This is a genomic window from Sphingomonas phoenicis, assembly GCF_047238005.1.
In the GTDB taxonomy this organism is placed as follows: Bacteria; Pseudomonadota; Alphaproteobacteria; order Sphingomonadales; family Sphingomonadaceae; genus Sphingomonas.
Window position 1 is genome coordinate 2,753,920 of record NZ_JBDFMC010000002.1, and the last position, 55,756, is coordinate 2,809,675.

The 55,756-nt window shown below is 69.5% G+C and carries 55 protein-coding genes, 1 tRNA gene, 1 other RNA gene and 1 pseudogene (2 of these 58 running past the window's edge); 31 read left to right on the plus strand and 27 right to left on the minus strand.

Features of this window, described 5'->3' with window-relative positions; all coding sequences use genetic code 11:
• Positions 1-306, minus strand: partial view of a zinc-dependent metalloprotease gene (locus ABC319_RS14145; protein WP_413070842.1) — the beginning only. Its footprint begins 2,121 nt before the window's first position; 306 of the gene's 2,427 nt are visible here — the first part of the coding sequence; the start codon lies at positions 304-306; the stop codon falls past the left edge of the window.
• 242 nt (positions 307-548) lie between these two features.
• On the opposite strand from ABC319_RS14145, the gene ABC319_RS14150 reads away from it, so the two are divergent.
• Positions 549-1,028, plus strand: coding sequence for a PilZ domain-containing protein (locus tag ABC319_RS14150; protein ID WP_413070843.1), 480 nt, complete (start codon positions 549-551; stop codon positions 1,026-1,028).
• 17 nt (positions 1,029-1,045) lie between these two features.
• Here the strand turns inward: ABC319_RS14150 and ABC319_RS14155 are convergent, their stop codons facing one another.
• A complete protein-coding gene (locus tag ABC319_RS14155; RefSeq protein ID WP_413070844.1) occupies positions 1,046-1,657 on the minus strand; it encodes a hypothetical protein in 612 nt (203 codons plus the stop codon).
• A gap of 127 nt (positions 1,658-1,784) precedes the next feature.
• On the opposite strand from ABC319_RS14155, the gene ABC319_RS14160 reads away from it, so the two are divergent.
• The gene (locus ABC319_RS14160; RefSeq protein WP_413070845.1) at positions 1,785-2,642 is read left to right on the plus strand and encodes a PEPxxWA-CTERM sorting domain-containing protein; all 858 of its coding nucleotides are present in this window, start codon (positions 1,785-1,787) and stop codon (positions 2,640-2,642) included.
• A gap of 30 nt (positions 2,643-2,672) precedes the next feature.
• Here ABC319_RS14160 and msrA read toward each other — a convergent pair whose 3' ends face one another.
• The 6 genes from msrA to ABC319_RS14190 form a co-directional block, all read right to left on the minus strand.
• Entirely contained in the window at positions 2,673-3,314 is a 642-nt protein-coding gene (gene msrA / locus ABC319_RS14165; protein ID WP_413071702.1) for a peptide-methionine (S)-S-oxide reductase MsrA, read from the minus strand.
• Between the two features lie 13 nt (positions 3,315-3,327).
• Positions 3,328-3,471 carry a hypothetical protein gene (locus ABC319_RS14170; protein ID WP_413070846.1) on the minus strand — a complete coding sequence of 48 codons (144 nt, stop codon included), beginning with the start codon at positions 3,469-3,471 and terminating at the stop codon, positions 3,328-3,330.
• A 217-nt stretch (positions 3,472-3,688) separates the two neighbouring features.
• A complete protein-coding gene (locus ABC319_RS14175; RefSeq protein ID WP_413070847.1) occupies positions 3,689-4,888 on the minus strand; it encodes a pyridoxal phosphate-dependent aminotransferase in 1,200 nt (399 codons plus the stop codon).
• A gap of 39 nt (positions 4,889-4,927) precedes the next feature.
• Entirely contained in the window at positions 4,928-6,685 is a 1,758-nt protein-coding gene (gene pabB / locus ABC319_RS14180) for an aminodeoxychorismate synthase component I (RefSeq protein ID WP_413070848.1), read from the minus strand.
• Between the two features lies 1 nt (position 6,686).
• The gene (locus tag ABC319_RS14185) at positions 6,687-7,433 is read right to left on the minus strand and encodes an SDR family NAD(P)-dependent oxidoreductase (RefSeq protein ID WP_413070849.1); all 747 of its coding nucleotides are present in this window, start codon (positions 7,431-7,433) and stop codon (positions 6,687-6,689) included.
• A gap of 141 nt (positions 7,434-7,574) precedes the next feature.
• Positions 7,575-8,981, minus strand: a complete 1,407-nt coding sequence (locus tag ABC319_RS14190; protein ID WP_413070850.1) for a sigma-54-dependent transcriptional regulator — start codon at positions 8,979-8,981, stop codon at positions 7,575-7,577.
• 199 nt (positions 8,982-9,180) lie between these two features.
• Between ABC319_RS14190 and ABC319_RS14195 the strand changes: the two genes are divergently transcribed.
• The 11 genes from ABC319_RS14195 to ABC319_RS14245 all read left to right on the plus strand — a co-directional run bounded on the left by ABC319_RS14195 (position 9,181) and on the right by ABC319_RS14245 (position 17,098).
• Complete coding sequence (locus ABC319_RS14195; RefSeq protein WP_413070851.1) at positions 9,181-9,306, plus strand: aa3-type cytochrome c oxidase subunit IV; 126 nt, start codon at positions 9,181-9,183, stop codon at positions 9,304-9,306.
• A 7-nt stretch (positions 9,307-9,313) separates the two neighbouring features.
• Positions 9,314-10,447, plus strand: coding sequence for an NAD(P) transhydrogenase subunit alpha (locus ABC319_RS14200; RefSeq protein ID WP_413070852.1), 1,134 nt, complete (start codon positions 9,314-9,316; stop codon positions 10,445-10,447).
• 77 nt (positions 10,448-10,524) lie between these two features.
• Complete coding sequence (locus ABC319_RS14205) at positions 10,525-10,911, plus strand: endonuclease domain-containing protein (RefSeq protein WP_413071703.1); 387 nt, start codon at positions 10,525-10,527, stop codon at positions 10,909-10,911.
• Positions 10,908-11,198, plus strand: a complete 291-nt coding sequence (locus tag ABC319_RS14210) for an NAD(P) transhydrogenase subunit alpha part 2 (RefSeq protein WP_413070853.1) — start codon at positions 10,908-10,910, stop codon at positions 11,196-11,198. The genes ABC319_RS14205 and ABC319_RS14210 overlap by 4 nt, the downstream gene beginning before the upstream one ends.
• A 36-nt stretch (positions 11,199-11,234) precedes the next feature.
• Positions 11,235-12,746 carry an NAD(P)(+) transhydrogenase (Re/Si-specific) subunit beta gene (locus tag ABC319_RS14215; RefSeq protein ID WP_413070854.1) on the plus strand — a complete coding sequence of 504 codons (1,512 nt, stop codon included), beginning with the start codon at positions 11,235-11,237 and terminating at the stop codon, positions 12,744-12,746.
• The gene (locus tag ABC319_RS14220; protein ID WP_413070855.1) at positions 12,746-13,654 is read left to right on the plus strand and encodes a winged helix DNA-binding protein; all 909 of its coding nucleotides are present in this window, start codon (positions 12,746-12,748) and stop codon (positions 13,652-13,654) included. Before ABC319_RS14215 ends, ABC319_RS14220 begins: the two co-directional genes overlap by 1 nt.
• A 49-nt stretch (positions 13,655-13,703) precedes the next feature.
• Positions 13,704-13,779, plus strand: a tRNA-Val gene (locus tag ABC319_RS14225).
• Between the two features lie 120 nt (positions 13,780-13,899).
• Positions 13,900-14,352, plus strand: a complete 453-nt coding sequence (locus ABC319_RS14230; protein ID WP_413070856.1) for a DUF6456 domain-containing protein — start codon at positions 13,900-13,902, stop codon at positions 14,350-14,352.
• Positions 14,353-14,457: 105 nt separating this feature from the next.
• Positions 14,458-15,405, plus strand: coding sequence for a diaminopimelate epimerase (gene dapF, locus ABC319_RS14235; RefSeq protein WP_413070857.1), 948 nt, complete (start codon positions 14,458-14,460; stop codon positions 15,403-15,405).
• Positions 15,406-15,431: 26 nt separating this feature from the next.
• A complete protein-coding gene (locus ABC319_RS14240; RefSeq protein WP_413071704.1) occupies positions 15,432-16,250 on the plus strand; it encodes an oxygenase MpaB family protein in 819 nt (272 codons plus the stop codon).
• Positions 16,247-17,098, plus strand: a complete 852-nt coding sequence (locus ABC319_RS14245) for a PhzF family phenazine biosynthesis protein (protein ID WP_413070858.1) — start codon at positions 16,247-16,249, stop codon at positions 17,096-17,098. The genes ABC319_RS14240 and ABC319_RS14245 overlap by 4 nt, the downstream gene beginning before the upstream one ends.
• On the opposite strand, the gene ABC319_RS14250 is transcribed toward ABC319_RS14245, so the two are convergent.
• Together ABC319_RS14250 and ABC319_RS14255 are read right to left on the minus strand one after the other, a co-directional pair.
• Positions 17,095-17,808, minus strand: coding sequence for a hypothetical protein (locus ABC319_RS14250; protein WP_413070859.1), 714 nt, complete (start codon positions 17,806-17,808; stop codon positions 17,095-17,097). The two genes, ABC319_RS14245 and ABC319_RS14250, sit on opposite strands and share 4 nt — an antisense overlap.
• A gap of 3 nt (positions 17,809-17,811) precedes the next feature.
• Entirely contained in the window at positions 17,812-19,023 is a 1,212-nt protein-coding gene (locus ABC319_RS14255; protein ID WP_413070860.1) for a toxic anion resistance protein, read from the minus strand.
• Positions 19,024-19,499: 476 nt separating this feature from the next.
• On the opposite strand from ABC319_RS14255, the gene ABC319_RS14260 reads away from it, so the two are divergent.
• The gene (locus ABC319_RS14260) at positions 19,500-20,414 is read left to right on the plus strand and encodes an FkbM family methyltransferase (RefSeq protein ID WP_413070861.1); all 915 of its coding nucleotides are present in this window, start codon (positions 19,500-19,502) and stop codon (positions 20,412-20,414) included.
• A gap of 131 nt (positions 20,415-20,545) precedes the next feature.
• Positions 20,546-22,390, plus strand: coding sequence for a translational GTPase TypA (typA, locus tag ABC319_RS14265; RefSeq protein WP_413070862.1), 1,845 nt, complete (start codon positions 20,546-20,548; stop codon positions 22,388-22,390).
• A 146-nt stretch (positions 22,391-22,536) separates the two neighbouring features.
• Here typA and ABC319_RS14270 read toward each other — a convergent pair whose 3' ends face one another.
• A complete protein-coding gene (locus ABC319_RS14270) occupies positions 22,537-22,932 on the minus strand; it encodes an EVE domain-containing protein (protein WP_413070863.1) in 396 nt (131 codons plus the stop codon).
• Between the two features lie 126 nt (positions 22,933-23,058).
• On the opposite strand from ABC319_RS14270, the gene ABC319_RS14275 reads away from it, so the two are divergent.
• A complete protein-coding gene (locus ABC319_RS14275) occupies positions 23,059-23,427 on the plus strand; it encodes a hypothetical protein (protein WP_413070864.1) in 369 nt (122 codons plus the stop codon).
• 78 nt (positions 23,428-23,505) lie between these two features.
• Positions 23,506-23,787: a DUF3297 family protein gene (locus ABC319_RS14280; protein WP_413070865.1), complete on the plus strand. Its 282-nt coding sequence runs from the start codon at positions 23,506-23,508 to the stop codon at positions 23,785-23,787.
• Positions 23,788-23,838: 51 nt separating this feature from the next.
• Here the strand turns inward: ABC319_RS14280 and acs are convergent, their stop codons facing one another.
• A complete protein-coding gene (gene acs / locus ABC319_RS14285; RefSeq protein ID WP_413071705.1) occupies positions 23,839-25,776 on the minus strand; it encodes an acetate--CoA ligase in 1,938 nt (645 codons plus the stop codon).
• A gap of 143 nt (positions 25,777-25,919) precedes the next feature.
• On the opposite strand from acs, the gene ABC319_RS14290 reads away from it, so the two are divergent.
• From ABC319_RS14290 to ABC319_RS14320, 7 genes are all read left to right on the plus strand, one after another.
• Complete coding sequence (locus ABC319_RS14290) at positions 25,920-27,968, plus strand: carbon starvation CstA family protein (protein WP_413070866.1); 2,049 nt, start codon at positions 25,920-25,922, stop codon at positions 27,966-27,968.
• Positions 27,965-28,144 (plus strand): YbdD/YjiX family protein, encoded by a 180-nt coding sequence (locus ABC319_RS14295; protein WP_413070867.1) that lies wholly within the window; start codon positions 27,965-27,967, stop codon positions 28,142-28,144. Before ABC319_RS14290 ends, ABC319_RS14295 begins: the two co-directional genes overlap by 4 nt.
• A 46-nt stretch (positions 28,145-28,190) precedes the next feature.
• Positions 28,191-29,297: an aspartyl protease family protein gene (locus ABC319_RS14300; protein ID WP_413070868.1), complete on the plus strand. Its 1,107-nt coding sequence runs from the start codon at positions 28,191-28,193 to the stop codon at positions 29,295-29,297.
• A 310-nt stretch (positions 29,298-29,607) separates the two neighbouring features.
• On the plus strand, positions 29,608-29,940 hold the full coding sequence (locus tag ABC319_RS14305; RefSeq protein WP_413070869.1) for a hypothetical protein: 333 nt from the start codon (positions 29,608-29,610) through the stop codon (positions 29,938-29,940).
• Positions 29,941-30,140: 200 nt separating this feature from the next.
• Positions 30,141-31,484: an MFS transporter gene (locus ABC319_RS14310; RefSeq protein WP_413070870.1), complete on the plus strand. Its 1,344-nt coding sequence runs from the start codon at positions 30,141-30,143 to the stop codon at positions 31,482-31,484.
• Positions 31,481-33,592 carry an alpha-galactosidase gene (locus tag ABC319_RS14315; protein ID WP_413070871.1) on the plus strand — a complete coding sequence of 704 codons (2,112 nt, stop codon included), beginning with the start codon at positions 31,481-31,483 and terminating at the stop codon, positions 33,590-33,592. Before ABC319_RS14310 ends, ABC319_RS14315 begins: the two co-directional genes overlap by 4 nt.
• Positions 33,593-33,603: 11 nt before the next feature.
• Complete coding sequence (locus ABC319_RS14320) at positions 33,604-34,737, plus strand: glycoside hydrolase family 68 protein (protein ID WP_413070872.1); 1,134 nt, start codon at positions 33,604-33,606, stop codon at positions 34,735-34,737.
• A gap of 25 nt (positions 34,738-34,762) precedes the next feature.
• On the opposite strand, the gene ABC319_RS14325 is transcribed toward ABC319_RS14320, so the two are convergent.
• Positions 34,763-35,776, minus strand: a complete 1,014-nt coding sequence (locus tag ABC319_RS14325) for a LacI family DNA-binding transcriptional regulator (protein ID WP_413070873.1) — start codon at positions 35,774-35,776, stop codon at positions 34,763-34,765.
• Between the two features lie 99 nt (positions 35,777-35,875).
• The gene (locus ABC319_RS14330; RefSeq protein ID WP_413070874.1) at positions 35,876-37,684 is read right to left on the minus strand and encodes a glycoside hydrolase family 15 protein; all 1,809 of its coding nucleotides are present in this window, start codon (positions 37,682-37,684) and stop codon (positions 35,876-35,878) included.
• 141 nt (positions 37,685-37,825) lie between these two features.
• Here ABC319_RS14330 and ABC319_RS14335 point away from each other — a divergent pair, with 141 nt between their 5' ends.
• Positions 37,826-38,959, plus strand: coding sequence for a Gfo/Idh/MocA family protein (locus ABC319_RS14335; protein ID WP_413070875.1), 1,134 nt, complete (start codon positions 37,826-37,828; stop codon positions 38,957-38,959).
• Between the two features lie 58 nt (positions 38,960-39,017).
• Here ABC319_RS14335 and ABC319_RS14340 read toward each other — a convergent pair whose 3' ends face one another.
• On the minus strand, positions 39,018-39,680 hold the full coding sequence (locus tag ABC319_RS14340; RefSeq protein WP_413070876.1) for a nucleoside/nucleotide kinase family protein: 663 nt from the start codon (positions 39,678-39,680) through the stop codon (positions 39,018-39,020).
• Complete coding sequence (locus tag ABC319_RS14345; protein WP_413070877.1) at positions 39,677-39,955, minus strand: chorismate mutase; 279 nt, start codon at positions 39,953-39,955, stop codon at positions 39,677-39,679. The genes ABC319_RS14340 and ABC319_RS14345 overlap by 4 nt, the downstream gene beginning before the upstream one ends.
• A gap of 135 nt (positions 39,956-40,090) precedes the next feature.
• On the opposite strand from ABC319_RS14345, the gene ABC319_RS14350 reads away from it, so the two are divergent.
• Complete coding sequence (locus ABC319_RS14350) at positions 40,091-41,101, plus strand: polyprenyl synthetase family protein (protein ID WP_413070878.1); 1,011 nt, start codon at positions 40,091-40,093, stop codon at positions 41,099-41,101.
• Positions 41,102-41,251: 150 nt separating this feature from the next.
• Complete coding sequence (locus ABC319_RS14355; protein WP_413070879.1) at positions 41,252-41,638, plus strand: endonuclease domain-containing protein; 387 nt, start codon at positions 41,252-41,254, stop codon at positions 41,636-41,638.
• 6 nt (positions 41,639-41,644) lie between these two features.
• Here ABC319_RS14355 and ABC319_RS14360 read toward each other — a convergent pair whose 3' ends face one another.
• Positions 41,645-42,583: a cation diffusion facilitator family transporter gene (locus ABC319_RS14360; protein ID WP_413070880.1), complete on the minus strand. Its 939-nt coding sequence runs from the start codon at positions 42,581-42,583 to the stop codon at positions 41,645-41,647.
• A 240-nt stretch (positions 42,584-42,823) separates the two neighbouring features.
• Between ABC319_RS14360 and hrpB the strand changes: the two genes are divergently transcribed.
• Both hrpB and ABC319_RS14370 read left to right on the plus strand, forming a co-directional pair.
• Positions 42,824-45,274, plus strand: a complete 2,451-nt coding sequence (hrpB, locus tag ABC319_RS14365) for an ATP-dependent helicase HrpB (RefSeq protein ID WP_413070881.1) — start codon at positions 42,824-42,826, stop codon at positions 45,272-45,274.
• Between the two features lie 10 nt (positions 45,275-45,284).
• A complete protein-coding gene (locus tag ABC319_RS14370; protein WP_413070882.1) occupies positions 45,285-45,566 on the plus strand; it encodes an ETC complex I subunit in 282 nt (93 codons plus the stop codon).
• A 406-nt stretch (positions 45,567-45,972) separates the two neighbouring features.
• Here ABC319_RS14370 and ABC319_RS14375 read toward each other — a convergent pair whose 3' ends face one another.
• The 4 genes from ABC319_RS14375 to ABC319_RS14390 are packed head-to-tail and all read right to left on the minus strand — an operon-like array spanning position 45,973 to position 48,666.
• Positions 45,973-46,503 carry an NUDIX hydrolase gene (locus ABC319_RS14375; protein WP_413070883.1) on the minus strand — a complete coding sequence of 177 codons (531 nt, stop codon included), beginning with the start codon at positions 46,501-46,503 and terminating at the stop codon, positions 45,973-45,975.
• Positions 46,500-47,171 carry a TPM domain-containing protein gene (locus ABC319_RS14380; protein WP_413070884.1) on the minus strand — a complete coding sequence of 224 codons (672 nt, stop codon included), beginning with the start codon at positions 47,169-47,171 and terminating at the stop codon, positions 46,500-46,502. Before ABC319_RS14380 ends, ABC319_RS14375 begins: the two co-directional genes overlap by 4 nt.
• Complete coding sequence (locus ABC319_RS14385) at positions 47,171-48,049, minus strand: TPM domain-containing protein (RefSeq protein ID WP_413071706.1); 879 nt, start codon at positions 48,047-48,049, stop codon at positions 47,171-47,173. The genes ABC319_RS14380 and ABC319_RS14385 overlap by 1 nt, the downstream gene beginning before the upstream one ends.
• A 23-nt stretch (positions 48,050-48,072) precedes the next feature.
• Positions 48,073-48,666, minus strand: coding sequence for a LemA family protein (locus tag ABC319_RS14390; RefSeq protein WP_413070885.1), 594 nt, complete (start codon positions 48,664-48,666; stop codon positions 48,073-48,075).
• Between the two features lie 115 nt (positions 48,667-48,781).
• Between ABC319_RS14390 and mscL the strand changes: the two genes are divergently transcribed.
• Positions 48,782-49,228, plus strand: coding sequence for a large conductance mechanosensitive channel protein MscL (gene mscL / locus ABC319_RS14395; RefSeq protein ID WP_413070886.1), 447 nt, complete (start codon positions 48,782-48,784; stop codon positions 49,226-49,228).
• On the opposite strand, the gene ABC319_RS14400 is transcribed toward mscL, so the two are convergent.
• Positions 49,225-49,656, minus strand: coding sequence for an RrF2 family transcriptional regulator (locus ABC319_RS14400; protein ID WP_413070887.1), 432 nt, complete (start codon positions 49,654-49,656; stop codon positions 49,225-49,227). The two genes, mscL and ABC319_RS14400, sit on opposite strands and share 4 nt — an antisense overlap.
• Positions 49,657-49,733: 77 nt before the next feature.
• Here ABC319_RS14400 and ssrA point away from each other — a divergent pair.
• Positions 49,734-50,114: a transfer-messenger RNA gene (gene ssrA, locus ABC319_RS14405) on the plus strand.
• Between the two features lie 182 nt (positions 50,115-50,296).
• On the opposite strand, the pseudogene ABC319_RS14410 reads toward ssrA, so the two are convergent.
• From ABC319_RS14410 to truB, 5 genes and pseudogenes are all read right to left on the minus strand, one after another.
• Positions 50,297-51,253, minus strand: a pseudogene (locus ABC319_RS14410) (acyltransferase family protein); the annotation flags it as partial.
• A gap of 205 nt (positions 51,254-51,458) precedes the next feature.
• Positions 51,459-52,130 (minus strand): GDSL-type esterase/lipase family protein, encoded by a 672-nt coding sequence (locus ABC319_RS14415; RefSeq protein WP_413070888.1) that lies wholly within the window; start codon positions 52,128-52,130, stop codon positions 51,459-51,461.
• Between the two features lie 164 nt (positions 52,131-52,294).
• Entirely contained in the window at positions 52,295-54,667 is a 2,373-nt protein-coding gene (gene pnp, locus ABC319_RS14420) for a polyribonucleotide nucleotidyltransferase (protein WP_413070889.1), read from the minus strand.
• Positions 54,668-54,829: 162 nt separating this feature from the next.
• Positions 54,830-55,099 (minus strand): 30S ribosomal protein S15, encoded by a 270-nt coding sequence (gene rpsO, locus ABC319_RS14425; protein ID WP_413070890.1) that lies wholly within the window; start codon positions 55,097-55,099, stop codon positions 54,830-54,832.
• A gap of 21 nt (positions 55,100-55,120) precedes the next feature.
• On the minus strand, positions 55,121-55,756 hold the 3' portion of the coding sequence (truB, locus tag ABC319_RS14430; protein WP_413070891.1) for a tRNA pseudouridine(55) synthase TruB. It continues 276 nt past the right edge of the window; 636 of the gene's 912 nt are visible here — the last part of the coding sequence; its start codon lies off the right edge, out of view; it ends in the stop codon at positions 55,121-55,123.

Genomic DNA, 55,756 nt, shown 5'->3' on the forward strand with positions numbered 1-55,756 from the left:
GAACGCCAGCAGCTGCGTCTCGCCATTCTGGCCGTGATCCAGCCCCGTCTCCGACGATCCGATCCCGGTCCGCAGCGAGGCGACGTACAGGAAGCGTCCCAGTACCCCGTCCGCGCCGGCCGGGGACAGCGTCACCAGCACGCGCCCGCCATCGCGATCGATCGCCACCGGCAGCAACCCGTTCTGCGCCAACGTTCCCTTCAGTACGTCCGCCGCCAGCCGGGGCGCGGCCGGTGCGCCCGGCGCTGCCATGGCCGCCGTCGAACAGCCGAGCAGCAGGCCGGCCATCATCCATCGCGTCGTCATCTCGAACCCCCAACCGATTGATCGGGCAGGGTGATGGCATGCCCGCCCGGCCGCCGCAAAGCCGCTGTGGCGGATCGCGGACGCCGGGCTGCGGGCGTGCCCTTCGCGCCACAATCCCGTGAGCGGAAAGGGCGTAGCCGGCCCTGTCCCCGTTCGGGACGACGCTGTCCCACCGCCATTTACGCTCCTCTAACGATCTCCGGCGCAAGACCCGGCGTCACGATGGTTTGGAGACGCGGGTCATGGCGCTGACTGCACAGCTATTTCGCGCGGACGAAGAACGCGCATCGGACCGGCAGCCGGTCAATCTGGACGGTACGCTGCGCAAGCAGGACGACCACCGCCCGCTCGATGTGATGATCGAGGACCTGTCGTCGACCGGGTTCCGGATGTCGTGCGGCGAGCCGCTCGCCCTCGACGCGACCGTGTCGATCGGCATCGCCGGCCTCGGCCGCCATACCGCCCGCGTCGTCCGTTCCGCCGCACCCTATTATGGCTGCCGCTTCGTCTCTCCGGTCGATATCGCCGGCATCGACACTGCCGCGCCCGTCGCCAACATCGTCGCCGCCGATTTCGGCGGTCCCGCCGCCTTCTTCACCCAGGAAGATCTGCCGCTCGACGCGGGCGAACTGCGCATCCGCCAGTTTCGCGGACCGATCATCGCGGCCGGCATCCTGCTGCCGTGGCTGGTCGCGGGAGCCGCCTGCGCCGCGCTGCTATGATCGCGCCGGCGGGTCGATCAGTACAGCCAGCTGTCCCACTGCGCGACGACCTGCCACCCGGCACCCGCCCGCTGCAGGGCATAGGTGGTGCCCCAATGGTCCAGCGTCACGGTGATGAAGCCGGTCCGCGCGTCGTGGACCAGCCGCGACAGCACCACCGTGCGGTCGCATCCCCCCGCCACGCGGTTCATCAGCCACCAGCGGACCTTCATGCCGGCCGGCGCCAGGCTGCCGTCCAGGTTGAAACCGGTCGACTGGCCGTCCTGCGACAACGCCCGCGCCGCCGCCTCCAGCCGGGCCTGCTCGTCGCGGGGCAGCGCCTCCGCCTCATCGTCCGGCTCGGGGATGCGCAGCTTCTCGCGGTCGGTCGCGTCGTCGAACAATTGCCGTCCGCCCACCTTGGGCTCGCCGCGCAGCGGCACCGGCGTGCGCCACTCGCGCTCGTCCGGCTCGCTGTTGATCCGCATCGTGCGATAGATCGCCAGCGGTTCGCCGCGGGGTCGGGAATCGACGCACAGGGCGGGCGCGCCCGGTGATCGCTCCAATACCAGCAGCGCCAGCGTCGCGCGCACGATCGCCGCGTCGTCGCCGACCGGCGCGGTGCTGCATGCTGCGAGGAACAGCGGCAATATCGCCACACCTGTCGCAAAAACATGCCTGGCGCCGACCGGTGCCGACGCGGCGGGGTGCCGACGATCAGTCCGTCGTCGCACTGCCCGCCAAAATCGGCTACGCGCCGCCCCTAGGATACCGATCATGATGTCACCCCCACCCTCGCCACTAGCAACGCAGGAGCGCCGGTTCCAGTTCGTCGTCATCGGCGGGCTGGTCACGCTGATCGCGGTGGTGGCGCTCGCGCCCCATACCGAGCGGGCGCTGTTCGAGGATGGGCGCCTGCCGCTGGCGTTCGCTGCGGTGGTTCCTGCCGCTCCGCCGACGGTCGGCGTGCTGCAGCGCTTCGGCTACATGGCGCCGCGCCCGTTTGCGCGCGCCTTCCGCACCGATCGCCGGTCGCCGAACGGCGCGACGACCCAGCCGGATGCCGTCCCCGCCGTTTCGCCGGATGCGGAGCCGTTCTTCGCCACGCCGGACGACACGCGGTCGCCCGTCCTGGTCGCCGATCCCGGCATCCTGGCCCCGGTAGGGGTATCGCCGGGCGGCGGGCTCCAGTTCGCCTCGTTCACGCCGGGCGCGTCCGGCTTCAACCCCGCCGGCCAGGGTGCCGGCGTTCCGGGCGGGCCGGCCGTGACCGTACCTGATCCCGCACCCGGCGAGACGCCGACCCCCGGCGCGACGCCCACGCCCTCGCCGGAAACCACGCCCACGCCGACACCGACGGGCACGCCGACCCCGTCGCCCACCGCCACGCCGACGCCGTCGCCCACCGCGACCCCGGTACCGGAACCAACCACCACGCCGACGCCGGTGCCGACGGCCACGCCCATCCCGGAGCCGACGCCGACGATCCCGCCGATCGTGACGCCGACGCCGGAAACGCCGGTCACCCCGGTTCCCGAGCCGGCGACCTGGATGATGATGCTGACGGGGCTGGGGATCGTCGCCGGCGTGATTCGCCGCAGCCGCCGCATGCGGGGGAGCAGCGCGGCGGCCTGATCGGTCGGCGCGTCGCCCGGCCGGGCGACGTCAGCGTGCCAGCGACGGAAATCCCGCCCGGAACGCCGCCACCTTCGGCTTGTCCCAGGTCACGATGTACGGATGCGTCGGGTGCTTCGCGAAGAAGTCCTGGTGATAGGCCTCGGCCGGATAGAAGCGGCCCTGTTCCACCTTCGTGGCGATCGGCCGCCGGTACGCGTTGGTCGTGCCCAGCTGCGCGATATAGGCCCGCGCCACTGCCGCCTGTTGCGGGTTCTGCGGAAAGATCGCGGAACGATAGCTGGGGCCCGAGTCGGGGCCCTGCCGATCCACCTGGGTGGGGTCGTGCGCGACAGAGAAATACACCCGGAGCAGCGTCGCATAACTGACGCGTGCGGGATCGTAGTTGATCCGCACCGCCTCGGCATGGCCGGTCCGCTCGGTCGACACCGCGTCGTACGAAGCGGTGTCGGCACTGCCGCCGGCATAGCCCGCAGTGACCGAGCTGACGCCCTTCACGTTCGCGAACACCGCCTCCATGCCCCAGAAGCAGCCGCCGGCCAGCACCGCGGTCTGCATGCCCGAACCCGCGGGCACGTCCATCCGCGCTGCCGGGATCGGCACCGCCCGCTCGGCATCGGCCCGGCCCATCAGCACTGCCGAGGCCAGCGCACCGACGGCGATCAGCGGCATGGCGAATCGCACGTCAGCGAACCTCGTGCGTCGGTGCGAAACGGCTGACCATCTCGCGTGTGGCGTCGGCGGGCTGAAGCGCCACGAGGCCGATCGCCCCCAGCACGAAGCCACCGGCGAACTGCCAAACGACACTGGATTTGATGATGTGCAGCATGATCCTGAAACCTGTTGATCCCCGACGGGAATGACGGAGAGACGTTGCAAGCCATGTCGTGGATGCACCACGTCACGACAAGATGACTGTCCTGAAACATAGCGTTGCCGAATGAACGATCGCTGGGCGCGGCGTTCATCCGGCGTTGTGATGCGGCAAGGATGGTAAACAGCCCTTTAACCCTGTCCGGTGTCGGACGGGGCGATGGCCGCCGACGCTATTTGAGCGCCGAGCACGCCTCCGCGATCCGCGCGCACGCCTCGGTCAGCAGCGCGTCCGACGTGGCGTAGCTGATCCGCATCGCCGGCGAGAGGCCGAATGCGGCACCCTGCACCGCGGCGACCCGCGCCTCGTCGAGCAGATAGGTGACGAAGGCGGTATCGTCCGCGATCGCCACGCCCTTGGGTGTCGTTCGTCCGATCAGCGGTGCGAACGCCGGATAGACGTAGAACGCGCCCTCGGGCGTCGGGCAGGTCATGCCCGGGATCGCGTTCAGCGCGGTCACCACCAGGTCGCGCCGCCCCTTGAACGCGTCGTTGCGCGCGGCCAGGAACGACTGGTCGCCGGTCAGCGCAGCCACCGCCGCCGCCTGCGCGACGGAGCAGGGATTGCTGGTCGACTGCGACTGCAGCTTGGCCATCGCCTTGATCAGCCACGGCGCGCCGCCCGCATATCCGATTCGCCAGCCGGTCATCGAATAGGCCTTGGAACAGCCGTTCACCGTCAGCGTCCGCTCGTACAGCTCGGGTACCACCTCGGCGATCGTCGCGAAGCGGAACCCGTCATAGACGATGTGCTCGTACATATCGTCGGCGAACACCCACACCTGCGGGTGGCGCAACAGCACCTCGCCCAGCGCCCGCAGCTCGTCGGCGGTATAGGCGGCGCCGGTCGGGTTGGACGGCGAGTTCAGGATCACCCACTTCGTCCGCGGCGTGATCGCGGCCTCCAGTGCCTCGGGCGACAGCTTGTATCCCTGCTCCGGCCCGGCCGGCGCGATCACCGGCGTGCCGCCCGCGAACTGCACGACGTCCGGATAGCTGACCCAATAGGGCGCCGGGATCACCACCTCGTCCCCCGCCTCGACCGTGGCGACCATCGCGTTGAACAGCGTGTGCTTGCCGCCGACGTTCACGCTGATCTGGTTCGGCTGGTACGACAGCGAGTTGTCGCGCGCGAACTTGGCGCAGATCGCCTCCTTCAGCTCCTGCGTGCCGTCGACGACGGTGTACTTGGTCTTGCCGTCACGGATCGCCTTGATCGCGGCGTCCTTGATGAAGTCGGGCGTATCGAAGTCGGGCTCGCCCGCGCCCAGGCCGATCACGTCCACGCCGGCGCGCTTCAGCTCCATGACGCGCGCGGTGACGCCCAGCGTCGGCGAGGGGCTGATCCGGTCGAGCGCGGCGGAGGTCTTCATGGTGTCGACGCCTTCTTCAAAGAGCGGCGGCGCTATAGCCTATTCACCCTCGACGACAAGCGCCGGCATCAGCCCGCGCAGCGCATTGCCCAGCAGGAAGCCGCTCGCCAGGTCTGCGCGCCGCACGACGCCCTCGATCGCGCGCCCTTCTTCCAGCATTTCCGCCCGCAACACGCCCGGTAACAGCGCGGCATCGCCGCCCGGCGTCACCAGCATGCCGTCCCGCTCGACGAACAGGGTGGTGAAGCTCCCCTCGGTCAGCACCCCGTCATGCTCGAACACCACCTCGTCCGTTCCCGCCGCCGCGCGTGCCGCGTCGTAGAAGTCGCGGGCAGACGTCTTGTGCCGCAGCCTCAGGTCGGCGGCGGGCACCGGCAGCCGCACGATTCCGACCCGCAAGGGCGCGGTCCGTCGAGCGGGCATCGGCGCCGTCTCGATCGCGATCGCTCCCGACGGCGCCAGCATCAGCCGCACCCTCCGCGCATCGCGCAGGCGGAATGTCGCAGCCTGCAGCTCGTTGCGCGCACCATGCCGGTCGAAGGCGAAGCCCAGCGCGTCCGCGCTCGCCCGCATCCGCGCCAGATGGCGGTCGAGCCGCAGGATGCCCTCTTCCGGATCGAACGCCATCGTCTCGAACAGGTCGAACGGCACCCCCCCGTCACCCATGAAGGCTGCCTTGGCCAGACACTCGTCCCACTCCGCGGCGGGATCCGAATCGGCGACGATGCCCGATCCCAGCGACAGGGTCGCGCTCGCCGTTCCGGATTTCAGCACCAGCGTGCGGATCGCGACGTTGAATGCCGCATCGCCGGCCGCATCGATCCGTCCGATCGCCCCGGTATAGATGCCCCGGCTGCGTCGTTCCAGATCGGCGATGGCCTGCATCGCGCGGATCTTGGGCGCGCCGGTGATCGATCCACACGGAAACGTCGCGGTCAGCACGTCGATCGCGTCGCGCCCCGGTGCCAGCGTCGCGGTGACGGTCGAGGTCATCTGGTGGATCGTCGGATAGGTTTCGACGGCGAACAACTCGGGCACCGCGACGCTGCCCGCCACCGCGACGCGCGACAGGTCGTTACGCATCAGGTCGACGATCATCAGGTTCTCGGCCCGCTGCTTGGCTTCGCTGGCCAGCGCCGCGGCCAGTGCGGCGTCGTCGCCGGGCGTGCCGCCGCGCCGCGCCGTCCCCTTCATCGGCCGACAGGTCAGCCGGTCGCCGTCCAGGCGAAAGAACAGCTCGGGCGACAGGCTCAGCAGCGTCTGTGCGCCCGTCGCCACCACTGCGCCATATCCCGCCCCCGCTGCCGCCCGGAGCCGCGCATAGATCGCCAGCGGATCGCCGTGCCACGTCGCGGTGGCGGGGAAACTCAGATTGGCCTGATACAGGTCGCCCGCCGCGATCAGTGACAGCAGGGCGCGGATGCGGTCCTGATGCACCGCCGCCTCGACCAGTGGCGCCGGCGCGCCGATCCAGCCGCCCGCCGGATCGGGCAGCCACCCCGCCGCATCGATCGGCGACCAGCCATCGAACAGCCCGAACCACAACAGCGGTGTATCGATGGGATCGGGATCGGGCAGGGCAGGTTCGAACCCCGCGCCCGCGTCGTAGGACAGGAAACCCGCGGCATGCAGCCCGCGCCCCCGTCCATCGCGCAACCGCTCCAGGGCGGCCGGCACGCCGTCGATCGCGACAGCGGTCACGATCTCGACCGGGTCGCGGTACAGGCGAGCCTCGCCGCCCGGGCGTGCATCGTCGAGCAGCACATAGGGCGGGGTAATGGCCGTCGCGGGCATCATCTCAGAGTGAGTAGCTGCCATCGATGGTCAGCACCGCACCGGTCATCAGCGCCATCTCCTCCGACAGCAGGAAGGCGATCTGCCGGGCGACCTCTTCCGGCGTCGCGAACCGTGCCATCGGGGTTGCGCCAGCCGCACGTTCGGCAAACGCGGCGGTGTGGCCGATCGCCGCCGCCCGGTCGGCAAAGCTGGGTATGTTATCCCACAGCCGGGTCTGCACGCCGCCGGGCGCGATGGCATTGATCCTGAGCCCGCGCGCCGCATTCTCGCTGGCGGCGACCCTGGCCAACTGGATCAACGCCGCCTTCGACGCGGCATAGGCGGCGGTGCCGGTCTGCGCGGTGAACACGCTGGCGGAGGCGGTCACCACGATCGCGCCGGGTCCCTCGATCGCCCGTATCGCGGTGCGCAGCGTCAGGAAGGCACCGTCCAGATTGGTGCCGAGGACGCGGCGCCACGACGCAAGCGCGATGTCGGCCACCTGGCCCACCTCGATGATGCCGGCATTCACCACCGCGCCGGTCAGCCCGCCCAGATAGGGTGTGGTCGTCTCCCAGAACGCCTCGTCGGCGACGTCGCCCGGCAGCAGGTCGATGCTGCACGGCAGGTCGACCCGCGCCAGCGCCGCGGCATCGCGGTCGACCAGCACCAGCCGCGCCGCGCCGTCGGCCGCCAGCCGCGTCGCCGTCGCCAGCCCGATGCCCGACGCGGCACCGGTAATCAGAATGACGCTGTCCGTCGAAGCCATGGCGACGGACTACGCCCCGCCGTCCGGCTTGTCTCCCCGACCGAACCGATTTTTTCCCTGCTGCGACGAAGCGAAGTGAACCGGTCGCCGGCGAGTCGCAGATGGCCAGACCGTCTCTGCGGCCTGATCGCCGCACCCCCGTCAGGCGGCGTTGTCGATCCCCAGCTCGCCCAGCTTGCGATACAGGGTCGACCGGCCGATCCCCAACCGGCGCGCGACCTCGGTCATGCGGCCGCGATAATGGCCGATCGCCAGCCGGATCACGTCGGCCTCGATATCCTCCAGCGGGCGCATATGGCCGTCGGCGCGGAACAGGTTGACGCCGCCTGCCTCGGCCGCGGTCGCGGAGCGGCGGTGGCCCATCGCGGCGATCTGCGGGAAATCGCTGCGGGTCAGCGCATCGCCCTCGCACAGCACCGCCGCGCGGAAGAGCGCGTTCTGCAGCTGGCGGACGTTGCCCGGCCACTCGTATCCGGCCAGCAGGTCCAGCGCGTCGTCGGTGATGCCCAGCGCGCGCAGGCCCGGCTGGCGTCCGATCCGGGCCAGCAGGTGCCGGGCCAATGCCGGGACGTCGCCGATCCGGTCGCGCAGGGGCGGGATCGCCACCTGCACGGTGTTCAGGCGATAGAACAGGTCCTCGCGGAACCGGTCGGCCTCCACCTCCTCGCTCAGCCGGCGATTGCTCGCGGCGATCACCCGCACGTCCACCTCGCGCGGGTGGCGGGCGCCCAGCGGCTGGATCTCGCCGGTCTGGAGGACGCGGAGCAGCTTCACCTGCGCCTCGGGCGGCATCTCGCCGACCTCGTCGAGGAAGATGGTGCCGCCGTCGACCTCCTGGAACTTGCCGATCTTGCGCTCGAACGCGCCGGTGAAGGCGCCCATCTCGTGGCCGAACAGCTCGCTTTCGACCAGATTGGCCGGGATCGCGCCGCAGTTGATCGTCAGCATCGGCCGCTTGGCGCGCGGGCTGGCGGCATGGATCGCCTTGGCGATCACCTCCTTGCCGACGCCGCCCTCGCCCTCGATCAGGACCGGCGCACGCGACCGTGCGGCCTTCGCCGCGATCGCCAGGGCCGAGCGGAAGTCCGGCGACGATCCGACGATCTCGTCGAACGCCAGCTCCGCCGGCAGCTTCTCGGTCAGGGGCCGCAACTCGCCCGCGACGTTGCCGCCGACCGCCGCCTCCAGCGCGGCGAGCAGCCGGTCGGGGGCCAGCGGCTTGACCAGGAAATCGGTCGCGCCGCTGCGCATCGCCGCCACCGCCTGCGTCGCCGATCCGTTCGCGGTTAGCACCAGGATCGGCAGCTGCGGGCGCTGCTGACGCAGCTCGGCGATCAGGTGGGTCGCATCCGCATCGGCCGACCAGTGGTCGATCAGCACCGCGTCCAGGTGCATCCCGTCCTGCGTGCCGAGCGTGGCGACCGCGGTCTCCTCGTCGCCGGCGAACACCGCCCGCCAGCCGCCACGCGCCGCCAGCGCGGCCACCAGCCGGCGCTGGGCGGGCTCGTCGTCGATCAGCAGAAGCAGCCGCTGTCCATTGCGCGTCATAGATCAGTTTCCGTCCCGGTTCGGTACGGTCAATAGGAAGGCGGAGGTAAAGGCAGCCTTAAGGCCGCGGATCGTTACAGGGCCGGGATGACGGGGGCATGAACCCCTCGCCGCGAAAATGAACCGTGACGGCTTGAGGCAGAGCGACCGCCCGGTTAGGGTCGGTCCGAAACAAGCCTTTTTCTCGAAGGAATGCCGCATGGCTGGACACGGCGACACCAAGGTCGACGTCAGGACCTATGATCGGATGATCGCGATGATGAAGTGGGGCGGCCTCGCCTGCTTCCTGCTCGCCGCCATGGTGATCTGGCTGATCGCGAACTGACGGCGGCATGCGCATCGCCGTTCTCAGGGAGCATGCCGACGGAGAGCGGCGGGTCGCCGCCACGCCGGAGACCGCCCGCAAGTTCGCCGCCCTCGGCGCGACCGTCGCGGTAGAGGCCGGCGCGGGCATCGCCGCGGGCTTCGCCGACGACGGCTACCGGGAGGCGGGCGCGACGCTCGCGGACCGGGCGGCGACGCTCGCCGGCGCCGACATCGTGCTGGGCGTGCAGGGGCCCGATCCGGCCGGGCTTTCGGGCGTGGCGCCGGGGGCGTGGATCGTCGCCGGGCTGAACCCGCTGGGCGCCGGACAGGACGGGCGTGTGCGGGTCGATGGCTATGCCGCCGCCGGGCTGGAGGCGCTGGCGATGGAGTGGATGCCGCGCATCACCCGCGCCCAGTCGATGGATATCCTGTCGTCGCAGTCCAATCTCGCCGGCTACAAGGCGGTGCTGGATGCCGCGGCGGAATATGGCCGGGCCTTTCCGATGATGATGACCGCGGCCGGCACGATCGCCGCGGCCCGCGTCTTCGTCATGGGCGTCGGTGTTGCAGGGCTGCAGGCGATCGCCACCGCCCGCCGGCTCGGCGCGCAGGTGTCGGCCACCGACGTGCGCTCCGCCACGCGAGAGCAGATCATGTCGCTCGGCGCCAAGCCGATCTTCGTCGAGAAGGTGGCCGGGATCGAGGGGGAGGGCGCCGGCGGCTATGCCGGAGAGATGAGCCCCGAGTATCAGGCCGCGCAGGCCGAACTCGTCTCGTCGCACATCGCCAAGCAGGACATCGTCATCACCACGGCCCTGATCCCCGGCCGCCCCGCCCCGCGTCTGGTGTCGGACGCCCAACTGGCGACGATGCGGCCCGGCAGCGTCGTAATCGATCTGGCGGTGGAGCAGGGTGGCAATGTCGAGGGTGCGGTCGCCGGCCAGATCGTCGAGCGTCACGGCGTGAAGATCGTCGGCCACCGCAACGTGCCCGGCCGCCTCGCCGCCGACGCCTCGGCATTGTTCGCCCGCAATCTCTACAACTTCCTGTCCGCCTTCTGGGACAAGGAGGCCGGTCGGCCCGTGCTCGATGCCGAGATCGGCGACGCCATCCGCCTGACCAGGGACGGCAAGGTCGTGAACCCCCGGTTGACGTCGTGATCCTCCCCGGCACGGGGAGGGGGACCGCCGGCGAAGCCGGTGGTGGAGGGGGAGCGCCACGGACGTTGCGCCCCGAAGTGTCGCTTGCCCGGCGCCTGCGCCGACAGATGAGCCTGCCCGAGGTTCTGCTCTGGCGCCGGCTTCGCGGCAAGGCTACCGGGCTGAAGGTCCGCCGCCAGCATCCGATCGGCGTCTATGTCGCAGACTTTTTCTGTCAGGATGCCGGCCTCGTCATCGAGGTCGATGGCGAAATACATGGCCGCGATGGGCGACCGGAACGCGATGCGGCTCGAGACCGCTTCATGAACGATTACGGGCTGGAGGTCCTGCGGGTCCGGGCGAGTGACGTGCTGAGGGATGTCGATGCGGTGACGACCATGATCGTTGCGCGCGCGGCACGCCCCCTCCACCACTCGCCTGCGGCGAGCGGTCCCCCTCCCCGGCACGGGGAGGATTTCCAATGACCTTCATCGCCATCCTGTCGATCTTCGTCCTCGCCTGCTTCGTCGGCTATTACGTCGTCTGGTCGGTAACCCCGGCGCTCCACACGCCGCTGATGGCGGTGACCAACGCGATCTCGTCGGTCATCATCGTCGGCGCGCTGGTCGCCGCCGCCGCCGCCGGCTCGCCGACCGCCAAGTGGCTGGGTCTGCTGGCGGTGGTGCTGGCCAGCATCAACATCTTCGGCGGCTTCGCGGTCACCGCGCGGATGCTGGCGATGTACAAGAAGAAGGAGCGGGTCGCCAAATGACGACGCTCACGACGAACGGGTCCGGGGGGAAGCAGGATGCATGAGGTAGCGGTCAACCCCTGGGTGGCGTTCGCCTACCTCGTCGCGGGGGTGTGCTTCATCCTCGCGCTGCGCGGCCTGTCGAGCCCGTCGACCAGCCAGCGCGGCAACCGGCTGGGCATGATCGGCATGGCCATTGCTGTCGTCACTACGCTGGTGACGCATGTGCCGCGCTTTCAGATTTCGATGCTGGCAGTCGATCCGGTGACGATGGCCACGTCCGAGGCATTCGCCTTCCCGCTGGATTATGTCGCGATCCTCGAGATCGTCGCCGCCATCGCCCTCGGTGCGGTGATCGGCGTCACCACCGCGCGCCGCATCGCAATGACCGCGATGCCGCAGCTGGTCGCCGCCTTCCACTCGCTCGTCGGCCTCGCCGCGGTCCTCGTCGGCTTCGCCGCCTATCTGAACCCGCAGGCGTTCGGGATCGGCGAGCTGGTCGTGCCGCTGATCGGCGATCCGTTCACCGTCATCAATCCGGCCAGCAAGGTCGAGATGGGGCTGGGCGTCGCGATCGGCGCGATCACCTTCTCCGGCTCGATCATCGCCTTCCTGAAACTGAACGGCAACATGGGCGGCAAGCCGATCCTGCTGCCCGGCCGCCACGCGATCAATCTGGGGACGCTGGTCGCGATCCTGCTGTTGGTGGCGCAGTTCGCGCATACGCAGGACGGCTGGAGCTTCTGGCTGCTGACCGCGCTCGCCTTCCTGATCGGCTTCCTCCTCATCATCCCCATCGGCGGCGCCGACATGCCGGTCGTCGTGTCGATGCTGAACAGCTATTCCGGCTGGGCCGCCGCCGCGATGGGCTTCACGCTCGGCAACAGCGCGATGATCATCACCGGCGCGCTGGTGGGCTCGTCGGGCGCGATCCTGTCCTACATCATGTGCCGCGCGATGAACCGCAGCTTCATCAGCGTGATCGCCGGTGGCTTCGGCGCGGTCGCCGGGCCGTCGGGCGACGCGGCGGCGATCGACCGCCCGTGGAAGCGTGGATCGGCGGAGGACGCCGCCTTCCTGATGAGCCAGGCGACCCAGGTCGTCATCGTCCCCGGTTACGGCATGGCGGTGGCGCAGGCGCAGCACGCGCTGCGCGAGATGGCCGACAAGCTGAAGGAGGAGGGGGTGCGCGTGAAGTATGCGATCCATCCCGTCGCCGGCCGCATGCCCGGCCACATGAACGTGCTGCTCGCCGAGGCGAACGTCCCCTATGACGAGGTGTTCGAGCTGGAGGACATCAACGCCGATTTCGCCCAGACCGACGTCGCGTTCGTGATCGGCGCCAACGACGTGACCAACCCGGCCGCGAAGACCGACAAGACCTCGCCGATCTACGGCATGCCCGTGCTCGACGTCGAGAAGGCGGGAACCGTGCTGTTCATCAAGCGGTCGATGGGCGGCGTCGGCTATGCCGGGGTCGATAACGAACTATTCTACCGCGACAATACCATGATGCTGCTCGCCGACGCCAAGAAGATGGTCGAGGAGATCGTCAAGGCACTCGGCTGATGACCGGTTTCGACGTCGCCGTGGTCGCGACCGCGGCGCGCCACGCCGCGGCGATACGGGCGGCAGAGCAGGGGGGCGGCCACGTCGTCGCATCGCTGGACTGGGCGGCGGTGACCGACCTTTCGCGATACGCCGGCACCATCCCGGTCCTGGCGATCGAGGCGGAAGGTACGGACCCGGCCACGCTGGAGGTCGCCTTGCCCGGCATCGCGGCCCTCGTGGCCACCGCGGGGCTGCATGCGGTCGTCACCTTCGACGAGGATCAGATCGATCTGGTCGGCGGAGCGCTGATGCAGCACGGCATCGAGCTGTTGTGCCGGCCCAGCCTGGGCCAGCAGGTCGCGGCCATCGCCGTCGCCGGCCATCTGTCCCGTGGCAGCGGCCTGTCCGATCGCCTGCGCGAGGAGGAGAGCGAGCGCCAGCGCGGCATGAACGAGGAGATCGCGCGCCTCGCCGCGATCATCGTCGATTTCTCCGATCGCGAGCGGGGGTCGGACGGCGGCGGTCGGGGTGGCGTCGGCGACCGGCATGTCAGCTTCGGGTTCCAGCCTCCGGTCAGCGCGGTCGATGCCGCCGCCGTCCGGCAGGCTCTTCGCGCGCGGCGGTTGCGCGACTCGTTCTTCCATGCCGGGCTGTTCGAGGATCCCGCCTGGGACATGCTCCTCGATCTCTATGCCGCGCACCTCGAACGGGTGCAGGTATCGGTTTCCAGCCTGTGCATCGCCGCGGCGGTCGCGCCGACCACGGCACTCCGCTGGATGGGCCGGATGACCGAGGAGGGGCTGCTGCAGCGTCAGCCCGATCCCACCGACCGGCGCCGCGTCTTCATCGCGCTCGCCCCGCGGGGACTCGCCGGGATGGAGGGCTATGCCGCGGCGCTGCGCCGCGCGGGCCTGCCCTTCGCCTGATCGGCGGCGCTTGCGCCCGTGCGCCTTTCCTCGCTAAGGGCGTCGGCGCGGGCGCTTAGCTCAGTTGGTAGAGCATCTCGTTTACACCGAGAGGGTCGGCGGTTCGAGCCCGTCAGCGCCCACCAGTCGCAGCCGTCCCGGTCATGGCGCGTCGTCCCCGCAAATGCCGCACCGGCCGCTGCCGGCCCTGTCCTACACCACCCCCCTCGTGTCAGGCACGCCGGCCCTGATCGATGGAGGTGCGGATGCGGACGATGGTGGAACGGACGATCGATGACCAGGGTCGCCCGGCGCCGCGCGGGCGCCGGGTCGCGGTCAACCTGAACGAATCGCCGCTCGCCTGGCTGTTCTCGCGCCGGCTGCTGACCGTGCGCCAGTTCGAGGCGGGGGAGCGGCTGCGCACCGATTACGAACGGGCCCGGCTCGCGCCTTCGGTCACGATGCGCTGGGCCGGTCGGGTCGACGGATCAGGGGCCGGCATCGCCGATCCGGTCGCCGCGCAGATCTCCGCCAAACGCCGCTTCGATGCCGCCATCGCCGCGGCGGGGCCGGGGCTCGCCGACATCCTGTGGCGGGTCGCCTGTGCAGGGGAGGCGGTGCCGGCGGCGGAGAAGGCGCTGGGCTGGCCCGGGCGATCCGGGCGCCTCGTCCTCACCCTGGCTCTAGATCGACTGGCCGCGCACTACGGCCTGCATTGACACGCGCCTGCCGGGGGTGGCAGCCGCAACCCTCACGACCCGCAACTTCCTCAACATTCGCGGCCGCCACCTGTCTCAACATTCGCCGCGGCAAAGGAACATTCGATGCGCCTGTCGATCGTCAAGTGTCACGGATCGGGCAATGATTTCCCGCTGGTCGACGCCCGCGGCCTGGCGATCGATCAGGGTGACTGGCCCGCCATCGCCCGGGCGCTGGCCGACCGGGCGGGGCCGGTCGGCGGCGACGGGCTGCTCCTGCTGCTGGATGGCGACGCCAGTCACCCGATCGGCTTCCGCATGTTCAACAGCGACGGGTCGGAGGCGGAAACCTGCCTGAACGGCGTCCGCTGCGTCGCCCGCGCCGGCTTCGCCGCTTTGGGGGTGGAGGCAGCCGGCGTCCGCCTGGCGGGCTCGGTCGCGCACGCGGCGCACGATGCGGATCTCTCCCCGGGCGTCTATACCGTGCGCGAAGTCGCCGGTCCCGCCTCGCTCGACGTGGCGGCGTGGCCGATGGCGATCGGCGCGGCGCAGGTGGTCGACGCGCCCGTGCCCCCGCTCGGCGACCGGCGCTTCACCGCGGTGTCGATTCCCAATCCGCACCTCGTCAGCTTCGTCGATGCGATCGACGAGACCGAACTGGTCCGCCTGGGCATGCTGTGCGAGGCCGCGCCCGACTGGCTGCCGCGCCGGGCCAATGTCAGCTTCGTCGTGGCCGGCATCGACAGCCTGTTCGTCCGCACGTTCGAGCGGGGGGTGGGGCTGACCGACAGTTGCGGCAGCGCGATGGCGGCCTCGGTTTATGCCGCCTGCCTGACCGGCCGGTGGCGTTTCGGCGAAACGGTGACGGTGCTGAACCGCGGCGGGCTGGTCCGCGCCGCTGCCGGGCAGGACGCGATGGTGACGATCGCCGGCAACGCGACCTTCGAGTGGGAGGGCGATGTGGAGGTCGATCCCGTCGCCGCGACCGCGACCGACCTCATCGTCACCCGCCGCTTCCCGGAAGAGGTCGCCGCCTGGGAAGTGGTCAGGGCGCGCGCCGCCGCCTTCCGCTGACCGCCCGGCGCTCCCATATGGGGGCCATGGATATGCGGCAGGCGATCGGCGACCGGGTGCGTGGTATGGTCGGCTCGGGCGAGCTCGATCTCACCCGCCCGACGGGTGACCCGGGCCTGTTCGGCCCCGGATCGGCGACCTGGGCGGTTCACGGTGATTTCACCAGCATGATGATCGGTGGCATCGGCTCGCTCCTCGTCCAGATGCTGCATCCCGGCGCGCTGGCGGGCGTGTGGGATCACAGCGACTTCCGGCGCGACATGACCGGACGGCTGCGGCGCACTGCGCAGTTCATCTCCGTCACCACCTTCGGCTCGACGGTGGCGGCCGAACGGATGATCGCACGGGTGCGCGCGGTGCACGACCATGTCACCGGCACGCTGCCGGACGGCAAGCCCTACAGCGCCAACGATCCCGCTCTCCTCACCTGGGTGCACGCCGCGGAAGTCGACAGCTTCCTGCGCGCGCACCTCCGCTATCGCGATCCCGCCATGCCGGTGGAGCGGCAGGATGCCTATGTCGACGAGATGGCGGTGGTGGCTTTGCGGCTCGGCGCCGTCGATGTGCCGCGCACCCGCGCGGCCCTGTCGGCCTGTCTGGTGGCGATGCGCCCGGCGCTCCGCGTCGACCACCGCACCCGCGAGGTCGCGCGTCGCCTGATCGCCCAACCCTCACCCAGCCGCCTCAACGCGCCGGTCAACGCGGTCATGATGCAGGCGGGGATCGATCTCATGCCCCGCTGGGCCGCGCGCCTGCACGGGCTGGACGTGCCGGCTGCCGGCAAACCGGCGATCCGCCTGGGTGCGCTGGGCGTCGGGCGGCTGATGCGGTGGGCGCTGCGATGATGCCGGTCGACGCCTCCTGCCACCTGGTCGACGTGTTCCACGACGGCCCGTTCACCGGCAACCCGCTCGCCGTCGTTATGGGCGGGCAGGACATCGATACCGCGACGATGCAGCGCATGACACGCTGGTTCAATCTGTCCGAAACCGCCTTCCTGCTCCCGCCGACCGACCCCGCTGCCGATTACCGCGTCCGCATCTTCACGCTGGAGCGCGAACTGCCCTTCGCCGGCCACCCGACGCTCGGCAGCTGCCATGCGTGGCTCAAGGCGGGCAACACGCCGCGCGATCCGGCGCGGATCGTGCAGGAATGCGGTGCCGGGCTGGTACCGCTCCGCCGCGACGGCGACCGGCTCGCCTTCGCCGCACCGCCGCTGCTCCGCTCGGGACCGGTCGACGCGGCGTTGCGCGCGGAGGTCGCCCGCGTCCTGAACGTCGATCCTGCCGCGATGCTGGCATGCGAGTGGGTCGACAACGGCCCCGGCTGGATCGGCGTATTGCTCGCCAGCGCCGATGCGGTTCTGGATGCCCGTCCGATGCGTCATCATGATGGGCGGATCGAGATCGGGCTGGTCGGGCCCCACCCGGCCGGATCGGCGGTGGAGTGGGAAGTCCGCACGTTCTTCACCGATGCGCAGGATGCGATCATCGAGGATCCGGTGACCGGCAGCTTCAACGCATCGATCGCGCAGTGGCTGTACGCGTCCGGGCGCGTGGCCCGGGGTTATGTCGCGGCGCAGGGTACCGCGATCGGCCGGCGCGGGCGGATCACCGTCGATTACGACGCCGACGGTCAGGCATGGATCGGCGGCCGGTCGGAACTGATCGTGCGGGGATCGCTCGCCGTCTAGGCCTCGTCACCCTTGTACTTCATTTCCAGGAAGCGGCTGCGGGTCTGCAGGCTGTCCAGATCGCCCTGTGCCAGACGCTCGGTCATCCCGGCGATCTCGCGCTCGATCAGCGCCAGACCGTCGACCAGTGCTGCGTCCGGGGTGCGGCCGTTGCGTTCGGTGCGGCGCAGCGGCTCGGGTACGCGGGCGTAGTCGCCGACGAAGGCGGGGAGCTGCTCGCCGACCAGCCGGCGGATGTCCTGCGCCGCCTCCCCCTCCGGCTCGACCCGCGCCAGCTGCGGCGACAGCGTGCCGAGCCGGTCGCCGATGCGGTCGACCAGATGCTGCGCCGGGGCCGGCAACATCACCCGCTGCGCATTCAGCCACCGCTCGGTTTGTGCGGGCAATGCCTTGATATCGACGGTTTTCAGCTTGTCGGGGGGCGGGGGAGCGCGCTCGACGCTGGCGGGCCAGACGGATAGCAGCACCGCCGCCGCCAACGTCGCGACGAGGATCAGGAAGAAGCCCATGATGCCGATCGGCGTGATCATGCCGACCACGAACCCCGCGGCGAGGATCGCCACGACCGCCGCCGCGATCCGCTTCAGTCGTCGCGTTGCCGCTCCCCGCGCGCCGACCGGGCGGCGGGGCAGGGGAGTGCCCGCTCCGGGCTCGCTGATCCGCGCCCAGCTGGCGCGGGCGGCGGCGATCGCGTCGTCGACCTCGCTCATGCCCTACAGCGCCTCCAGCCGGTACTGGTCGGTCGCCGGCCCCTTCAGCGCGCCCTGCGACGCGCCCTCGGCCCGCGCGATATAGCCGCGCGACTTCTCCACCTCGTTGCCCAGCGTGTTGACGGTCGTCTTCATCGAATCGAGCGCCTTCAGCTTGAACGTGTCGATCGCGTCCATCGTGTCGTAGATGTTCTGGAACGCGCGCTGCAGCGTTTCGAGCGGAATGGTCGAGGCGGCCGCCTGTTCGTGGATGCGCGCGGTGTTGCTGGCGAGCAGCTTGCCGGTCGAATCGATGATGTTGGCGGTCGTGGTGTTCAGCTGGGTGATCTGCTCCAGCACCAGTTTCTGGTTGGTCAGCGCCTGCGCCACGGTGACAGCGGTCCGCAGCGCCGCGACCGTGGTGGTCGACGCGCGGTCGACGCCCTTCACCAGCTCGACATTGTTCTTCTTGACCAGATCGAGCGCCAGATAACCCTGCACCGTCACCGCCATCTGGGTCAGCAGGTCCTGCGTGCGCTGGCGGGTATAGAACAGCGCGGTCTCGCGGATCGCCTTCGCCTTCGCCGGATCGGTGTGATCGAGCTCGTTGGCCTTGTCCTCCAGCCTGGCATCCATGCTGCGGGACAGGTGGATCATCTGCTCCAGCCGGCCCATCGCGGTCCAAAGGTTGGCGCGCTCGGTATCGATCGCGGCATTGTCCATCAACAGCTCGTCCTTGCCCGACGACAGGCTCTTCAGGATCGAGCTGATGTGCGTCTGCGAGGATTTGTAGCCGTCGAAGTAATTGCGCATCTTGTTGCCGAACGGGATGATCCCGAACAGCTTCTGCGGCGCGGTAAGATTGCCCTTTTTGCCGGGATCGAGATCCTCGACGACGCGGCGCAGCTCGGCCAGGTCCTTGCCGACGCCAGTTTCCTGATCCATCGCCTTGACCGGGCGATCGAGGAAGCGATTCGACTGGCCGGCGGCCTCCCGGATCTCCTTGGCCCCCATCGCGGTGATCGCATCGACGCGGCGGCCGAACTCGGGCGAGTTCACGTCCTGCGCGACCAGATCGTTGACGAAGCTGTCGACGCGGGTGTCCAGCTCGCTCTTCTTGCCGTCGTCCACCGGCACCAGCCCGGCGGCCCGCTCCGCCGCGACGGTGGGCACGGGATCGGGCGGCGTCAGCACCAGCTCCTTCTCGGTCGTCGTCGTGTCGGCAGTGGTCGCCATCGTCATTCTCCAGCAGGCGCGTGCAATGTGACGGGTCCGGCACCACGGATCAAGTGTATCAGGTGGATAATACGCATGGGCGTCGAGGGGCGGGCGGGTGCGAATGTTGAGGAAGTTGCGAGCTGCGGCAAGCCGCGCCGCCGCTTTCCGATGTGCGTACGAACGACGTAGTCGCGCGATATCAAACACCTGAAGCGATGTAGTCCGACGATCCGCCCCGGCCGGTACAACGGATGTTTCGACAGCATTACTGTCGCAACCATATCGTGAGGAAGGGCGCCGCATGGCTGAACCCTATGCCGAAAGGGTGCATGTAGGACATGCGAGCGAGGCCGATCGACCCTTCCCCTGTTGCACGAGGTGTTCGTGCGTGCATGCCAGCCGCATCGGCGATCGGCTTTGCCGAACGTGCGAACGGCTGATATCGAGCGATCAACGAGGGGCAGGCAGGGAGGCGGCCCGAACGAGGAGGCAGCATGGGGATCGGGGACATTCTTGCTGGCGCGCGCTTCGCCGCGATACGCGCGATCGACCGCTTCATCACGCAGCCGCGCCGTCAGAAGGCCTGGGCTCGGCAGCGCGCGCCGTTCCGCCACCACAGCGGCGAGGGGTACCGGTTCACGCTCTATCCCGGCGAGTATGTTGACCAGCATATCTTTGTGCACGGCATCTACGAGAAGCGTTTTCTCCAGCTACTTCGCGGTCGGTTCGACCAGGACGCGATCGCGCTAGATATCGGTGCGAACATCGGCAACCACGCAATCTATCTCGCCGGGACTTTCGCGGTCATCCATGCATTCGAGCCCAACCCGACCGTGCTGTCCCGCCTGCGCGACAATATCGCGCTGAATGGCCTGGACGACGACATCCGGGTCCATCCGGTGGGGCTGGGCGCGACGACCGAGATCCTGGCCTTCCGGGAGAACAACGACGGCAATCTGGGTGCCAGCGGCTTCCTGAAGGCGGACGAAGAGGTCGACGCGCTGACCAGGGTATCGGAACTCCAGATCGTCAATGCGGACGAATACGTCGGGCAGCTCGCGCTGCCCCGGCTGGATTTCGTGAAGGTCGACGTCGAGGGATGGGAAGCATCGCTGTTCGAAGGACTGAGCGAAACGATCCGGCGCCATCGCCCGGTCGTGGCGTTCGAGTTCCACGGCCAGGATGCGGCGCCCGGTGAATATGACCGCATCCTGGCCGCCCTGCCCGGCTATGTCATCGCCGAACCGACCTTTGCCCGGGCCGCCGGAACGATCATCGAAAAGGCGGCCTGGAACGTCACGCGCCGCGGACGACCGAGCCTCGAGCGGATCGACCGGCCCGATGCCCGGACCTATGAGAATCTTCTGGGCTTTCCCGACGCCGGATCATTCGAACGGTTCGCGCGCTGAGGCGATAGGCGACGACCTTGCCGCGGTGCCGCGACGGCGATGGTCGGGAATGACCGACTGACCCTTCCCGCGGCGCACCATTTCGGCTATGGGGCGCGGCAATCTTTCGCTCCAGACATTCAGGACACCCCATGAGCCTCCGCAACGTGGCGATCATCGCGCACGTCGATCACGGCAAGACGACCCTGGTCGACCAGCTCTTCCGCCAGTCGGGCACCTTCCGCGACAACCAGCGCGTCGAAGAGCGTGCGATGGATTCGAACGACCTGGAGAAGGAGCGCGGGATCACCATTCTCGCCAAGCCGACTTCGGTCGACTGGACGCCGCCGGGCGCCAGCGAGAGCATCCGCATCAACATCGTCGACACCCCCGGCCACGCCGATTTCGGCGGCGAGGTGGAGCGCATCCTGTCGATGGTCGACGGCGTCGTCCTGCTGGTCGATTCGTCGGAGGGCGCGATGCCGCAGACGAAGTTCGTCACCGGCAAGGCGCTGGCGCTGGGCCTGAAGCCGATCGTCGTCGTCAACAAGGTCGATCGCCCCGACGCGCGCATCCAGGAAGTGCTGGACGAGGTGTTCGACCTGTTCGTGTCGCTGGACGCCAACGACGAGCAGCTCGATTTCCCGGTACTCTACGCCTCGGGCCGCAACGGCTATGCCTCGACCGACATGGACGCGCGCGAGGGCACGCTGATCCCGATGTTCGAGACGATCGTCAGCCATGTGTCGGCGCCGAAGGTGGAAATGGAGGACGTGCCCTTCACCTTCCTGGTCACGCTGCTGGACCGCGACAACTTCCTGGGCCGCATCCTGACCGGCCGGGTCAATTCGGGCACGGTGAAGATCAACCAGCCGATCCACGCGCTGGATAACGACGGCAACGTGGTCGAGACCGGCCGCGCATCGAAGATCATGTCGTTCCGCGGGCTGGACCGCGTGCCGGTGGACGAGGCGAAGGCGGGCGACATCATCTCGCTGGCCGGACTGGCGGTCGCGACCGTCGCCAATACCATCGCCGACACCAGCGTCACCGAGCCGCTGCACGCGCAGCCGATCGATCCGCCGACGCTGTCGATGCGCTTCGCCGTCAACGATTCGCCGATGGCCGGCCGCGAGGGCAGCAAGGTGACGAGCCGGATGATCCGCGATCGCCTGTTCCGCGAAGCCGAGTCGAACGTCGCCGTGAAGGTGACCGAGGCCGCCGACCGCGACAGCTTCGAGGTCGCCGGCCGCGGCGAGCTTCAGCTGGGCGTCCTGATCGAGACGATGCGCCGCGAGGGGTTCGAGCTGGGCATCAGCCGCCCGCGCGTGCTGTTCGGCGAGGATGAGGACGGCAAGAAGACCGAGCCGTACGAGACCGTCATCATCGACGTGGACGACGAATATTCGGGCACGGTCGTCGAGAAGATGAACCTGCGCAAGGCGGAGATGACCGACATGCGGCCGTCGACCGGCGGCAAGACGCGCATCACCTTCTCCGCGCCCAGCCGCGGCATGATCGGCTATCACGGCGAGTTCCTGTCGGACACGCGCGGCACCGGCATCATGAACCGCCTGTTCGAGAAGTACGGCCCCCACAAGGGCCAGATCGAGGGCCGCAAGAACGGCGTGCTGATCTCGAACGGCGCGGGCGAGGCCAACAGCTATGCGCTCGGCCCGCTGGAGGATCGCGGCATCCTGTTCGTCGGTCACGGCGAGGCGCTGTACGAGGGCATGGTGATCGGCGAGAACGCCAAGACGGATGACCTGGAGGTCAATCCGATGAAGGCGAAGCAGCTGACCAACTTCCGCGCGTCGGGCGGCAAGGACGATGCGATCCGCCTGACCCCGCCCAAGAAGATGACGCTGGAGCAGGCGATCGCGTACATCGACGACGACGAGATGGTCGAGGTGACGCCCAAGTCGATCCGGCTGCGCAAGCGCCACCTGGATCCGCACGAGCGCAAGAAGGCGTCGCGCGCCAAGATCGCGGCCTGATATCGGGGGCGTCTCCTGCACGGGAGGCGCCCTTTTTCGATGGGCGAGCCCTGCCAGCGGTTGTCTTGCTATACCCTTGATCCCGGCGTTCGCCGGAAAAAGGGTGAGCGGCGAACGTCCCGTTCGCGGGCGCCGAGGGCCGGCGGCTATCCGGCCAGCGTCAGTATCGCGGCCCATTCGGCATCGTCGACCGGCGACACCGACAGTCGCGATTGGCGGATCATCGCCATGCCGGCGAGCGCCGGTTCTGCCTTCATCGCGGCCAGCGTCACCGGTGCAGGCAGCGGCGCGACCGCGGCGAGCGCGACCGAGACCCAGCCCTCGTCGCCGTCCGGCCGCGCCGCGCGGGTCACGCGGGCGATCCCGACGGCCGCCTTCTCCGCGCCGCTGTGATAGACCAGCACGTCGTCGCCGACCGCCATGCCCCGCAGGTGCTTCGCGGCGGCGTGGTTGCGCACGCCGTCCCACTCGGTGCCGCCGTCCCGTTGCAGGTCGGCGAAGGAGTAGCTGTCGGGCTCGGTCTTCACCAACCAGCGGGCCATGGCTGAACCTTCCTTAAATGGCGCATTCCGCCGGTGTTCAGCGGACGGGCGCTACGCGAAGAAACACGGTCGCACCCTCATGCGTTTCACTCAAGGCCGACCGGCGTATCTGGTAGGAGGTTAGAGATGAACGGGTTGATGAAGAAGGCGGGGCTCGGTGTCGCACTCGCGGCGACGGCCCTGACGGCAGCGGCACCGGCGGATGCCCAGCGGTGGCGCGGACGCCATTATTATCGCGGCGCTGGCGGCGATGCGGCGGCGGGCGCGATCCTGGGCGGCATCGTCGGACTGGGCGTCGGCGCGGCGATCGCGTCGAGCAACCGTCCGCGCTATTACGATCGCGGCTATTACTATGATGCGCCGCCGCCCCCGCCGCCGGTGTATCGCGGCGGCGGCTATGGTTATTACTACGACGATTACCGGCCGCGGTGCTGGACCGAGTATCGACGCGACTATTACTATGGCGGCCGGGTGCCGGTGCGCGTCTGCAACTGACCGGACGGCGGCGCCGGGCGATCGTCCGGCGCCGCTTTTTTGGTGGCCTGTGCGGGCCGGCGCGTATAAGCGGCCGGCATGACCGACACGCCGCCCGACCGCCTCTCGATCGATCCCGACAGCGAGTTCTTCAACCAGCCACTGCTGGAGCGCGGCATCGGCATCCGCTTCAAGGGTGTCGAGCGCAAGGACGTCGAGGAATATTCGATTTCCGGGAACTGGATCCGCGTCGCGCTGGGCAAGAAGGTCGATCGCCGCGGCCGTCCGCTGACGCTGAAGCTGTCGGGCCCGGTCGAGGCATGGTTCCAGCGCCCGGCAGAGGGTGCCGACGCGGCGCCGGAAACCACCGACGAGGACTGACCGCGACCGCGACGCGTCGGGTGATGCGATCACCCGATAAGTCGCGGCGCCTCACGGGTTGGTAGAGCCCACCCGTTCCTTCACCAGCGTCTCGACCACGGCGGGATCGGCCAGGGTCGATATGTCGCCCAGATTGCCGGTGTCGCCCTCCGCGATCTTGCGCAGCATGCGGCGCATGATCTTGCCCGACCGCGTTTTGGGCAGGGCGGGGGCGAACTGGATCGCGTCGGGGCTGGCGATCGGCCCGATCTCGCCGCGTACCCATTGGCGAAGCGCGGTGCGCAGCTCGTCCGAGGGCTCCTCGCCGGCGTTCAGCGTGACATAGGCGTAGATGCCCTGGCCCTTCACCTCGTGCGGCATGCCGACGACGGCCGCCTCGGCGACCTTCGCGTGCGACACCAGCGCCGATTCGACCTCGGCGGTGCCCATGCGGTGGCCCGACACGTTGATGACGTCGTCGACGCGGCCGGTGATCCAGTAATAGCCATCGGCATCGCGGCGGCAGCCGTCGCCGGTGAAGTAGCGGCCCGGATAGGTGGTGAAATAGGTCTGGAAGAAGCGGTCGTGATCGCCCCACACGGTGCGCATCTGGCCGGGCCAGCTGTCGGCGATGCACAGATTGCCCTCGGTCGCGCCGTCGAGCACCTGCCCCTCGGCATCGACCAGCAGCGGCAGCACGCCGGGCAGCGGCTTCGTCGCCGATCCGGGCTTCAGGTCGGTGGCATGCGGCAGCGGGGCGATCAGGATGCCGCCCGTCTCGGTCTGCCACCAGGTATCGACCACCGGGCAGCGGCGGTCCCCGACGACGCGGTGATACCAGTCCCACGCCTCGGGATTGATCGGCTCGCCGACCGTGCCCAGCAGCCTCAGCGAGCCGCGGTCGGCCTTCGTCACCCAGCCGTCGCCCTCGCGCATCAAGGCGCGGATCGCGGTGGGGGCGGTGTAGAAGATGTTGACGCCCAGCCGGTCGACCGTCTCCCAGAAGCGGCCGTGATCCGGATAGTTGGGCACGCCGTCGAACATCACCGTGGTCGCGCCGTTGGCCAGCGGGCCATAGACGACATAGCTGTGCCCGGTGACCCAGCCGACATCGGCGGTGCACCAGAATATCTCGCCCTCGCGGTAATCGAACACGTCGCGGAACGTCGTCGCGGTCCACACGCCGTAGCCGCCGGTGGTGTGCAGCACGCCCTTCGGCTTGCCCGTCGAGCCGGAGGTGTAGAGGATGAACAGCGGGTCCTCCGCGTTCATCGGCTCGGGCGCGCACTCGTCGTCGGCGGCGGCGACGGCGTCGTGGTACCAGATGTCGCGGCCCCCCGTCATCGCGACGTCGCCGCCCGTGCGGCGGACCACCACGACCCGCTCGACCGAGGTACAGTGGGCCAGCGCCTTGTCGACATTCGCCTTCAGCGGCACGCGCTTGCCGCCGCGGCATCCCTCGTCGGCGGTCACCACCAGCCGGCTGTCGCAATCCTGGATCCGGTTGGCCAGGCTGTCGGGCGAGAAGCCGCCGAACACGATCGAGTGGATCGCGCCGATTCGCGCGCACGCCAGCATCGCCACCGCCGCCTCGACGATCATCGGCAGGTACAGCGTGACGCGGTCCCCCTTGCGCACGCCCTGCTCCTTCAGGACGTTGGCGAAGCGGCAGACCCGCCCGTACAGGTCGCGGTAGGTGACATGGGCGGTCTCGCCGGGCTCGTCGCCCTCCCAGATGATCGCGACCTGGTCGCCGCGGGTGGCGAGGTGCCGGTCGAGGCAGTTGACCGACAGGTTCAGCGTGCCGTCGGCGAACCAGCGGATGCGGAAATCGGCCTCGTCGAACGAGGTGTCCTTCACCTGCGCGTACGGCTCGATCCAGTCGAGGCAGCGTCCCGCCTCGCGCCAGTAACCGTCCGGGTCACGCGCCGCGGCGGCGTAGCGGCGCTCATATTCGGCCGCGTCGATGCTGCCGTCGCGGGGCGTGGCGGGGTAGATCGCGTCGGTCATGCTCTCTCCATCGTCGTGGCGGGCGTCGCCCTGCCGGTCCGCCTTGGACCGGCGCGGACCGGCCGCGTCAAGCGGGTCGATGCGTCGCGACAGCATCCGCCGGCTCTGTTACCGTCGGGGAAAGGACGAACGAGGGGGACGCAATGACCAGGCACCTGCCGTGGATCGCACTGGCACTGGCCGGGGCCGCGTGCCTGGGCGTGGTCGCCACGTCGCGCGGGGAGACGATCAACGCGCTGTGGATCGTCGCGGCGGCGATGTCGGTCTATCTGGTCGCGTACCGTTATTACGGGCTCTACATCGCACGCGCCGTCGTCGGGATCGATCCGGCGCGCCCGACGCCGGCGGTACGCCGCGCCGACGGGCTGGACTATGTCGCGACCGACCGGCGGGTGCTGTTCGGCCATCACTTCGCCGCCATCGCCGGGGCGGGGCCGCTGGTCGGCCCGGTGCTGGCCGCGCAGATGGGGTATCTGCCCGGAACGCTGTGGATCCTGGCGGGGGTCGTGCTGGCGGGAGCGGTGCAGGACTTCATGATCCTGTTCATCTCGATGCGGCGCGACGGACGGTCGCTGGGCGAGCTGATCCGGCTGGAGATGGGGCCGGTCGCCGGCACGATCGCGTTGGTCGGCGCCTTCGCGATCATGGTCATCATCCTGGCGGTGCTGGCGCTGATCGTGGTGCGCGCGCTGGCGGAGAGCCCATGGGGCATGTTCACCGTCGCCGCGACGATACCGCTGGCGATGCTGATGGGCGTCTATACCCGCTGGATCCGGCCTGGCGCGATCGGCGAGGTATCGGTGCTGGGCTTTGTCGGCCTGATCCTGGCGATCGTGTTCGGCCAGTCGGTGGCGGAAAGCGCGACATGGGCGCCGCTGTTCACCTTCACCCCGGTGCAGCTGTGTTTCGGGCTGATCGCCTATGGCGCGGTCGCGTCGGTCCTGCCGGTGTGGCTGCTGCTGGCGCCGCGCGACTATCTGTCGACCTTCCTGAAGATCGGCGCGATCGCCGCGCTGGCGATCGGCATCGTGATCATGGCGCCGCCGCTCCGGATGCCGGCGCTGACCCAGTTCGCGTCGACCGGCGCGGGGCCGGTATGGGCGGGGCCGTTGTTCCCGTTCCTGTTCATCACCATCGCCTGCGGCGCGGTGTCCGGTTTCCACGCGCTGATCGCCAGCGGCACGACGCCGAAGCTGATCGCGAGCGAGGGGGATGCGCCATTCATCGGATACGGCGCGATGCTGATGGAAAGCGCGGTGGCGATCATGGCGCTGGTCGCCGCCTCGATCCTCGATCCCGGCATCTATTTCGCGATGAACGCGCCCGCCGCGGTGCTGGGCACCGATCCCGCCAGCGCGGCGGCGGCAGTGACCGCGATGGGGTTCCCGGTTTCGCCGCAGACATTGGCGAACGCCGCGCGCGAAGTGGGCGAGGCGACGATCATCAGCCGCACCGGCGGTGCGCCGACGCTGGCCGTGGCGATGGCGGAGATCTTCAGCCACGTCGTCGGCGGCGCGGCGATGAAGGCGTTCTGGTATCATTTCGCGATCCTGTTCGAGGCACTGTTCATCCTGACCGCGGTCGATGCCGGCACCCGCGCCGGCCGGTTCATGCTGCAGGACCTGCTGGGGCTCGCCGCGCCGCGCTTCCGCGAGGGCAAGGGCGCGACCGGGATCGCGGCCACCGCGCTGTGCGTCGCGGCGTGGGGCTTCTTCCTCTATCAGGGCGTCACCGACCCGCTGGGCGGGGTGAACACGCTGTGGCCGCTGTTTGGCATATCGAACCAGATGCTCGCCGCGGTCGCGCTGATGCTGGCGACGGCGGTGCTGTTCCGGATGAAGCGCGAGCGGTTCGCCTGGGTGACGATCGTGCCGGCGGCGTGGCTGGTGCTGTGTACCGGCACGGCCGGGCTGATGAAGCTGTTCCACCCCGATCCCAGGATCGGGTTCCTGGCTCATGCCGACCGCTTCGCCGGCGCGGTGGCGCGCGGCGACCTACTGGCCCCGGCCAGATCGCTGGCCGAGATGGGGCGGATCGTGATGAACGACCGGATCGACGCCGCGCTGTGCGCGCTGTTCCTGGGCGTGGTGGTCGCGATCCTGTTCTACACGATCCGCACCTGCATCGCCGCGCGCGCGGCGCCGCACGCGACCGCGACGGAGATCCCGGCCGATATGGTGCCGGCGGAATGAGCATCGCATCGCGACTGGCGCAGACGGCGCGGCTGATGGTCGGCATGCCCGATTACGACGCCTATTGCCGGCACATGGCCGAGCGGCATCCGGATCGCACGCCGATGACGCGGACGGCCTTCTTCCGCGATCGCCAGCAGGCGCGCTATGGCAGCGGCGGCGGGCGGTGTTGCTGAGCGCAGCCCGGCGCAGCGGTCGTCCACATGGCCGCGGTGCCATGCGATGGATCTCGACGCCCGGCGGGTCGATCTGCGATCGGGTGTCGGTGAAGGGCGAGAGACGATGATTCGACGGCAGAAGAAGCGTTATGGCCCGGCCCAGCTGCTGGCGATCACCGGCATGATCGCGGTGGTCGGCGTCGCCCATGCCACGGCACCGGACCGGCAGGCGGCCGGCGGCACCACCGATCCGGCCCCGACGCCCGCTCCGTCCGTCGATGCCGCGCCGCCGCGCGACCGGCCCGTGCGCCTGCCCGCCAGACCGGTGCAGGTGCCGTTCGTGCTCCAGGACAATCTCGTCCGCATCGAGGCGTCGATCGACGGCAAGCGGCAGCAGGTCGTGCTGGACAGCGGCGCGGCCGCGACGATCGTCGATCAGGCGTTCGCCCGGGCCCATGGCCTGATCGAGGGCCGGTCGGTCGGCGATGCCGCCGGTGCCGGCGCGACCGCGCAAGCGTTGCGGCCGGTGCGGTTTTCCAGCCTCGCCGTCGGGCCGTTGCGGTTCGAGCAGCTGGACGCCTATTCGGTCGATCTGTCGCATCTGTCCGCCTCGGCGGGGTTTCCCGTCAACCTCCTGATCGGCGCACCCGCGTTCAAGTACGGTGCCGTGACGGTCGACTATCCGCGCCGCCGGGTGACCTTCGGCCCCTCGGGCAGCGCGGAAAAATGCGCCGCGCCCATTCCGCTCGCGATCGTCGACGACGCCCCGATCGTGGAGGTACAGCTTCGCCCCACGCCGGGCGCCGCGCCGGTGCGGTTGCGGCTGCTGGTCGACCTCGGCACCCGCCACGCCGCGCTGACGATCGGCGGCCCGTTCCTTCGCACCGACGCCGGGGCGGCAATGATGCGATCCGGCGTCGCCAGGCAGGTCGGGCACGGCATAGGCGGCAAGGTCCAGGGTAGTGTCGCGCGGGTCGACGAGCTGCGGATCGGCCCATCGACCCTGAGGAAGCTGGACGTCTCCCTGACCTCCGGCGTCCCCGCGTTCGAGACCGGCGTCGTCGACGGATCGCTCGGCGTGCCGTTCTGGCAGTCGGGCGCGATCACCTTCGACTATCCCGCCCGCACGCTCTGCATCACCGCCGCGAACGGGCGCGATCGGGTCGGGTAGCGGGGTTTACCGGCGCGCTTCAATTGTGCGGGAACTGGCGGGCGTGGCTTCCTCGAATCTTTTTGCATGTTCGCCTGCGCCCACTGGCGGACGTTCGCAAAACGAGCGAACAAGCCGCATGGACCGCAGAAGCCTACTCGCGCTTGCCACCGTGCTCTCGGTATTTGCCTCGTCTGGCGCGTCGGCTTGCAGCCCAGTACTCGCCTCTCCTCGCCGGAACGGTCTTCAGAACCAACAGGTCCAGAAGCTATTCGCTGCATGGTGGCAGCGAGACAGGTACCAGTTTCAGCGTGTGTTCAAAGACACGCTCATGTCCGACGGCTCTCTTATGGAGGCCAAAATTGCTGACGAGTTACAGCAGCAATCACCTATACCCGATAACACCTTCGACATTTTCGATCGCTTCTTTTTGGATAAACGTAAAGTAAATCGGTTGACGATGATCGTAAATACCGAAGCAGGTGTAGTTGTCGCGTGCTCTGAAGAAAATTCAGCAGCAGACATCCAGCCGGATTGTTCCGGTATGCCAATGCTACATCTTTTTTTGGTGGCGATGTCCGGTCTGAACGTGCGGAGCGTCACACATCTTGCCACGACAGCAACGCCTAATACAGGCAAGTTCAGCATTTGGGTTGATGGGTGAGGCAGCGGCGACTGTCCACCCTCACCAGCCACTCACACCTCGGTCGTCCCTGACCACAACGACAGGCGCCTGCCACCCGGCCCGTTCGCGCAACAACGACCGCTCCGACCCTTTCTGCAATCGATTGTTGCATCCTGTCGGCAATCCGGTCTAACCATGCTCCGCCGCGGCAGACGGCGTTCGAGCAGGAGGATGTTGCCATGCGTGCGCCGGAGGCCAAACCCCATCTGAGCATGGCCCGGATCCTGGAGATGAACCTGGGGTTCCTGGGCCTCCAGTTCAGTTTCGGGCTGCAGCAGGGGAACATGACCCCGATCTACAGCTATCTGGGCGCGTCGGAGGCGTCGTTGCCGATCCTGCAGCTGGCGGGGCCGATCACCGGGCTGCTGGTCCAGCCGCTGATCGGGGCGATGAGCGACCGGACCGACTCGCGCTGGGGCCGCCGGACGCCATACTTCATGATCGGCGCGGTGCTGTGCGCGCTCGGCCTGTTCTTCATGCCGCTGTCGTCGTCGCTGCTGATGGCGGTGTCGATGCTGTGGATCCTCGATGCCGGCAACAACATCACGATGGAGCCGTACCGCGCCTATGTCTCCGACCGGCTGAACGAGGACCAGCACCAGATCGGGTTCCTGACCCAGTCGGCCTTCACCGGGCTGGCGCAGATGCTGGCGTTCCTGACGCCGTCGATCCTGGTCTGGTGGGGGATGAACCAGGACTGGGTCGACGGCCACAACATCCCCTATACCGCGCGGATCGCGTTCATGGTCGGCGCGGTGCTGTCGTTCGGCACGATCCTCTATTCGATCCTGCGCGTGCCCGAACTGCCGCTGACGCTGGACGAGCGGGCGCGGATCGCCGCGCAGCCCAAGTCGCTGGGATCGACCGTCGCCGAGATCGGCCGCGCGATCCGCGACATGCCGCTGGCGATGCGCAAGCTGGCGCTGATGAGCCTGTTCCAGTGGTATGCGATGGCGGCGTACTGGGCATACGTCATCTACGCGATCGGGCGATCGGTGTACGGCACGTCGGATCCGACATCGTCCGGCTTCCACTCCGCGGTGCTGACCAATGGCGAGATGGCGGCGTTCTACAACGGCGTCGCCTTCGTCGCGGCGTTCGCGCTGGTGCCGCTGGCGCGCCGCTGGGGTGCGGCGACGGTGCACGCCGTCTGCCTGGTCGCGGCGGGGGCGGGGATGCTGTGGCTGCCGCACATCACCGACAAGGCGCTGCTGTTCGTGCCCGCGATCGGCGTCGGGCTGGGCTGGGCCAGCATCATGGGCAACCCGTACGTGATCCTGGCGGGATCGATCCCGCCGGAGCGGACGGGGGTGTACATGGGCATCTTCAACATGATGATCGTCATCCCGATGCTGCTGCTCGCGGCGACGCTGCCGCTGATCTACGGCCCGCTGCTGGGCGGCGATCCGCGCGGCGTGCTGACGCTGTGCGGGGTGCTGATGTTCTGCGCGGCGGCGGCGGTGTTCTGGGTGCGCGAGCGCAACGCAGACGGGCTGCCGGTCGGTGCGGTGGCGGCGCCGTGACGGTCGCCGAGCTGCATGGGGCGGGGTGGAGCCTGGTCTTGGAACGGACGGCGGCGGGCGTCATCTGGCGCTGGTGGGGCGGGCCGGTCGATACCGCCGCGCTGCCGCCGGTCGCCGATACGCGCCCGGCGGCGTCCTTCTCGCTCGACGAGGATCGGCCGCTGCCGCTGGTGCCGGCGTTCGGCACCGGCTGGTTCGGCCAGCCGGCGCTGCGCGCGCACCGTGCCGGGCACAGCTTCGCCCAGTCGCTGGCGGTGCAGGACCTGCGCGCCGACGACCACGCGATCACGGTCGTGCTGGTCGACGCCGCGGCGGGTATCGTCGTGGAGCAGCGGATCGAGGCGGGGGGCGATGCCGTGCGCTTCACCGCCAGCGTCCGCAACGAGGGTGCCGGCGACCTGACCGTCGAGTGGCTCGCCGCCGGCACGCTGCCGCTGCCGGCCGACTGCGCCGCAATCCGCCACTTCACCGGCCGCCACAATGCAGAGTTCGTCGCCCGGCGCGAGGCGATGCCCTGCCACGGCTGGGTGCGCGAGAACCGGCGCGGGCTGACCGGCCATGCCGGGCCGCCGGGGCTGTTCGTCGAGGGGCCGGAGGCGGGCTGGCACGCCGGCCGGGTACACGGTGCGCAGCTCGCCTGGTCGGGCAACCACCGGCTGGCGATCGAGCGCGACGACGAGGGCGGCTGGACGCTGCAGATGGGGGAGGCGCTGGCGCCGGGCGAGGTGATCCTGCGGCCCGGCGAACGCTACGACACGCCGCCGATGATCGCGGTGACGGGTGAGGCGGGGCTGAACGGCGCGATCCAGTCGTTCCACGCCGCCATCCGCGCGGTCGTGCCGTGGCCGGGCGGACGGATGCGCCCGCGGCCGGTGCACATCAACAGCTGGGAGGGGTTCTACTTCGACCATGACGAGGCAGCGCTGATGGCGCTGGCGACCCGCGCCGCGGCGCTGGGCGTGGAGCGGTTCGTGCTCGACGACGGCTGGTTCCGCGGCCGCGACGACGACACGGCGGCGCTGGGCGACTGGACGGCCGACCCGCGCAAATACCCCCATGGGCTGACGCCGCTGGCCGATCATGTCGTCGCCGCCGGCATGGAGTTCGGCCTGTGGGTGGAGCCCGAGATGGTCAATCCCGACAGCGACCTGTTCCGCGCGCATGCCGACTGGGCGTTGCAGGTCGCGGGCGTGCCGATGGCGACCTCGCGCCACCAGCTGGTGCTCGACATGGGCCGGGCCGAGGTGCGCGACCACCTGTTCGCCGGCATCGACGCGTTGCTGCGCGACCTGCCGATCGCCTATCTGAAATGGGACCATAACCGCGATCTCGCGCCCGCCGGCGATGCGGGCGGGCGGGCGGGGTATCGCCGGCAGGTGCTGGGCACCTATGCGCTGATCGACCGGCTGCTGGCCGCGCATCCGAAGCTGGAGATCGAATCCTGTGCCGGCGGCGGCGGTCGGACCGATGCCGGGATCGCCGCCCGTGCGCACCGGTTCTGGACCAGCGACAATATCGACGCATCGCTGCGCGTCGCGATGCAGCGCGGCTTCCTCCATTTCATGCCGCCCGAGATGATGGGCGCGCATGTCGGCGCCAGCCCGGTGCACGCGACCGGCCGGCGCCAGGACATGGCGTTCCGCACCGCCGTGGCGCTGCCCGGCCATTTCGGGGTCGAACTGGATCCGGCGGCGATGTCGGCCGGGGACGCCGCGGTGCTGGCCGAGGGCGTCGCCCGCTACAAGCGGTGGCGGGGCGTGCTGCACGCCGGGCGCACCTGGCTGGGGGAGGGGCCGGACGGTCTGGTCTGGCAGGCGCAGGGGGAGGTCGCGGGCGAGATGCTGCTGATGCTGACCCGCGTTGTCCCGTCCACCCTGCGCCGCCCGCCCGCTGTCACGCTGCCGATGCTGGCCGATGCCGGGCGGCTTCGCGTCCGCCTGCCGGTGCTGGCGACCACGCCCGGCCATCCCGCGCCCGATGCGCCGCTGTTCGCCGCGATGCGCGGCGACGGCGTCGTGCTGGACGGCAGCTGGCTGGCCCGTGCCGGCCTGCCTACCCCGGCGATGAAGGCGGAAAGCGCCGCCATCTTCCACCTCACTCCCGCATGACGGACACCTCGATGCACGCCTCCACCATCGCCGCCACCCACTGGTCGGCCGACGCCGTCGCCGGCATCGCCGCACAGCGCGGCTGGCAGCTGCCCGTCATCGCCGCACCAGACGTCGTGCCGATCGCCGATGGGCTGGACCTGTGGGACATGTGGCAGATCGCCGACGCCGACGGCCGCACCGTGATCCGCGACGGGCGCAGCTGGTGGTTCTTCCTGGCGGCCCCGCGCCTCGACGATCCGGACATGCGCCACGACGTCGCGCGCATCCGCCTGACCAGCCACGGCACGGACGGCTGGCGCGACCATGGCGAGACCTTTCCCGACGGCTTCACGCCCGGCAGCCGCGAATGGTCGGGATCGGCGGTGCTGGCGGAGGATGGCGAGACGCTGACCATGTACTTCACCGCGTCCGGCCGGCGCGGCGGCGGCCCGCGGTTCGAGCAGCGCCTGTTCGAAACGGTCGGCCGCTTCACCGTCGACGGCGGGGCGCCGCGGACCGGCGACTGGAGCGAGCCGGTGGAATCGGTCGCGGCGGACGGCCGCCACTATGCCGTCGCCGCGCAGGACGAGCCGGAGAATGGCGGCATCAAGGGGTTCCGCGATCCCGGTTACTTCCGCGATCCGGCGGACGGGGCGGAATATCTGCTGTTCGTCGGATCGGCGGGCGACACCGATCAGGTCCACGACGGCGTCATCGGCGTCGCGCGTCGCGGCGGTGGTGGCGGCTGGACGCTGCTGCCGCCGCTGGTCGAGGCACTGGGCGTGAACAGCGAGCTGGAGCGCCCGCACATCGTGATGCATGCCGGCCGCTATTACCTGTTTTGGTCGACGCAGGGACGGCGCTTCGCGCCCGGCGCCGCCGCGCCGACCGGGCTCTACGCGATGGTGGCGGACCGGTTCACCGGCCCCTGGCGGCCGGCGAACGGCACCGGTCTGGTCGCGGGAAACCCGGCGGCCGAGCCGTTCCAGGCCTATTGCTGGTGGGTGACGGGGGAGCTGGACGTCATCAGCTTCGTCGACCAGTGGGGATTGGCGGGCAGCGATCCGACCGACGATCCCGTGCTGCGCCGCGCACATTTCGGCGGCACCGCGGCGCCGTGGTTCCGCCTGGCGATCGATGGCGACCGGGTGGCGATCGCCTGAGCCGACCGCGCCGGCGCGAACGGCCTCAGGCGGAGTCGCGCTCGATCAGCACCGGGCGCATCACCACCGACGGCGCATCGATCCCGCCGACCCGCTGAAACAGCGCCGCCACCATCGCCCGGGCGCCCGCGGCGATATCCTGCCGCACCGTCGTGATCCGCGGCATGGACTGGCTGGCAAGGGGCAGGTCGTCATACCCGACGACGCGGACATCCTCCGGCACCCGGATCGATCGCGCGGCCAGCGCCTGGATCGCGGTCATGGCAATCACGTCGGATGCCGCGGCGATGCCGTCGATGCCGGTGCCCATCGTGTCCAGATGCGCCGCGATCTCCTGCTCCATCACGTCGGATGCCAGGTGCGTGTCCAGCTGCAGCGGCGGCGGCAGGCCGGCATCGGCCAGTGCGGCGGCGACGCCTTCCCACCGCTGCGAGATCTCCGGCGCCTTCATCTCGCCCAGGAACGCGATCCGGCGACATCCCTGCGCCACCAGCCGCTCGCCCATCAGCCGCCCGCCCGCGACGTTGTCGGTGCCGACCGCGCAGTGGATCTGGCCGGGCAGCTGGCTGCCCCACGCCACCAGCGGGCGATATCGGGAGGCGACCCGCTCGATCGCGTGGTGCTGGTCCGACTGGCCGATCAGCAGCACCCCGTCGAGCATGCCGGAATCGACGATATGCTCCAGCCAGTCGTCGGCGTCGGGGATCACGCGCGACAGCATCACGTCGTACCCGTTCTCGGTCAGCGCATCGGCCAGGAAGCCCAGCACCGTCATGAAGAACGGGTCCGACAGGTGCTGGCGCCGTTCGTGGCCCAGCGGCACGACGATGCCGATCACGCCGGTGCGGCGGGTGCGCAGTCTGCTCGCCATCTGGTTGGGGCGAAATCCATGCTCGGCCGCCAGCGCGGCGATGCGCTCGCGCGTGGCGGTGTTGACCAGCGACTTGCCGGCCAGCGCCCGCGAAACGGTACCCGGCGACACCCCCGCCAGCTGCGCGAGGTCAGCGAGGGTACGAACGCGGGGTGGCTGATCGGGCATCGGCATGATTGCGGTAACGACTAGCGTGTCGTAGCGTCAAACGCGACCCTCATGGGGTCCTACAATCCCGTTTCCCGCCGGTACTTGCTAAGCTCCCTGCTAAAGCTCGGCCCCTGCCAGCGTCGCGATCGCCTGGATGATCGCCAGATGGGTCAGCCCCTGCGGCGTGTTGCCCAGAAAGGCATGGGTGTCCGGGTCGATCATCTCGGCATAGGTGCCGACCCCGCGGCTGCCCAGCACCTCCATCGCCGCGGAGAAGTCCGCCTCCGCCCGCTCCGCCTGTCCCAGCAGCACCCGCGCCTCGACCATCCAGAAGGTGCAGGCGAGGAAACAGCCCTCCTCCCGGTCCATCCCGGTGTAGCGATAATGGAACCCGCCCTTGCCCAGCTCGCGGTCGATCGCGTCGAGCGTGCGTTCCAGCCGGTCGTTGCCGTCGAAGCGGAACCGCACCGCCAGCGCCAGCGATGCATCGAGCATGTCGGCGCCCGGGTACATCAGGTACGCGCCCCGCTCCTCCGACCAGCAATGCTCCTCGATCCACGCGGCGATGCGGTCGCGCTCGCGCATCCAGCGATCGCGACAGGTCGTCGGCATCTGCCCGGCATCGACAAGCTCCACGGCGCGCTGCAACGCCTGCCAGCAGCTGATCTTCGACATGGTGTAATGCTGCGCCTCGGGCAGTTCCCAGATGCCGGCATCCTTCAGCCGCCACGTGTCGGCGCAAAGGTCGGCCAGGTGCGACAACGTCTCCGCACTCGCCGAATCGAGCATGTTGCCACACGCGACGAAGCGCCCGGCCGTCTCGAAGATGTCGCCATAGATGCCGTGCTGGTGCTGGTCGCCGGCGATGTTGCCCAGCACGACCGGGCGCGATCCGCGCCAGCCGGGCAGGTCCAGCGTCTCCGGCGGCGGTACGTGTTCGCCGGTGACGGTGTAGCAGACCTGCGGCTGGCCATCGCCCAGCCGCTTCAGCAGCCAGGTCAGCGCCGCCTTCGCCTCCGCCCAGGCGCCGATCCGCAGGAACGCCTTGATGGTGTAGCCGGCGTCGCGGATCCAGGCGAAGCGGTAGTCCCAGTTCTTGGTGCCGCCGATCCCCTCGGGCAGCGACGTCGTCGCCGCCGCCACGATCGCGCCGGTCGGCGAATACAGCAGCAGCTTCAGCGCCAGCGCACTGCGGATCAGCTGGCCGCGATGGGGCCCGTCGTGCCGGATCAGCGCGCTCCAGTCCCGCCACTCGCGATCGGACCGGTCGATGCGCGCGTCGATGTCGGCGATCGGCGGCACGACCAGCGGCTCGTCCTCTCCCGCCACGATCGCCACCGTCGCCCGCTCGCCGGCGGTCAGCGGGATAGTGGCGGCGATCCGCTCGTCGTCCATCCGGTCGATCCGCACGTTGTCGCTGCGCAGGAACAGGCCCAGCACGCTGCCGACGTGGAAGATGTCGTGGTGTCCCGCCCGCGACAGGTACGGGCTCACCGTATCCCACCGCCGGCCGAACCGCAGGTCCAGGGCGAACCGCACCTGCCCCTCCAGGCAATCGATCCGGCGCGCCAGTTCCGCCCAGGGCAGGCGGCCCGCCGTGCCGCTGTTCAGCGATTCGGTCAGCACGGCGCGCCCGGTCGCGGTGGTGAACACCGTCTCCAGCACGTTGCTGTCCTCGCGGTAACGACGCTCGACCTCGTACGGATCGGCGGGCGCGATCACGAAGCGGCCACCCTCGTCGGCGCTCAGCAACCGGTCGAACAGCGGCGGCGAATCGATATTGGGCACGCACCACCAGTCGATCGACCCGTCCGCGCCGCTCAGCGCCACCGCCCGGCCATCCCCCAGTGCGCCATATTCCTCCAGCGGCAGATACCCCGCCTCGTCCCTGTTCGCGCCACATTGTTGCCGGGGTGATGAAGTCACTCGGATGATCCAGATCGTTGATTGATGCAGGTAAAACGTCACCGGACGCCGTCGGTGCCACGCCCGTACCCGTGGCGCCGCCGATGGAGAGAAGCCGGCGGTGGGGCGTTGTCGCCGCTCGGCAGATCTGGAGTAACGGGAATGAGCATCGCATCCGCATTCGGGTTCGGCGACGGCAAGAAGGTCCGCTACGCGGTCGTCGGGCTGGGCGACATCGCGCAATCGGCGATGCTGCCGGGCATCGAGCATACCGGCAACTCCACGCTGGTCGCGCTGGTCAGCGGCACCCGCGACAAGGCGCAGGCGGTGGCGGAACGCTACGGCGTGACCGACACCTATAGCTATGACGAGTTCGACCGGCTGCTGGCGTCGGGCACGATCGATGCGGTGTATCTGGCCACCCCCAACTGGCGCCACGCCGAATTCGCCATCCCCGCGCTGAACGCCGGGATCAGCGTGCTGTGCGAGAAGCCGCTGGAGGTCTCGGTCGAAAAGGCGGAGGCGATGCGCGCCGCCGCCGCCGCCTCGTCGGCGAAGCTGATGACCGCGTACCGCCTCCATTTCGAGCCCGCTACCCTCGATGCGATCGCCCGCATCCGCGACGGCGAGCTGGGCCAACTGGTCGCCTTCACCTCGTGCTTCGGCCAGATGGCCGATCCGGCCAACCACCGGGTCAAGCACGGGATCGAGGCGGGGCCGCTGTTCGACATGGCCCCCTATCCGATCAACGCCACCCGCTACCTGTTCGGCGACGAGCCCGACGAGGTGATCGCCGCCGTCGGTACGCGCCATCCCGAATCCGGCTTTCCGCAGGATTTCGACGACACCGTCGCGGTCACGCTGCGCTATCCCGGCAACCGGCTGGCGCAGTTCACCGTCTCGTACTTCGCCAACGACGTCGACAGCTACATCATCGCCGGGACCAAGGGCTCGATCCACATGAGCCCCGCCTTCGGCTGGCAATCGGCGCTGGAGCAGAATCGGACGGTCAGCGACAAGAAGACGCATGAGGCATTCCGCCAGACCGATCATTTCGGCGGCCAGATGCGCTACTTCTCCGCCTGCATCCTGGAAGGCCGCGATCCCGAGCCGGACGCGGAGGAGGGGATCGCCGATCTGCGCGTGATCGAGGGGATCGTCCGTGCGCTGGAAACCGGCCAGCCGCAGAAACTGCCGCCCTTCACCCGCACCCGGCGGATCGATCCCGATCAGGTCGAGACGCTGCGTGCCGTCTCCTCGCCCGATCCGGTCGGCGCCTCCTCGCCGACGCGGTGACCGTCGGGGCCGGTCTCCCTCATCCTCCCGGCGCAGCGGGGCGGGCGGGGGCGGCCGGCTATCCGACCAGCCCGACGACCTCGCTCGCGATCTCCCGCGGCGGGCGCAGCGCACCATCGGCCAGCGTCGACACCGTCGCCCAGCGTCCCAGCAGCCCCTCCGCCGCCATCGCGGCATAGTTGGCGCGGACTCGCGTCTGCAGCGTCAGGTCCGCCTCGTACGTGTCCAGCGCCTCGTCGGTATAGCTGCGCCGGCGCTTGCGCAGGATCAGCCCGCGCGCGACGTCGACCGGGGTGTCGAGATAGATCGACAGGTCCGGCAGCGGCAGGCCGAACTGCTCGACCTCCAGCCGCGCGATCCAGCCCATCAGCTCGCGCGCCTCGCCGGCGCCGACCTGCGCCGCCTGATACGCCATGTTCGACGCGATGTAACGGTCGAACACCACTACCTCGTGCCGCGCCGCCGCCGCCGCGATCACCGCCGCCGATTCGAACCGGTCGAGCGCGTACAGCGTCGCGATCGCGCGCGGTCCCGCTTCATGGGGCAGGCGCCCGCCCAGATACTCGCCCAGCACATGCCCGCCCAGCGTCTCGGCATAGCGGGGGAAGGACAGGACGACCGCCGAACGGCCGGCGGCGTTCAACTGCGCCGCGATCTCGGCCGCCGCGGTCGCCTTGCCCGCGCCGTCGCCGCCCTCGATCGCCAGCAGCAGCCCGCTCACGCCTGCATCTGCGCGTGGTGGCGGATCACCTCGTCGATAATGAACCGGAGGAATTTCTCGGAGAATTCGGGATCCAGCTGGGCATCCTCGGCCAGGTGGCGCAGCCGTGCGATCTGCCGTTCCTCGCGGCCCGGATCGGCCGGCGGCAGCCCCGCCCGTGCCTTGTAGCGGCCGACCGCCTGCGTTACCTTGAACCGCTCCGCCAGCATGTGCACCAGCGCCGCGTCGATATTGTCGATCGACTGGCGATAGCCGTTCAGCACCTCGTCGCTCATCGATCGCTCCTTGACCGCCTCCGCCGCCCTTTGCGGCGCCCGCCCGGCTTAGGCAAGGGGCGGGGTGGGAGGCGGGGTGGGCGGGGACGCGGGCGGGGTTGCGTTCGCGCACGCTAGCCGCCACTTGGGGGTCAGATGACTGCGACTGTCCATCGCCTGCGCGACCGCACCCCCTCGCTCGATCCCATGCTGGGCCTCGTCGCGGGCGACATGAATGCCGTGAACGCGGTGATCCTCGATCGGATGCAGTCGCAGATTCCGCTGATTCCCGAACTGGCCGGCCACCTGATCGCGGGCGGGGGCAAGCGGATGCGGCCGATGCTGACCTTGGCCAGCGCGCGGCTGATCGGCTATACCGGCACCCGCCATCACCGCCTCGCCGCTGCCGTCGAGTTCATCCACACCGCCACGCTCCTCCACGACGACGTCGTCGACGGCAGCGACCTGCGGCGCGGCCGGCGCACCGCGAACATCATCTGGGGCAATCCCGCCAGCGTGCTGGTCGGCGATTTCCTGTTCAGCCGCAGCTTCGAGCTGATGGTGGAGGACGGCAGCCTGAAGGTGCTGAAGATCCTCTCCAATGCCTCCGCCGTGATCGCGGAGGGAGAGGTGAACCAGCTGACCGCCGCCCGCCGCGTCGATCTGGGCGAGGATCGCTATCTCGACATCATCGGCGCCAAGACCGCCGCGCTCTTCGCCGCCGCCTGCCGCATCGCCGCCGTCGTCGCCGAACGCCCGGAAGGCGAGGAGATGGCGCTCGACGCCTATGGCCGCAATCTGGGCATCGCGTTCCAGCTGGTCGACGACGCGATCGATTACGTGTCCGACGCGGGCACGATGGGCAAGGATGCCGGCGACGACTTCCGCGAGGGCAAGATGACGCTGCCCGTCATCCTCGCCCACGCCCGCGGCACGCCCGAGGAGCGGCGGTTCTGGAAGGACGCGGTCGAGGGGCGGCGCGACACCGACGCGGATTTCGCCCACGCGATCGAGCTGGTGCGCAAGACCCGCGCCGTCGACGACACCCTCGCCCGCGCCCGCCACTACGGCCAGCGCGCCATCGACGCGATCGCACGGTTCCCGGACGGTGCGGCGAAGGACGCGATGGTCGAGGCGGTCGAGTTCGCGGTGGCGCGGGCTTACTGAGCGAAGCCCGCGCCACCCGGCCGGCGGGTCGGCGCAGCAGATCCCGTTCGACGACGTGGAGGGCGCTGCCGCGCGCTCTTCTCCCCTCCCTGACAAGGGAGGGGCCGGGGGTGGGTTGCTCGCCGCATCACGGCGCGGCATCCTGATGCGATGCCCCGCCTGCCGCCCCTCGCCACGGAACGCGCGCGAGAGCTGCGCAACAATGCGACCGCACAGGAACGGGCGATCTGGCACCGGGTCCGTCACCACCGGCCGCGGTTCACGCGCCAGCTGCCGATCGGACCCTATGTGGTCGACCTCGCCTGTCGCACGCGGCGCATCGCCATCGAGTTCGACGGCAGCCAGCATCTGGAGAGCGGTGGCTATGACGCGCGGCGAACCGCCTTCCTCCGGGATCTGGGCTGGACGGTGCTGCGGTTCTGGAACAGCGAGGTAGACTCGAATCCGGACGGCGTAGCGGCGGTCATCCTGGCGACCGTCGACGGCGCCAACGGGCCGACCCACCCCCGACCCCTCCCTGTCAGGGAGGGGAGTTAGTTCGGCTCAACAACCCCCCGCGCAATCCCCGCCCGTCTCCACCTGCAGCGTTGCGTGTCCGATGCCGAACCGGTCGCGCAGCATCGTCTGAGCGTCGCCCAGAAAGCCGTCGCCCGGATGCCCCGCGGGCATCAGCAGGTGTGCGGTCAGCACCGGTTCGGTGGTCGACATCGGCCAGATGTGCAGGTCGTGCAGCTTCGCCACGCCGGGCAGCGCGACCAGTGCCGCCGACACCTCGTCGTAATCGATCCCGCGCGGCACGCCTGCCAGCGCCATCTCGGTCGTCTCCTTCAGCAGGCCCCAGGTCTGCCAGAAGATCAGCGCCGCGATCACCAGGCTGACGACCGGATCGATCCAGCCGATACCGGTCGCCCAGATCGCGATTCCCGCCAGCACGACGCCTGCCGACACCAGCGCGTCCGCCGCCATGTGCAGATACGCGCCGCGGATGTTGACGTCGCCGTGCCGCCCGCGCGCGAACAGCCAGGCGGTGAAGGCGTTGACCGCGATTCCCGCGCCCGCGACCATCGACACCGTCAGCCCCGACACGGTGGGTGGCGCCCCGATCCGCTGCACCGCCTCCAGCACGATCGCGCCCAGCGCCACCAGCAGCAGCAGCGCATTGAGCAGCGCCGCCAGGATTGTCGATCCTTTAAGCCCATAGGTGAAGCGCTTGGTCGCCGGCCGCTTCGCCAGCGACGCGCCGCCCCATGCCACCGCCAGGCCCAGCACGTCGGACAGGTTGTGGCCGGCATCGGCGAGCAGCGCGACCGATCCGGTCCACAGCCCGAACCCCGCCTCCGCGACGACATAGAGGAGGTTCAGCCCGATCCCGATCGCGAACGCGCGGTCGAACGAGGCCGGCGCATGCGCGTGGCCGTGATGGCCATGGCCGCCATGGCCGTGCCCATGATCATGGCCGTGGTGATGATGGTGCCCGCTCACCGGCCCTGTCTATCGCGGAACGCGGCAGGTGGAAACTACGTGTTCCCGCGAGCCCGGTTCTCCCGCGCAGGCGGGAGAGCGGGCGACACCGTCGTCCGGCCCTGTCCTTCACGCGCCCGTCTGTGGCAAGACGGCGTCCATGATGTCGCGCTTTCCCCGCCCCTGCCATCGTTCCAACCAGCCACCCCCGACATTGTCCGCCGCACGCTCCGCAACCCGCAACATCCTCGACATTCGCCGATGACCCTGCCGATCCACGCCGTCCTGCCCGATCTGCTCGCCGCGCTGCGGGCGGGGCCCAACGCCGTCCTCGTCGCGCCGCCCGGCGCCGGCAAGACCACCGCCGTCGCCCCCGCGCTGCTGGCCGAGGCGTGGTGCACCGGCGAGGTTCTGCTCCTCTCCCCACGCCGCCTCGCCGCGCGGGCCGCGGCAGAGCGGATGGCGGCACTGGCCGGCGAGGCCGTCGGTGCCACCTTCGGCTACGCCACGCGCATGGATTCGCGCCGGTCGGCGGCGACGCGGGTGACGGTCGTCACGCAGGGCATCTTCGTCAATCGTATCCAGGCGGATCCCGAACTGGCCGGCGTGTCGGCGGTGCTGTTCGACGAGGTGCACGAGCGCAGTCTGGACGGCGACGTCGCACTCGCCTTCGCCCTCGACACGCAGGGTGCCTTTCGCCCCGATCTCAGGCTGGTGGCGATGTCGGCGACGCTGGACGGCGCCCGCTTCGCCGCGCTGATGAGCGGTGACGATCCGGCCGGCGCGCCGGTGATCGAGAGCGAGGGACGCAGTCATCCGCTCACGCTCCACCATATCGGCCGTGCCGCCGAACGGAGGGTGGAGGACGACATGGCCGCCGCGATCCGGCTGGTCCTGCGCGAGGAAGAGGGCGGGGTGCTGGCCTTCCTGCCCGGCGTCGCCGAGATCGAGCGGGTGGCCGAGCGGCTGGATCCGCTGCCCGCCGGCGTGGTGCTGCACCGCCTGCACGGCACGCTCGACCCCGCCGAGCAGCGCGCCGCCATCCTGCCGGGTCCCCCTGCCGACCGCAAGCTGGTGCTCGCCACCTCGATCGCGGAAACCAGCCTGACGCTCGACGGCATCCGCGTGGTGGTCGATGCCGGGCTGGCGCGCCGCCCCCGCTACGACCGGGCCGCCGGCATGACCCGGCTGTCGACCGAGCGGGTCAGCCAGGCCGGCGCCACCCAGCGCGCCGGCCGCGCCGCGCGGCAGGGACCGGGCAGCGCGTACCGCCTGTGGGAAGAGGCGGCGACCGCCGGCCTGCCGCGCTTCGACCCGCCCGAGATGCTGGAAGCCGACCTGTCCGGCCTCGTCCTCGCCGCGGCGATCTGGGGCGTCGGCGACCTGCGCGAGCTGCGCTGGATCGACCCGCCGCCCGCCGCCGCGGTGGCGGAGGCGAAGGCGCGGTTGGCGACGCTCGGCGCGCTCGACGATGCCGGTCGCCCGACCGCGCATGGCCGGCGGATCGCGACGATGCCGATGCCGCCGCGCCTCGCCCATATGCTGCTGGGCGCCGGGGAGCGCGGGCTGGGCGCCACCGCGGCCGAGGTCGCGGTGCTGCTGTCGGAGCGCGGGATCGGCGGCAACGATCCCGATCTGGAGGTGCGCCGTCGTCGCTGGCGGACCGAGCGGGGGCCGAAGGCGACCGGCGCCCGCCGGCTGGCGGAACGCTGGACGGGAATGGCCGGCGGCGCGGGCGACCGGCGCGACGGGGAGGGGGCGTGCATCGCGCTCGCCTTCCCCGATCGGGTGGCCCGCCGCCGCGACGCGTCGGGCGAGAACTGGGCCAGCGTCGGCGGGCGCGGCTTCCGCCTCGACGCCACGTCGCCGCTCGCCCGCAGCGAGTGGCTGGCGGTGGCGGAGACGCAAGGGGTGGCGTCGGGCGCACGCATCCTCGCCGCCGCCGCGATCGATCAGGCGGAGGTCGAGACCCTGTTCGCCGACCGGATAGAGGCGCGGCGCACCGTCGCCTTCGATCCGGCGACCGGCGGCGTGCAGGCGCTGCGCGAGCGGCGGCTGGGGGCGCTCCGCCTCCGCTCGGGCCCCGATGCCGACGCCGATCCCGCCGCGATCGAGGCGGCGCTGCTCGCCGGCGTCCGCACGCATGGTCTGTCGCTGCTGCCATGGGACGACCGTGCCGCCGCGCTGACGGTGCGCGCCGGCTATACCGGCATCGATACCGCCGCGCTGCTGGCCGAGCGGCTGGACGAATGGCTGCCGCCGCTCCTTTCGGGCAAGCGCCGGCTCGACCAGATCGCGCCCGGCGCGCTGGTCGAATCGATGCGCGACACGATCGGGTGGGACGCGATGCGCCGGATCGATCGCGCCGCGCCGTCGCACTTCACCAGCCCCGCCGGCAGCGGCCACGCGATCGATTACGGGGCGGAGGGCGGCCCGCGCGTCGAGCTTCGGGTACAGGCGCTGTTCGGCCTCGCCGAACACCCGGGTGTGGGGGAGGGGCGGGTGCCGCTGGTCCTGTCGCTGACCAGCCCGGCCGGGCGCCCGATCCAGACGACGCGCGATCTGCCCGGCTTCTGGGCGGGCAGCTGGGCGGCAGTGGCGAAGGAGATGCGCGGTCGCTATCCCCGCCATCCCTGGCCCGACGATCCCGCCGGTGCGGCGGCGACGCTGCGCACCAAAAATGCGGATGCGCGCGCGCGCGGTTCGCGATAAGGGGGCAGCCATGGCAACCGCTCGCATCTTCCAGCGTCCCAAGAACTCGATGCAGTCCGGCCGCGCCCGGACCGATCAGTGGCAGCTCGAGTTCGAACCGTCGGAGGCCAAGCGCCCCGACCCGCTGACCGGCTGGGCCGGCAGCGGCGACACCCGCGACCAGATCCGCCTGCTGTTCCCGACACTGGAGGCCGCGATCGCCCATTGCGAGCGCGAGGGTCACGACTACACCGTCGTCCCCGCGCCCGAGAAGAAGCTGAAGCTCCAGGCCTACGCCGACAATTTCCGCTGACGGTCGACCGGCAGGCCGCTGCCCGGGCACTTTCCTACACGTACCGACATGACGTACGACGAAGCGGCTATTTGAACCCGCGAACCGGCCTGGTGGTGCGAAACCGCGCGTTGCCTACATCTGCGCGTCGGCGAACGAATGCACGGCGCGACGATCGCCAACACCCCCCTTGTGGGGAGAGGAGACTGCCACCACCCCGGCGAAGGCCGGGGTCCAGTTGGAACGGCCGTCCTGACGATGCGCAACGCCTCTCTCTGGTGTCCCCCCAACTGGACCCCGGCCTTCGCCGGGGTGGTGCCTCGGATCGAATGGATCGCCCCCCAAACTACTGTAGACTAACGAAAAGCTCGCGATTAAGATACCAAACTGCCGCGTCCCGCAACACGTCGTACGCCTTACCTTAGCCTTACCTTCCGCCGTTCCCCATTGTCGCGACGTCCAGTACCAGCAGTATCTTGGCATCGATCGCCAGCCCGGCATCGCGCGCCCGTTGGACATAAGAAGCCACCTCGGTGAGCGGCACCAGATGGACGGTGATGTCCTCGTCACCCGCGCCGCCGCCCTCGCCGACCCGGGTCAGCCCGGTCGCCCGCACGATCGTGAAGCTTTCGGACGTCATTCCCGGCGACGAGTAGAACAGGCCCAGATCCTCGACCTGTGCCGGTCGAAAGCCCGTCTCCTCCTCCAGCTCGCGCGCCGCGGCATCGGCCAGCGACTCGCCCGCCTCTTCGTCGCCGACCAGTCCGGCGGGCAGTTCCAGCGTGCGGCAGCCGATCGGGATGCGGTACTGCTCGACCAGCACCAGCCGTCCGTCGTCGTCGACCGCGACGATGACCGCCGCGCCGATCCGCCCCTTGCGCTCCGCATATTCCCAGGTGCCGCTCTGGCGGACGGTCAGATAGCGGCCTTCCCAGACGGTATCGGAGGCGTCGCTCACAGCTCGATCAGCCGGTCAGGCAGCTCGTTGGTGTCGTCGCTGGAGCGGGGGAAATGCTCGGCCAGCACCACCCCGATCCGCTCCACCGCGGCGGCCATGCCGTCGCCCGGGCGCCCGTCCTTCACCGCGACGATCAGCGCCGCCATCGCCTCGCCCCAGACGTCCGGCGACACGCGGGTGTGGATGGTGGCATCCGCCACGATCTCTGCCCGGTGCTCGGCCAGCGACAGGTAGAGGAGCACGCCGGTGGCGTTGCGCGTCCGCGCCTCGGCCGCGGTGCGGAACAGCATCAGCGCGCGTCGCCGCACCCGTCGCGCCCGCGTCGCCTTCGGCGTCAGCGCCATGCGCAGCGGCGCCCAGTTCAGCGCCACGCGCACGATCAGGAAGGCGACCGTCATCGCGACCAACGCCAGCGTGAACAGCATCCTCGATGTGGGCGCCTCGCCCCACGGATCGGCGACCAGCGCGTGCAGCCACTCCGCCGCACCGGGGATCGAGGCGAGCAGCGCCAGCACCAGCAGCATCGCCAGCACCGCCCAGTGCAGCGCGACGTCGTGATACGGATCGGACTGGCGCGCGACGATCGTCACGATCTCGCCATCGGTGCCGGCTTCGGCCGCCGCCACCGCGGTGGTGACGCGATCGTGATCGGCTTCGCTCAGGCGCATCACCAGTCCCCCGAGGCGCCACCGCCACCGAAATCGCCACCGCCGCCGCCGGTGAAGCCGCCGCCGCCCCAGCTGCCATCGCTGCCGCCACCACCGCCGCCACCGCCCCAGCCACCGAGGCCGCCGCCGCCACGGCTGCGGCCGATCTCGTTGGCAATCCCCCGCAACACGATCGGCAGCACGCCACTGCTGTCGCCGCCGCCGCCGCCGCGATACCGTTGCCCGCGCCCGCCACGATGCCGCGCGAACGACAGCAGGACGAACGCGGCCACCATGCCAAAGAAGATCAGCCCAAGCGGAAATCCTCCTTTGTCACCCGAGCTGCTGCGCCGATGGGTCCGGTCGAACTGCGCCGCCGCGGTATCGGTCCGTGTCTTCGCTTCATCCGGGTTGGCGGCCAGCTGCTCGATGATCGCGTCGGTCCCGGCCACGATCGCCTGCGGCACCTGCCCGGCGCGGATCAGCGGCATCATGCGCTGGTTGATGATGACGCTGGACAGCGCGTCGGTCAGCACCGGCTCCAGTCCGCGACCCACCTCGATCCGCGGCCCGCGCTGTCCCGCCGGATTGCCCGGCGCGACGAGCAGGATCGCCCCGTTGTCGACATCGCTCAGCCCCACGCCCCACGCGCGGCCCAGTCGGTATCCGTAATCCTCCAGCGGAAACCCTTGCGTGTCGGGCACCGTGACGACCACCAGCTGGCGCTTCTGGTTCTTTTGCAACGCCTCCAGCTTGGCGGTCAGCCCCGCTTCCTCTGCGGGGGGCAGCACATCGGCCGCATCGACGACCAGTCCTGTGAACTTGGGAAAGGTCTGCGCGCCAGCCGTCGTGCCCGTCGCCGCCAGCAGCAGCAACGTCAGGCACAGACGCCGGATCATGGACAGGCCGGGCACGATCCGGCTCAGTTCGTGTTCCCGAAATTCACCTGCGGCGCGGTGTCGGCGCCCGGCGTCGTCGCCTGGAACGGGGTGATCGGCTTGGCACCGTAGAAGATCTTGGCGCCGACCGCGTCGGGGAAGGTGCGGATGCGGGTGTTATAGGCCTGCACCGCCTGGTTGTAATCGTTGCGGGAGATCGCGATGCGGTTCTCCGTGCCCTCCAGCTGGCTCATCAGCGTCGTGTAGTTGCCCTGGCTGCGCAGCTCCGGATAGGCCTCCTGCAGCCGCTGCAGCGACAGCGTCACCGCGTTCTGCGCCCGCTCGAAATTGGCCACCGCGGCCGGATCGGTCAGCTGGTCGCCCGACACGCGCACCTGGCTGGCACCGGCGCGTGCCTGCGTCACCTGAACCAGCACGTCCTTCTCCTGCGCACCGGCCGCCTTCACCGTGGCGACCAGGTTGGGGATCAGGTCGGCGCGGCGCTGATAGTTGTTCTGCACGTCGGCCCAGCGCGCCTTCACCGCTTCCTCCGCCGTCGGGATCGAGTTGATGCCGCAGCCGGCGAGCGTCAGCGCGAGACCGGCGACGAGGGCGGGACGGGCGTAAACACGATGCATGGGACGTGGCTCCTGATTACCTGTCCTATCCATATAGAACACAGGAGCGGCTTGGCGAAGAGGCAATCGTCCGATACGCTTCCGCGCAGTTAATGGCGGGAAAAGGCGAAGGAAGATGCTCAACGAGTTCAAGGCCTTCATCATGCGCGGCAACGTGCTCGACCTGGCCGTCGCCGTCATCATCGGTGCGGCGTTCGGACGCATCGTCACTTCGCTGACCGACGACATCCTGATGCCGATCATCGGCAAGATCTTCGGTGGCCTCGATTTCTCCAGCTACTTCCTGACCATGGGTCCGGTGCCCGCGGCATTGCAGGGATCGAGCGACTATGCGGCGCTGAAGAAGGCGGGCGTGCCGCTGCTCGGCTATGGCGAGTTCATCACCGTGCTGGTCAACTTCCTGATCGTCGCCTTCATCATCTTCATGATCGTCCGCTCGGTGAACCGGGCGCTGGCCCGGTTCGAGCGTGAGAAGCCGGCCGCGGCGCCGGCGGTCGATCCGGCCGAGGTCGTCCTGCTTCGCGAGATCCGCGACGAGCTGAAGGCCCGCCCGCGGAGCTAGGCGGCGGCCAGATCCTCTGCGGTGGCATCGGCCAGGCTGGTGCCATCCAGGATCCGCGCGGTCTCGTCGCGCACCCGCATCATCGCGTGGCGGATGGCGCAGTCCGCCTCGCTCTTGCAGTCCAGGCAGCGGCGATAGGCGGTGCGGCTGACGCAAGGGACCAGCGCCAGCGGCCCCTCGATCACACGGATGATATCGCCCAGCGAGATCAGGTGAGACGGCCGCGCGAGATAGTAACCGCCCAGCTTGCCGCGATGGCTCAGCACCAGGCTGGCATCGCGCAGGTCGGCCAGGATCAGTTCGAGGAACTTGCGCGGGACGTTCGCCTCCGCGGCGATGCGCCCCATCGGGGTGGGAGGACCGCCTGCTGGCTGCTTGGCGAGGAACAGCATCGCACGCAGGCCGTACCGGGAACGCTGGGTCAACATGATCGGCGCGCTATGCACCGCCTTTGTGGCAAGCGGAAGGCGCCCGGCGCAAAAGAGTCCGGATCAGGGTCCAGAAGCCGTTTGCACCCGGGCACCCGCGTTCCTATATCGGTCGATGCCGGGTTCGCCCGGCTATGGCGATAAAAGGCGGCGCGTAATAGACGCAGCGGACCCGGGGGCGGTACCCGGCGGCTCCACCATCGGAGCTGATCTGCCGAGGCGGCATGCATCACGCATGACGGCAAGGTCGATCAGCATCGTTGACGGGGCCGAACTAGGATCGACGTGTGTTGAAAAACGCTGCTCTTCGCTCGGAATGGGACCACCGCAACGGCCCATTACACAAGTGCCAACGATAACGAAGCACTCGCGATTGCGGCGTAACTGAGGGCCTAACGGCCTAAGGTTACTCCAAGATAGCGCGGTTGGACCCCACCGGGCAACAGAAGGGGATTCCAGCGGTACGGGGGGCACCGGGCAACAGAAGCTCCCCACTCGCTCGATCGCGCGTACCGCGCCTGCCGTCGGCTCGCCCGGCGAGCAACAGCGACAGAATGACCGAGTGCCTGACGGGCCCCGCCCAAATCAGATAGGATAGCCCGCCGCCGCCGACCAGCGCCGCTGCGAACATCGACCACGGACCCCAGCCGAGCGGCGCCAGGGCGCTCTTGATCGCCGCCATCACCGGGTAATGCACTAGGTACATCGTGAACGACGCCTCGCCCAGGTGACGAAGCAGCCGCGGCGCGCGACGAACCGCAAAGGCCGATCGCAGCATCAGGGCCGCAGCAGCGGGGGGCGCCGCCGCAACGCTGGCGATATGGACGAACTGGTCCAACGCAATGGGCAGGGTCAGTCCGGCCGGCCGTGGCAGTCGCCACAGGATGTTGACGATCGCCACCGTGCCCAGGATCGCCAGCGGGAGCGTCATCCGGCTGCAAAAGCCACGCCGGAGGGCGGGGGTGCGCGCCAGTACGAAGCCCAGCAGGAACATCGGCGCATAGCCCGCGGCCAGCCAGAACTGCGCGGTCAGCGCGACCAGGGGCGGTGGCACGCAGCGCTCGACGACGATCAGCGCGGCGACCATCAGGCTGAAAGACGCCGCGGCGGTCGCGATCATCAGCACCGCCTGGGTGGGTGCCTTGTCGTGGACGCGGGTATCCAGCCGGTCGAGCGCTGACCAGCCGATGCCACCCAGCCGATGCGCGGCATAGCCGATCAGCATGTATCCGATCAGCGCCACCATGAACCAGAGGTGATAGAGCAGGAAGGCCGGTGCCCCGGGCTCGCTGCGGACCATGCCGGTCAGGGGGCACAGGACCGCGATGCCGAACAGCGTCGGCACGCCCAGCCGGATCAGCCGGCGCCGCAACCAGCGACGACCATCGCCATGCCGGATCAGCGCCGCTGCCGTCAGTAGCCCGGCGATGAGGAAGAAGCAGCCCATTCTGAACATGGCCGATGCGACAGTGATTGCGTTCAGCCCGGGCAGGCTCTCGTCTCCCATGGTCGCATGGACCAGCAGCCCACCCAGCATCAGGGAGGCACGCCAGACCGCGATGCCCTCCAGCCGCTGCGATGCCAGGCTGCGGGGCATCAGGCGGGCGCGCCGGGGATACGCGGGATGCGGCCCGTCACGAGCGTAGGTCGGCGTCGTACCGGGATCGATGGCGTGCTGCCGGTCATCGGCAGCGGTTGTTCAGCGGGGCTGGTTAACGCCGCACCCGGCGAGCGGCGTTACGGCCGCGTCGTGCTGACGATGGCGCCGAAGCCTGCGCAACCCGCCGTGTGCGGCCGGTCGATCAGCGGCGACGGGAGCAGGCGGCGCGCCAACCGGGCAGGATTCGGTCGAGCGCCGGGCGCAAGGCGCGCGTCCAGATCGCGTAACCCGCCGGGTTCATGTGGACCCCGTCCTCCACGTAGTAGGGGCCGGGTCGGCCGCCATCGAGCATCGCGGCCCGGATATCGACATAATCGAGATCCGGGCGCTGTGCCGCCAGCCGGGCGACGCCGGCATCATAGGCCTGTTGTCGCGGGCGGTTCGCCCATCGTGCCGGCCCCGGCTTCACCGACACCGCGATCACCGGCACGCCACCGAGCCGCCGGTCCTTCAATGCCAGGAAGGTGCGGAAATCCTGCAGCGCCCGTTCGGCGCTGCCGCCGGCCGCGATGTCGTTCTCACCGCCGTAGAAGACGATCGCGGCCGGGCGGCCGGCCGGCGGCTCCTGCGCGAGGCCGGCGTTCAGATCGGGGATGACCGCGCCGCCGATGCCGCTGTTGCGCACCCGCCACGGCGCGAAGTCCGCCGCGAGGGTGGACCAGCGTTCGATCGTGGAACTGCCGATGAACCATATCGCGCAACGGTCCAGCGGCTGATCGCGGCCGGGCAGGGGACCGGCGTTCGCCCCGGTGCCGACACCAAGGGCCAGCAGCGCGGCAAGGAACAGGAACGGCGGGCGCCAGGATCGTATCATCGCGGGCGGTACGTAGGACGGATGGGTGTCGGCCAGCAAGCGATAGGACGCCGTGCCGGTTCTGGGCGGACGATGCGGTGGTGCGGGGCAGTGCGGCCGATCACCACGAAAAAGGGCCCGGATCGCTCCGGGCCCTTTCTCTTGTTCGCCGCTGGCGAAGGTCGTCAGTCGCGATCGCCGGTCAGGAAGGCAGGCGCGAACTCCGGCGCGGGGCCGTCATCGTTGCCGCCGCCACGCGGGGTCCGGTCGCCACCTTCGTTGCGGGGACCACGATCGCCACGGTCGCGACGCGGGCCGCCACGGCCCTCGCCACCGCCACCATCGCGGCGCGGACCACGGCCACCGCCGTCGCGATCGCCACCGCCGCTGCGCGGACCGCGCGGGCCACGATCGCCGCCCTCACGCGGCTCGCGGGCAGGACGGGTGTCCTCCAGCTCGGCACCCGTTTCCTGGTCGACGACGCGCATCGACAGGCGAACCTTGCCGCGTGGATCGATCTCGAGAACCTTGACCTTCACGGCCTGGCCCTCGGACAGTGCGTCCGACACCTTCTCGACCCGCTCGTTCCTGATCTCCGAAACGTGGACCAGACCGTCCTTGCCGCCCATGAAGTTCACGAACGCGCCGAAATCGACGAGGTTGACGACCTTGCCGTCGTAGATCTTGCCGACCTCGGCCTCTTCGACCAGGCCCTTGATCCACTTGACCGCCGCCTCGATCTGCGACGGATCGGACGACGACACCTTGATCACGCCCTCGTCGTCGATGTCGACCTTGGCGCCGGTGGTCGCGACGATCTCGCGGATCACCTTGCCGCCGGTGCCGATGACTTCGCGGATCTTCGACTTGTCGATCGTGAACGTCTCGATGCGCGGGGCGTGCGCCGACAGCTCGGTGCGCGTCGAGTCGAGCGCCTTCGCCATCTCGCCCAGGATGTGGGCGCGGCCCTCATGCGCCTGGGCCAGCGCGACCTTCATGATCTCCTCGGTGATCCCGGCGATCTTGATGTCCATCTGGAGCGACGTGATGCCCTCCGACGTGCCGGCGACCTTGAAGTCCATGTCGCCCAGGTGATCCTCGTCACCCAGGATGTCGGACAGGACGGCGAAGTCCTTGCCCTCGAGGATCAGGCCCATCGCGATGCCCGACACCGGCCGCTTGATCGGCACGCCGGCATCCATCAGCGCCAGCGAACCGCCGCACACCGTCGCCATCGACGACGAGCCGTTCGACTCGGTGATGTCGCTGGTGACGCGGATCGTGTAGGGGAATTCCTCCTTGGTCGGCAGCACCGGATGCAGCGCGCGCCATGCCAGCTTGCCATGGCCGACTTCGCGACGGCCGGGCGCGCCGAAACGGCCCACTTCGCCGACCGAATAGGGCGGGAAGTTATAGTGCAGCATGAAGTGCTGGTACGACAGGCCGTTCAGCCCGTCGATCATCTGCTCGGCGTCACGCGTGCCCAGCGTCGTGGTGGCGATGGTCTGCGTCTCGCCGCGGGTGAACAGCGCCGATCCGTGCGCGCGCGGCAGGAAGTGGACCTCCGCCTCGATCGGACGAACCGTGCTGGTGTCACGGCCGTCGATACGGCGGCCGGTCTTCAGGATCGCGGTGCGGACGATGTCCGCCTCCAGCTTCTTCACCAGCTTCAGCGTGCCCAGATACTCGGCCGGGTTGCTGTGCTTCAGATCCTCGAACGCCTCGCGCGCCTTGGCGCGGGCATCGTTGATCGCGGTCTGGCGGGCCTGCTTGTCGGTCAGCTTGTACGCCGCCTCCATGTCCTTGCCGATCAGCTTCTTCAGCTTGGCCTTCGCCTCGGTCTGGTCGACCGACTGCTTCAGCTCCCACGGCTCCTTCGCGGCCTGCTCGGCCAGCTTGATGATCGCGTCGATCACCTGCTGCGACGCCCTGTGCGCGAACATCACCGCGCCCAGCATGACCTCTTCCGACAGCTCCTTGGCCTCGGACTCGACCATCATCACCGCGTCGTGGGTCGCCGCGACCATCAGATCCAGCTCGCCGGTGGCGATCACCGCATCCGACGGGTTCAGCTGATACTCGCCGTCCTTGTAGCCGACGCGCGCCGCGCCGATCGGGCCCATAAAGGGCACGCCCGACAGTGTCATCGCGGCCGACGCGGCGATCATCGCCAGCAGGTCGGGCTCGTTCTCGCCGTCATAGCTCATCACCTGCGCGATGCAGTTGATCTCGTTGTAGAACCCTTCCGGGAACAGCGGGCGGATCGGGCGATCGATCAGGCGGCTGACCAGCGTCTCACGCTCGGTCGCGCCCCGCTCGCGCTTGAAGAAGCCGCCGGGGATGCGGCCGCTGGAGGAGAACTTCTCCTGATAGTGGACGGTCAGCGGGAAGAAATCCTGTCCCTCCTTCACCGACTTGGCAGCGGTCACGGCACATAGCACCACCGTTTCGCCGAGCGTCGCGATCACGGCGCCATCGGCCTGGCGGGCGACCTTGCCCGTCTCGAGGGTCAGCGTCTTGCCGCCCCACTCGATTTCCACCTTCTTGGTATCGAACATATGCATATCCTTCACTCCGGCGGCCCTATGCCGGCCGGGGCCTGTCTGCGGACTAAGCCGGTCCGCGGCGGTGCGGAGCGAGTTGTCGCTCCTTTGAGGGCGGCGTCGCCGGATTGCGCGCCGCCGATGCGAGAAGGGCGACCCAGCGGGCCGCCCTTCCGGTTACTTGCGAAGGCCGAGCTTCGCGATGAGATCGAGGTAGCGCTGACCGTCCTTGTGACGGAGATAATCCAGCAGCGAGCGACGCTTGTTCACCAGCATCAGAAGGCCACGACGCGAGTGGTTGTCCTTCTTGTGGCTCTTGAAATGCTCGGTAAGGTTGCGGATCCGCTCGGTCAGGATGGCGACCTGTACCTCGGGCGAACCGGTGTCGCCGTCCTGCCGCGAATGTTCCTTGACCAGCTCGGTCTTGCGCTCTGCGGTAATCGTCATGTTTCGTCCTTCGACATCGTTCTACAGGTTGAAGCCGCGCACCACGCGGACCTCTCCGCCACGCACATCGACGAGCGCGATGGCCACGTCCCGGTACGTCGCAAGGGCCGCGCCATCGGTGGCGGCGGTCCCGACCAGCACACGCCCCTGTCGGAGCGCTCCTGCCTGGTCGGGGTCGAGAGGAAGAGCCGGGATGTCGTCCAGCCCCGCCCTCAATGGCAGGAGTATCTGTTCAAGGGCGCGCGCCTGCCCGAGTTCGCCCAATTTGTCCAGCGATATCGCCCCGGACAGGTCGAACGGCCCCGCCCTGGACCGGCGCAGCATGGTGACATGACCGACCGTGCCCAGCGCCAGCGCGACGTCACGGGCGAGCGAGCGGATATAGGTGCCCTTCGACACACGGGCGAGCAGCGTGACCTCTTCCAGCTGCAGCGCGTCATCGTCATGGCAGCGAGGGTCGGCATCATGGACGGTGAGCGAATGCACCGTCACATCCCGGCTCGCCAACACCACCTCTGCCCCGGCGCGCGCCAGGTCATAGGCCCGCTCGCCATCGACCTTCAGCGCGGAATAGGCCGGCGGCACCTGGCTGATCGCACCGGTGAACCGCCGCAGCACCGACGCCAGCGCCGTCGCGGTCGGGCGCGTCTCGCTGGT

Coding starts and splice junctions, on each gene's coding strand:
- ABC319_RS14150 (WP_413070843.1), top strand. CDS start 549: ATGGCGCTGACTGCACAGCTATTTCGCGCGGACGAAGAACGCGCATCG.
- ABC319_RS14160 (WP_413070845.1), top strand. CDS start 1,785: ATGATGTCACCCCCACCCTCGCCACTAGCAACGCAGGAGCGCCGGTTC.
- msrA (WP_413071702.1), bottom strand. CDS start 3,314: ATGCCGCTGATCGCCGTCGGTGCGCTGGCCTCGGCAGTGCTGATGGGC.
- ABC319_RS14170 (WP_413070846.1), bottom strand. CDS start 3,471: ATGCTGCACATCATCAAATCCAGTGTCGTTTGGCAGTTCGCCGGTGGC.
- ABC319_RS14175 (WP_413070847.1), bottom strand. CDS start 4,888: ATGAAGACCTCCGCCGCGCTCGACCGGATCAGCCCCTCGCCGACGCTG.
- pabB (WP_413070848.1), bottom strand. CDS start 6,685: ATGATGCCCGCGACGGCCATTACCCCGCCCTATGTGCTGCTCGACGAT.
- ABC319_RS14185 (WP_413070849.1), bottom strand. CDS start 7,433: ATGGCTTCGACGGACAGCGTCATTCTGATTACCGGTGCCGCGTCGGGC.
- ABC319_RS14190 (WP_413070850.1), bottom strand. CDS start 8,981: ATGACGCGCAATGGACAGCGGCTGCTTCTGCTGATCGACGACGAGCCC.
- ABC319_RS14195 (WP_413070851.1), top strand. CDS start 9,181: ATGGCTGGACACGGCGACACCAAGGTCGACGTCAGGACCTATGATCGG.
- ABC319_RS14200 (WP_413070852.1), top strand. CDS start 9,314: ATGCGCATCGCCGTTCTCAGGGAGCATGCCGACGGAGAGCGGCGGGTC.
- ABC319_RS14210 (WP_413070853.1), top strand. CDS start 10,908: ATGACCTTCATCGCCATCCTGTCGATCTTCGTCCTCGCCTGCTTCGTC.
- ABC319_RS14215 (WP_413070854.1), top strand. CDS start 11,235: ATGCATGAGGTAGCGGTCAACCCCTGGGTGGCGTTCGCCTACCTCGTC.
- ABC319_RS14220 (WP_413070855.1), top strand. CDS start 12,746: ATGACCGGTTTCGACGTCGCCGTGGTCGCGACCGCGGCGCGCCACGCC.
- ABC319_RS14230 (WP_413070856.1), top strand. CDS start 13,900: ATGCGGACGATGGTGGAACGGACGATCGATGACCAGGGTCGCCCGGCG.
- dapF (WP_413070857.1), top strand. CDS start 14,458: ATGCGCCTGTCGATCGTCAAGTGTCACGGATCGGGCAATGATTTCCCG.
- ABC319_RS14240 (WP_413071704.1), top strand. CDS start 15,432: ATGGATATGCGGCAGGCGATCGGCGACCGGGTGCGTGGTATGGTCGGC.
- ABC319_RS14245 (WP_413070858.1), top strand. CDS start 16,247: ATGATGCCGGTCGACGCCTCCTGCCACCTGGTCGACGTGTTCCACGAC.
- ABC319_RS14250 (WP_413070859.1), bottom strand. CDS start 17,808: ATGAGCGAGGTCGACGACGCGATCGCCGCCGCCCGCGCCAGCTGGGCG.
- ABC319_RS14255 (WP_413070860.1), bottom strand. CDS start 19,023: ATGGCGACCACTGCCGACACGACGACGACCGAGAAGGAGCTGGTGCTG.
- ABC319_RS14260 (WP_413070861.1), top strand. CDS start 19,500: ATGGGGATCGGGGACATTCTTGCTGGCGCGCGCTTCGCCGCGATACGC.
- typA (WP_413070862.1), top strand. CDS start 20,546: ATGAGCCTCCGCAACGTGGCGATCATCGCGCACGTCGATCACGGCAAG.
- ABC319_RS14270 (WP_413070863.1), bottom strand. CDS start 22,932: ATGGCCCGCTGGTTGGTGAAGACCGAGCCCGACAGCTACTCCTTCGCC.
- ABC319_RS14275 (WP_413070864.1), top strand. CDS start 23,059: ATGAACGGGTTGATGAAGAAGGCGGGGCTCGGTGTCGCACTCGCGGCG.
- ABC319_RS14280 (WP_413070865.1), top strand. CDS start 23,506: ATGACCGACACGCCGCCCGACCGCCTCTCGATCGATCCCGACAGCGAG.
- acs (WP_413071705.1), bottom strand. CDS start 25,776: ATGACCGACGCGATCTACCCCGCCACGCCCCGCGACGGCAGCATCGAC.
- ABC319_RS14290 (WP_413070866.1), top strand. CDS start 25,920: ATGACCAGGCACCTGCCGTGGATCGCACTGGCACTGGCCGGGGCCGCG.
- ABC319_RS14295 (WP_413070867.1), top strand. CDS start 27,965: ATGAGCATCGCATCGCGACTGGCGCAGACGGCGCGGCTGATGGTCGGC.
- ABC319_RS14300 (WP_413070868.1), top strand. CDS start 28,191: ATGGATCTCGACGCCCGGCGGGTCGATCTGCGATCGGGTGTCGGTGAA.
- ABC319_RS14305 (WP_413070869.1), top strand. CDS start 29,608: ATGTCCGACGGCTCTCTTATGGAGGCCAAAATTGCTGACGAGTTACAG.
- ABC319_RS14310 (WP_413070870.1), top strand. CDS start 30,141: ATGCGTGCGCCGGAGGCCAAACCCCATCTGAGCATGGCCCGGATCCTG.
- ABC319_RS14320 (WP_413070872.1), top strand. CDS start 33,604: ATGCACGCCTCCACCATCGCCGCCACCCACTGGTCGGCCGACGCCGTC.
- ABC319_RS14325 (WP_413070873.1), bottom strand. CDS start 35,776: ATGCCCGATCAGCCACCCCGCGTTCGTACCCTCGCTGACCTCGCGCAG.
- ABC319_RS14335 (WP_413070875.1), top strand. CDS start 37,826: ATGAGCATCGCATCCGCATTCGGGTTCGGCGACGGCAAGAAGGTCCGC.
- ABC319_RS14345 (WP_413070877.1), bottom strand. CDS start 39,955: ATGAGCGACGAGGTGCTGAACGGCTATCGCCAGTCGATCGACAATATC.
- ABC319_RS14350 (WP_413070878.1), top strand. CDS start 40,091: ATGACTGCGACTGTCCATCGCCTGCGCGACCGCACCCCCTCGCTCGAT.
- ABC319_RS14355 (WP_413070879.1), top strand. CDS start 41,252: ATGCCCCGCCTGCCGCCCCTCGCCACGGAACGCGCGCGAGAGCTGCGC.
- hrpB (WP_413070881.1), top strand. CDS start 42,824: ATGACCCTGCCGATCCACGCCGTCCTGCCCGATCTGCTCGCCGCGCTG.
- ABC319_RS14370 (WP_413070882.1), top strand. CDS start 45,285: ATGGCAACCGCTCGCATCTTCCAGCGTCCCAAGAACTCGATGCAGTCC.
- ABC319_RS14380 (WP_413070884.1), bottom strand. CDS start 47,171: ATGCGCCTGAGCGAAGCCGATCACGATCGCGTCACCACCGCGGTGGCG.
- ABC319_RS14385 (WP_413071706.1), bottom strand. CDS start 48,049: ATGATCCGGCGTCTGTGCCTGACGTTGCTGCTGCTGGCGGCGACGGGC.
- ABC319_RS14390 (WP_413070885.1), bottom strand. CDS start 48,666: ATGCATCGTGTTTACGCCCGTCCCGCCCTCGTCGCCGGTCTCGCGCTG.
- mscL (WP_413070886.1), top strand. CDS start 48,782: ATGCTCAACGAGTTCAAGGCCTTCATCATGCGCGGCAACGTGCTCGAC.
- ABC319_RS14400 (WP_413070887.1), bottom strand. CDS start 49,656: ATGTTGACCCAGCGTTCCCGGTACGGCCTGCGTGCGATGCTGTTCCTC.
- ABC319_RS14415 (WP_413070888.1), bottom strand. CDS start 52,130: ATGATACGATCCTGGCGCCCGCCGTTCCTGTTCCTTGCCGCGCTGCTG.
- pnp (WP_413070889.1), bottom strand. CDS start 54,667: ATGTTCGATACCAAGAAGGTGGAAATCGAGTGGGGCGGCAAGACGCTG.
- rpsO (WP_413070890.1), bottom strand. CDS start 55,099: ATGACGATTACCGCAGAGCGCAAGACCGAGCTGGTCAAGGAACATTCG.